This window comes from Paenibacillus sabuli, assembly GCF_014705605.1.
Taxonomy (GTDB): domain Bacteria; phylum Bacillota; class Bacilli; order Paenibacillales; family Paenibacillaceae; genus Paenibacillus_D; species Paenibacillus_D sabuli.
Genome location: NZ_JACXIZ010000011.1, coordinates 1 through 57508, shown reverse-complemented (window position 1 = coordinate 57508; position 57508 = coordinate 1). Strand labels below are relative to the sequence as shown.

Sequence of the window (57508 nt, the reverse complement as noted above, 5' to 3'; positions counted from 1 at the left end):
GTCCTTGCTCAACAAAAGCAAGGGAAAGGGCAGGCCGAACAACCGGATGCCGGACTTCAGCGGCGACGGACGACAGCCGCAGCCGCGTCAGGCACAACGCGTCGAACGGCCGCACAGCGGCCGTGAGCAGGAGGAGCCGTATCCGGCCCCTCCGGCGTATGAAGCGCAGCCGACTTACGATCCGCAGCCGGCGTACGATGCACGGCCCGAGTATACGCCGCCGCCCGCGCCGGAGCCGCGCGAGGCGCAACAGGTCCGCGAAGTCCGGCGGCGCCGCGAGGAAGCAGCAGAGCGCCTGAGACGCGTGACGGAGAAGAGCCGGGAGCGGCTGCGCGATGCCGACACGGATAATCCGATCTTCACGGAAGCGCTTGGCGCCGAACCTCCTCGCTCGCGTGATACGAATCGAGATGGCGGTCTGGCCTGGCCCGGCCAGGACGAGCCGGGCGCGGAGGAACTGCGCAGCGCGGTGCTATGGGCGGAGATTCTGGGGCCGCCTCGCGCCCGACGTATGCGCAAATAGCGGTTTTTTGCCTTTGCTCTGCCGCCGAAGGGCGGCGCAAGCCGGTTCGCCCTACAAGCCGGATGTCTTACCGATTCAGGCCCGCATGACGGTGCTGCAGCTGCAGCAGCCGCTCGTGCGGGCCTTATCATATTTCCAGGTCCCTTCGCATAGCTTTTTACATACAGGGGAGGGGGCTTCTTCTGACATGCGCCTAATCAGCCGCAAGCTACGCAAATTGACTGCCGAACTGCTCGAGTTGCCGCAGGATGTCGTTTTTGACCTTCCTCGTCTGACGATGATCGGCGACCGTCAGCTCTACATCGAGAACCATCGCGGCGTGCTCCATTTCGAGACCGACAGGCTGCGGCTCGCGCTCAGCAAAGGCGAGCTCGAGGTCATCGGCAGCGATCTGGCCATTCGCGCGATCTGGACGGAGGAAGTGTTCATTGAAGGGGTCATCTCCAAGATTCATATGGTAGAATAGGAGGCGTGCGGGATGAATACATCGTGGCTGCAGACGGTCAAGGGAATGGTGACCGTCACGATTCGCGGCGGGCGGCAGGAGATGCTGATCAACGAGGCGGCTTCGGCGGGCATTCGACTCTGGGCCATTCGCCGGACAAGCCCGGAGCAGATGGTCTGCGAGATAAGCGTGAGCGATTTTTTTCGGCTTCGGCCGCTTTTGAAGCGGACAGGCTGCCGGGTCCATGTTGCGGCGCGTCGGGGCCTTCCGTTCTGGCTCGTTCGATTGGAGCGGCGCAAATTTTTTGCGGCCGGTCTTTTTCTCTTTATGTGCGGGTTGTACGTGCTCTCCTCGCTCGTGTGGCGCGTGGAGGTCGCCGGCAACGACAAGCTGACCGAGGACGACATCTTGGCTGCCGCGCGCGCAGAGGGAATCTATGAGCACCAGTGGACGTGGCGTATGGAAGAGGCGGATGTGCTGTCCAAAAACCTGGCGCGGCGCCTGCCCGGCGCCGCATGGGTAGGGGTGCAGCGGCAAGGCACGACGATCCGAATCGAGGTGGTCGAGAATACGATGCCGGAGGAGCAGCCACTCTATACGCCGAGGCATCTGGTGGCGGCCGCCGACGCAGTCGTCACGGCCATCGAGGCGGAGAACGGGCGGCCCGTCGTGAAGCGCAACACCAAGGTCAAACGCGGGGATATTCTCATCTCCGGCACGATCGGCGAAGGCGAGCATACGCGCACGGTCGTCGCCAAAGGAGAGGTCAGAGGACTCGTGTGGAAGGAATATGACATCGAGGTGCCGCTGACGCAGGAGGTCAAGGTCTACACGGGCGCTTCGCGTCTCAAGCGGCATTTGCTGATCGGGGAACGCACGCTGCAGATCAGCGGCTACGGCGCGGCGCCGTATGCCCAATACGAGACCGTCGAGTCGCGAAGCCAGATGGCCTGGAGAGGCTTCCGGCTGCGGCTGGGCACGGTGGAGGAGCGGCAGCTGGAAATTCGGACGGACCGGCGGCAGCTGACCGCCGAGGAAGCACGCGCTGTCGGCTTGCTGCAGGCGAAGGCGGATATATTGGCCCAGAACGGGAACGAAACCAAGGTCGTCGGGCAAAACATTTTGCATGAAAAGACGGAGAATGGTAAAGTTTATATGAAAGTATTTTTTGAGGTGGAACAATCGATTGTAACAGAGATGCCAATAGTCCAAATGCAAGGAGAATGAGGCTGGTTGCAGGAAAATACGAAAACCGTCAAAATCCCGCTGCAAAGCGCGGAAGAAGGCTTGGCCGTGCTCGGTCCGCAGGACCGGTATCTGAAGCTGGTCGAGCAGCAGTGCGAAGCGTCCATACGCTCGCGCGACGCGGAGATTGTCGTCACCGGAGCCGAGGCGGAGGTCGATTCGCTGGAGCAGCTGTTCACCGTGCTGCTGGAGCTGGTGAGAGGCGGCTACCTGCCCTCCGAACGCGACATCCTGTATGCGTGGGAGCTGGCCCGCACGATGCAGGCCGAGCAATTGCTCGATCTGTTCAAGGCGGAAATTACAACGACGTATCGGGGCAAGCCGGTGCGCGTCAAGACGATCGGGCAGCGCCACTATGTACAAACGATTCGCAAAAAGGATGTCGTCTTCGGCATCGGCCCGGCCGGCACGGGCAAAACGTATCTGGCCGTCGTGCTGGCCATCGCCGCGCTCAAGGAAGGCAAGGTCAAGCGTATTATTTTGACGCGTCCCGCTGTCGAGGCCGGCGAAAATCTTGGATTTTTGCCGGGCGATCTGCAAGAAAAGGTCGATCCGTATCTGCGGCCGCTCTATGACGCGCTTCATGAAATCATGGGCCCGGATCAGTCCGCAAAAGCGTTCGAGCGCGGCGTGATTGAGGTGGCGCCGCTCGCCTATATGCGGGGCCGCACGCTCGACGATTCGTTCATTATCCTTGACGAAGCGCAGAACACGACGCCCGAGCAGATGAAAATGTTCTTGACGCGCCTTGGCTTCGGCTCGAAAATGGTGATTACCGGGGACGTGACGCAGATCGATTTGCCGCGCGGCAAAAGCTCCGGTCTGAATGAAGCATCGCGAATTTTGCGCGACATTGAAGAAATCGGTTTCATTCTATTCAACGAATCCGATGTCGTGCGCCATTCGCTGGTGCAGCGCATCATAACGGCATACGAGCAAGACCTCAACAACCTACGATAGAGGAGGAGCTTGGCATGACGCAACGCCAGGAAAAAAAGCAGACGGGCCCCCGGCCTTTCAAGCTGACGAACTGGAAGCAAAGCAAGGGCGTGCGACTGGCGCTGCTGCTGCTGTTCGTGCTGCTTTTTTACTTCTCCATGGCCCCTCACCTCGTACCCAAGACATATAATGTCGAGCTCGGCGGCACGGCCGACCGCGATATTCGCGCGCCCAAGGAGTGGGCGGACGAGAAGGCGACGATCCAGGCGCAGGAGGAAGCGTCCGAACGCGTCGAGACGGTATACAACATTGTGGCGCTGCGCAACGAGAATCTGATCGATCAGATCTTCGCCAGAATGGACCAGATCAATCAGGACGCACAGGTCACGCAGCAGAATAAGGTCGATATCTATCGGACCGAAATTCCGCGCCGCTACACCCAATTCGTAGACGACTTCGTGCGCGCCAACCGCGTACAGGACACCTATAACAAAGGGCTGCTCGAGGAAATGGCGGAGACGGTCAAGGAGCAGCAGTATACCATCCCTGAGGAGACCTTCTATAAGCTGCCGCGCATGGACTCGGATCAGCTCGAGGATATGCGGGTCGTGGCCCGCGAAATCGTGCGCGAGCTGATGAACGATCAATTGCGCGAAGCCGAGACGGCGCGCACCAAGGTCGCGGAGCTGGTCAATGCCAGCTCGCTGCCTGACCGCACGCAACGGGAAATTGTGCAGGAGCTGGCGCGCTACGCGATCATGCCCAACAAATTCGCCGACACCCAGGCGACCGAGGAAGCGCGCAGGCTGGCGAAGGAAAACACGCCCAAGGTCGTCATCGGCGAGGGCGACATCGTCGTCCGCGAGGGCGAGCGGATCACGCAAGACGCCTACGACAAGCTGCAGGCGCTGGGGCTGCTCGACAGCAAAAAATCGTACTGGCCGCAGCTGGGCGTGCTGCTGCTCTCGGGCCTGTTCATGCTCGTGGTATACCAGTTCATGCTGTATTCCGCCGGCGTCTCCAATCATCCGAAGCGGACACAGTACACCAATGCGCAGCTGCTGATGCTGCTGCTGATTTTTGTGCTGAACGTCGGTCTGATGCAAATTATCGGCCTGATCCAGACGCAAACGGATGCCTATATCGGTCTGTTGGCGCCGGCTGCGATGGGGACGATTTTGATCACGCTGCTGCTGGACGTTCATTTGGCAATGATCAGTTCGATTTTATTCGCTATGCTCGGCAGCATTCTGTTCAATACGCATCAAGGCGAAATTTTCGATTTCCACTTCGGATTCGTCATCATTGTCGTGTCCTTCGCCGCGATCTTCTCCATCCATCGGGCCAGTCAGCGCTCGACGATTCTGAAGGCGGGGATCATGATCAGCCTGTTCGGCTCGGCGGCTGCGCTGGCGGTGCTGATGATCGGCCAGCCGTTCGATCGCACGGAGCTGCTGTATTCGATCGGCTTTGCCTTCGCCAGCGGCCTGCTGACGGCGGTGCTGGTCATCGGGTTGATGCCGTTCTTCGAGGTCACATTCGGTATCCTGTCGGCGCTCAAGCTGGTCGAGCTGTCCAATCCGAATCACCCGCTGCTGCGCAAGCTGCTCACCGAGACGCCGGGCACCTATCACCATAGCGTGATGGTCGGCAATCTGTCGGAGGCGGCGGCGGAAGCGATCGGCGCAGACGGGCTGCTATGCCGCGTCGGCTCCTACTATCATGACATCGGCAAGACGAAGCGGCCCAGCTATTTTATCGAGAATCAGAGCAACATCGAGAATCCGCACGATTCCATCGAGCCAGAGCTCAGCAAGTCGATCATCATCGCGCATGCGCGCGACGGTGTGGAGATGCTCAAGTCCCACAATATTCCGAAGCCGCTGCGCGATATCGCGGAGCAGCATCACGGCACGACATTTCTCAAATATTTTTATCACAAGGCGCTTAAGCTGGCCGAGGCGGACGGCGTAGAGCCCGACTTCACGGAGGACGACTTCCGCTACCCGGGACCGAAGGCGCAGTCCAAGGAAGCGGCGATCGTCGGCATCGCAGACTGTATCGAAGCGGCCGTGCGCAGCCTGCGCAATCCGACGGTGGAGCAGGTCGAGTCGATGATTCACAAAATTATCAAAGGCCGGCTGGAAGACAATCAATTCAACGAATGCGATCTGACGATGAAGGAACTGGACAAAATTGCGGAGACGCTAAAGGAAAGCGTCATCGGCATCTTCCATTCCCGCATCGAATACCCGGAAGACGTCAAGCCCAGCGCGACAAAGGAGCGTCCTGCATGAGTATAAAACTGGAATGGAGCAATGAACAAACGATCGAGCCGATCGACGAAGCAATCATCGGGCGCCTTCGGGAGCTGCTGCAGCTGGCGGCTGCTGCGGAGCAGGTGAACGAGGGCGAGGTCGCGCTCACCCTGGTGGACGATGAGTCGATCCATCAGTTGAACCGCGACTACCGCGGCATCGACCGTCCCACGGACGTACTGTCGTTCGCGATGCAGGAGCATGGGGCGGACGAGCTGGAGATCGTCTACGAAGCGGACGAGCTCGCAGAAGGGCTGCCGTTGCCGGACATGCTGGGCGACATCATCATCTCCGTGGAGCGTACCCGCGCCCAAAGCGAGGAATACGGCCACTCCTTCGAGCGCGAGCTTGGGTTTTTGTTCGTGCACGGTTTTTTGCATCTGCTCGGATACGACCATCAGGACACGCAGAGCGAAGCGATAATGACCGCCAAGCAGGAGCAGGTGCTGCAGCAAGCGGGTCTGCATCGGTAATGCGCCGCTTCCTGAGCAGCGCCAAATATGCCGTGTCGGGCCTCGCTTATGCGGTGCGCACGCAGCGTCATATGCGCTTTCATCTGGGGGCCGCCGCCGCGGTACTAACAACCGCGGCTGTGCTGGGCGTATCCCGGCAGAGCTGGGCGCTGCTGATCGGGGCCTGCTGCATCGTCATCGCTGCGGAGCTGACCAATACTGCGATCGAGCGGCTCGTTGACCTCGCATCGCCGGAGCTGCATCCGCTGGCCAAGGCGGCCAAGGATACGGCCGCAGCGGCGGTGTTGATCATGGCGCTGGGCGCGGCGGTCATCGGGCTGCTGGTGCTCGGGCCGCCGCTGGCAGAGCGGCTCGGCTGGCTGGAGTTCAACAATTGACCGCAACGGCAAAGGAGCGATGTCGACATGCAAGATCCGTATGAATTGCAGCCCGAAGCGCTTGAGCGTCTCCAGCAGGCGGCGCGCGAGGCTCGGGCGCGGGCTTACGCCCCGTATTCCGGCTTTGCCGTAGGCGCAGCCCTGCTGGATGAGGATGGGATCATTCATGCGGGCTGCAACGTAGAGAACGCGGCTTACGGTCCGACCAACTGCTCGGAGCGCACCGCGCTGTTTCGGGCGATTGCCGACGGCAGGCGGCCTGGCAGCTTCCGCGCGCTGGCCGTCGTGGCCAATACGGAGGGTCCGATTTCCCCTTGCGGGGTGTGCCGTCAAGTCATCATGGAGCTGTGCGGACCGGATATGCCGGTCTGGATGGGCAACCTGCAGGGACAGTGGCGCGCACAGACGGGCGCTCAGCTGCTGCCGGGCGCGTTTGCCTTGAAAGAACCGCCGGACAAGGCACAATAAAGAAAGGAGCTGGACCATCATCACGAACCATCCAAGCGGCAAGCAAGCGAGCTACCATTCCGGCTTCGTCGCGATCGTCGGTCGGCCGAACGTAGGCAAATCCACGCTCGTGAATCGCATCATCGGACAAAAAATCGCGATCATGTCCGACAAGCCGCAGACGACGCGCAACAAAATCCACGGCGTCTATACGACGGAGCGCGCGCAAATTGTGTTCCTGGACACGCCGGGCATCCACAAGCCGAGCTCCAAGCTCGGGGAACATATGATACGCTCGGCGGAAAGCGCGCTCAGCGAGGTCGACGCGATCCTCCTGCTCGTCGACGTCTCGGAGGGACTGGGCGGCGGAGACCGCTACATTATCAATATGCTTAAGCAGTCGGAGGCGCCGGTCGTGCTCGTCCTGAACAAAATCGACAAGGTGCATCCGGAGGAGCTGCTGCCGATCATTGCGCAATACAAGGGGCTCCACGATTTTGATCAAATCATTCCGGTCTCGGCGCTCGAGGGCAACAACGTGCAAACGCTGCTTGACGAACTGACCGCGTATTTACCGGAGGGCCCGCAATATTATCCGGATGATCAGATCACCGATCATCCCGAGCAATTTGTCTGCGCCGAGCTGATCCGGGAGAAAATTCTCCATCTGACGCGCGAGGAAATCCCGCATTCGATTGCGGTCGAAATCGAAAGCATGAGCAAGGGGGCCAACGACGTCGTGCAGATCGGCGCCGTCATCTATGTCGAGCGCGACTCGCAGAAGGGCATCGTCATCGGCAAACGCGGCGCGCTGCTCAAAGAAGTGGGGCGAATGGCGCGCACCGATATCGAGCATCTGCTCGGCTCGCGCATTTTCCTCGAGCTTTGGGTAAAAGTGAAGAAGGATTGGCGCAATCATGACCGCGTCCTGAAGGATCTGGGCTTCCGCGACGAGTAGCGCGGCGGGCTGGATAACCCGCATCCGATTATCGCATCCTAACGACTGGGGCATATGAATCCACAGGGGAAGGACGAGTGTTCGAATGCGGAATTTTTCATGGACCTATTTTACGCTCAGTGGCGATGTGGAATCGTTTTTGCTGTACAAAGAGGTCGGCGAGACCGAGCCGGGCGACGCGCAGCCGGGCGAAGCGGACGAGGAGGACGCTGCCGCCGAGCGGGAGTAAGGAGTCCGCGGCGGGCGCTGCAGAAAGGGCGGAGAATGAACATGCAGTACCGCGTAGAAGGCATCGTGATCCGCAGCGTCGACTATGGCGAAGCCAACAAGATCGTGACGCTGCTCACCAACACGCACGGCAAAATCGGCGTCGTGATTCGCGGCGCCAAAAAGCCGCGCAGCCGGCACGGCTCGCTGGGCCAGCTCTTCACGCATGGCGATTATTCGTTCTACCGCAAAGGCGAGGGCCTCGGGACGCTGAATCATGGCGAGGTGCTGGAGGCGAATCAAAGGCTGCGCGAACAGCTCGATATGACAGCGTACGCCTCGTATGCCGTGGAGCTGGCCGATCGCGCAACGCAGGACAATGAGGCGAGCGGGGCGATGTTCAACCAACTGAACGCCTGCCTGCAAGCCATCCAGGCGGGCAAGGACCCTCAGGTGACGGCGCATCTGTTCGAGATGAAGGTGCTGGAGCTGGCGGGTTACGCGCCCGAACTGGAGCAGTGCCTCTCATGCGGCGGCGGAGAAGGACCGTTCGTGCTGAGCTGGCGCTCGGGCGGTGTGCTATGCCGCCGCTGCCGCCAAGGCGACCCGGAGCATCTGGCCGTACCCGAGAGCGTGCTCAAGCTGCTGCGCCTGTTTCGCGGCATGGACATGCGCAGGCTCGGCAATGTCCAGGTCTCGCCAGATACGAAGCGGGCGCTGCGCGAGGCGATGCGGCGGCTGACCGACGCGCATTTGGGCCTGCAGCTCAAATCGCGCGCCTTTCTGGAGCAGCTGGACCGCTATGGGCTGGCGAATTTGGCGGACGGATCAGGGGTTGACAATTCGCGCCATTAGGACTAAGATAATGTATTATTGCATTCGTTGCGATGAAGAAAAGAGTAGGTATAGGGAACCTTGCGTAATTAGCGAGCCGGGAATGGTGCGAGCCCGGGCGGGCCTATAGCGAACGGCCTTTTCGGAGCAGGCATGCGAACAAGGCGAGACGCCTTTCATGAAAAGCGGGCCGTGAGGCCGCTGCCTGCATTGCGAAACGGGCGGCGAACGATGGCCAAGTAGGGTGGAACCGCGGGAATCTCTCCCGTCCCTATGTCTTGTGCGCACAAGACATAGGGACGGGAGTTTTTGGCTTGTGGATTCGTGAGAAGGGGTGCTAACGAGCAATGAATGTGCAAAGTATGATTTTGACGCTGCAGCAGTATTGGGCGCAGCAAAAATGCATCGTCGTCCAGCCGTATGACACGGAAAAGGGAGCGGGCACGCTCAATCCGATGACGTTTTTGCGGTCGATCGGGCCCGAGCCGTGGAACGTGGCGTACGTCGAGCCGTCGAGAAGGCCGGCAGACGGCCGGTACGGGGAAAACCCGAACCGGCTCTATCAGCATCATCAATTCCAAGTCATCATGAAGCCTTCCCCGGACAATATTCAGGAATTGTATCTGGACAGTCTGCGCGAGCTCGGCATCGATCCGCTCCTGCACGACATTCGGTTCGTCGAGGATAACTGGGAGCATCCCGGTCTCGGCGCCTGGGGCCTGGGCTGGGAGGTCTGGCTTGACGGCATGGAGATTACCCAATTCACCTATTTCCAGCAGGTTGGCGGCATCGATGCGTCCCCGGTCTCCGTCGAGATTACGTACGGGCTGGAGCGGCTCGCCTCGTATATTCAGGACAAGGAGAATGTCTTTGAGCTGGAGTGGGTGGACGGCGTGACCTACGGCGATATCTTTTTGCAGCCGGAATACGAGCACTCGAAATATACATTCGAGACGTCCAATACGGAAATGCTGTTCGAGCTGTTCGCGATGTACGAGAAGGAAGCGCAAAAGACGATGGATCAGCATCTCGTCTTTCCGGCGTACGACTATGTGCTGAAATGCTCGCATGCGTTTAACCTGCTGGATGCGCGCGGTGCGATCAGCGTCACGGAACGCACCGGCTACATCATGCGCGTCCGCAATCTGGCGCGCGCATGCGCTGCTGCATACCTGGAAGAACGCAAGCGGCTAGGTTTCCCGCTGCTGAAGGAAGGAGTGTCCGGCAATGGCTAACGATTTGCTGCTTGAGATCGGAATGGAGGAAATTCCGGCCCGGTTCGTGCGCGGCGCGATGAACCAACTGAAGGAGAAGGTAGGAGCTTGGCTGTCCGATTCGCGAATCGGACACGGTGAGCTCGAGGCCTTCGGCACGCCGCGCCGGATTGCCGTCATTGCCCGGCAGGTCGCGGACAAGCAATCCGATATCGACGAGGAGGTGAAAGGACCGTCCCGCAAAATCGCCGTGGACGCCGAGGGCGCTTGGAGCAAGGCGGCGCTGGGCTTTGCCCGCAGTCAAGGCGTGGAGCCCGGCGAGCTGATCTTCAAGGAGCTGCAAGGCGTCGAGTATGTGTACGCGCGGCGCCGTAGTGCGGGGCTGGCCAGCGAGGCGCTGCTGCCGGAGGGCTTGACTTCGCTCATTCGCGGCATGTCCTTTCCCAAAAATATGCGCTGGGGCAGCAACGAGCTCCGCTTCGTACGGCCGATTCGCTGGCTGACCGCGCTGTACGGCGAAACGATCGTGCCGCTGGAAATCGCAGGCGTCACGAGCGGCAATGTGACGCGTGGCCACCGCTTCCTCGGCCAAGAGACGAAAATTGATCGCCCCTCGCACTATGTGGAGCGTCTGCGTCAGCAGCACGTGATCGCCGATGTGGCCGAGCGGGAGGCGCTGATCCAGGAACAGATCCGGGCGCTCGCGCAGGAGAAGGGCTGGCATATCGAGATCAAGGAGGATCTGCTGGAGGAAGTGCTCTTCCTCGTCGAGACGCCCAGCGTGCTGTTCGGCCAGTTCGATCCGTCGTTCCTGCACATTCCGCAGGAGGTGCTGATCACCTCGATGCGCGAGCACCAGCGCTACTTCCCGGTCAAGGACGACAACGGCGCGCTGCTGCCGTATTTCGTAACGGTGCGCAACGGCAATCGCACGGCGCTGGAGACGGTCGCGCGCGGCAACGAAAAGGTGCTCCGGGCGCGTCTGTCGGACGCCAAGTTCTTCTATGCGGAGGATCAAAAGCTGCCGATCGCGGATGCGCTGGTCAAGCTGGAGTCGATCGTGTACCACGAGGAGCTCGGGTCGACGGCAGACAAAGTGCGGCGCGTCGTGGCGATCGCGGACCGTCTGGCGGAACTGAGCGGAGCGGATCAGACACAGGCGAGCGACATCCACCGGGCTGCGGCCATCTGCAAATTCGACCTGGTCACCCAAATGGTCTACGAATTTCCCGAGCTGCAGGGTATCATGGGCGAGGATTACGCGCGCAAGGCCGGCGAACGGGAAGCGGTCGCGCGCGCGGTGTTCGAGCATTACCAGCCGCGCTTCTCCGGCGATTCGGCGCCGGCTTCGGTCGTCGGCGCCATCGTGGGCATCGCGGACAAGCTGGATACGATTGCCGGATGCTTTGCCATCGGCATTGTACCGACCGGCTCGCAGGACCCTTACGGCTTGCGGCGCCAGGCGGCGGGGATCGTGCAGACGATCATCACGCACGGCTTTGCTTTCCGGCTGGATGCGTTGTTCGAGCTGGCGCTGGATGTTCATGCCGGGCGCGGCTTGAAGCGCGAGCGGACGGACATTGCCAAGGAACTGCACGACTTCTTCGGGCTTCGCGTCAAGACGATGCTGGCCGATCACGGCATTCGATACGACGTCGTGGACGCGGTGATGAGCGTAGGCTTCGACAATCTGCGCATGACGGTAGAGCGCGCGTCGGCCGTGTTTGCCCAAGCGAGCGGCGAGGAACGGGAGCAGTTCAAGCTGGTCGTCGATGCGTTCAACCGCGTGGCTAATCTGGCCGCCAAGGACGAGGGCGCGGCTGTCGACCCGGCGCTGTTCGTGGAGCAGGAGGAGCGGCATCTTTATACGCGCTGGCAGAGCACAAGCGAGCAGGTGAACGCCGCGCTGGACGAAGGCGACGCGGCCGAGGCGCTGCTCCGTTTGGCTTCGCTGCGCTCGGCGGTGACGGCGTATTTTGATCGGGTCATGGTCATGGCGGAGGATGCGGCCGTGCGAGCCAATCGGCTGGCGCTGCTGGCTGCCGTGGCTTCGGATATCGCCAAGCTTGCGGACTTTTCCAAGCTGGTATGGCAAGCCTAGACCGCAGAGGGGGCATGTTCCGTGCATGACAAAAACGGCAGCTTGAAAAGCGTCATCATTTATGTCGCGTCCGATTCCGCCGGCGATACCGCGGAGCTGGTCGTACGAGCCGCGATCGCCCAATTCCATCCGGTCAATCACGAAATCAGGCGCGTGCCGTTCATCCAGGACGAAGGCACGATCGACGAGCTGATGACTAGAGCGGGGCGACAGGATGCGATCGTCTTGTATACGCTCGTGCGTCCGCATCTGCGACGGCATATATCCGAGCTCGGCGAGCGTCGTGAGGTCGTGGCTATCGATCTGCTCGGCTCGCTGATCGGCAGCCTCGAACAGAAGACCGGCAAGGCCTCGCGCCAGGAGCCGGGGTTGAACCATGTGCTCGACGAAGATTATTTTCGCAAGGTGGAGGCCGTGGAGTTCGCCGTCCGTTACGACGACGCCAAGGATCCGAGCGGGGTGTCCAAGGCGGACATCGTGCTCGTCGGCGTCTCGCGGACGTCGAAAACGCCGTTGTCGATGTACCTGGCCCACCGCAAGTTCAAGGTGGCCAACGTCCCCCTTGTCCCGGAGCTCAAGCCGCCGGAGGAACTGTTCGCCATTCCCAAAAAGAAAATCGTCGGCCTTACCATCGGCACGAGCTATCTCAATCAGATCCGCAAGGAACGTCTGAAGGCGCTCGGACTGCCGGACAGCGCCTCTTATGCGACGACAGAACGCATTGAGATGGAGCTTGAATATGCGGCCGGAATTATGAATCGGCTCGGCTGCGTCGTCATTGACGTGTCGCGGCGCGCGGTTGAGGAGACGGCGAGCTTGATTATGGAACAAGTGCGGAGCTGAATGTCAAGAAAAATCGCACCTCACATTTCGACATTTCATCGGCGCGAATTGAAAAGCCGTCAGCGGCAGGAAATTGGCGCCTTGCATCGTATTCGTAATAAGAGATGACAGGCAGCATTTGTCATCCTGCATCCGGCGCTCATAGACGACGAGATTACAGGGGGGAGTGCCATGGAGCAGGAGCCAGGGCCGACGATAATCGTGGATGCCGACGCTTGCCCCGTCAAACGCGAAATTATCGATACGGCCAGACAATATGATTGTTCCGTGCTGCTTGTCGCGTCCTACGACCACCGCATGGAGGCGGAGCCGGCTGTAGCGGTCGTGCAGGTCGACCGCCGCAGCCAGTCGGTGGACCTTTACATTTTCAACCGCGTTCGGACAGGCGATATCGTCGTGACGCAGGATTTTGGCCTTGCTTCGGTCGTGCTCGCCAAGGGCGCGATTGTCCTGTCGAATCGGGGCCAGCGCTACGAGCAGTCGTCGATTGATTTTTTGATGGAACGGCGTCACGAGCAGGCGCGTCTGCGGCGTCAGGGCAAGCGCTCGAAGGGGCCTCGCGCGATGACGGCCGAGGACCGGCGCCGTTTCCAGCAAAAGCTGACAAAAGTTTTGCAAAATTTGCAGGAGTTCGGTGAACCGTAGCGAATAGTTATTACGTGTTACTAGGATGAAGGTGATAGACGGTGGCACCAGGACGTATTCCCGAGGACGTAATCAAGGAAGTGCTGCGTCGTTACGATATCGTGGATACCGTAGGCAAATACGTTCACCTGACCAAGCAGGGCAAGTATATGAAGGGCTTGTGCCCCTTCCATTCCGAAAAAACGCCCTCCTTCACCGTGACGCCGGAAAAACAGATTTTTCACTGCTACGGCTGCGGAGAAGGCGGAGACGTAATCAAGTTCATTGCGCGTATGGAGGAGTACAGCTTTCCCGAAGCCGTCACGGCCCTGGCTGAGGAAGCGGGAATGTCCGTCACGTGGGCGCGCTCGCAATCCACGATTCCGCCGGAGAAGCAGCGGGAGCGGGAGCTGATGCTCGAGGCGCATGAGCTGACGGCCAAGCTGTACAACTACCTGCTTTTGAATACCGAATTCGGACGCGCGGCCAAGCAGTATCTGGCGTCGCGCGGCATCACGGACAAGCTGATCGAGCAGTTTCGCATCGGCTTCGCACCGGACCGCTGGGATACGCTGGTCACGTTCCTGACAAGGCGGGAGTGCGATATGGCGCTGATGGAGAAGGGAGGGCTCGTATCGGCTAAAAACGACGGCAGCGGCTACGTCGACCGCTTTCGCGACCGGATCATGTTCCCGCTATGGGACAGAGACGGCAAGGTCGTAGCCTTCGCGGGGCGGGTGCTCGGCGAGGGCCAGCCGAAGTATCTCAATTCTCCGGAAACGCCGCTATTCAACAAGAGCGGGAGTCTCTATCACTTCCACGCAGCCAAATCGAACATGCGCAAAAGCGGACAAGCAGTGCTGTGCGAAGGATACATGGACGTGATTCAAGCGTGGAGCGCCGGCGTGGAAGAAGCGGTGGCGACAATGGGGACGGCTCTGACCGAGCAGCACGCGGCGATCCTCAGGCGGAATGCGTCGGAGGTGCTCATCTGCTACGATGGCGATCGCGCGGGGCAAGCAGCGGCTCTGAAGGCGATGCCGATTCTGGAAAAGGCGCGTCTTGGGACGCGGGTGGCGGTGCTCCCGAAGGGGCAGGACCCGGACGATTTCATTCGGCAGAACGGTCCCGAGCGATTCCGTCAAGAAATAATCGGGCACCCGGTATCGGCCGTCAAATTTAAGCTTATATATTCGCGAAACAGCCATACAATGGTAGAAGAAGAAGGACGCATGCGATACGTGAAGGATGCGGTCCGGCTCATTGCCGAGCTTGACTCGCCAATCGAGCGTGAATTTTATTTGAAAGAACTGTCCGCCGAATTCGGCATGTCGCTGGAGACGCTCAAGCAGGATTGTCACCGTATGCACATGCAGATGCAAAAATCAAGCGAGACAGGGGATAATAACAATAATTCGTGGAATAATGGTAGGAATGAAAAGCGCCGCAGCGGCGGGCCCCCGCCCGTAATCCCTGCTTATCGGAAGGCCGAGCGCCACTTGCTGCATGAAATGATGCAGAGCGAGGAGGCCGCGAGCATTGTGATGCAACAGCTCGGCGACGCTTTTGTGGCGGAGGATCATGCAGCGCTCGCTGCTTATTTATACGCTTATTATGCCGAAGGCAACGAGCCGGACGCCAGCCGCTTCATCGCATCGCTGCAAGACGATCGTCTGGAGCGCACCGCGGCGTCAATTCTCATGATGGACGATCTTTCTCCGCTCGACGAGCGCCTGGTCTCCAGCTATGTTCGCGTCATTCGCCGCGAACGGGAGCTGCGCACACTCGGTGAGCGCAAGGAGGAATTCATACGTGCGGAACGTGCCGGCGATCATATGCTGGCCGCACAAATTTTTATCGAGATCAACGCCCTAGAGAGACAGCTGAAGGCTGAACCGGATGAACGTTTCTAGGGAGGAGGGAGTCGGACGATGGCCAATGATCAACATACTGAACTAGAAACCGAGCAAAAGCTGGAGCTGGTCAAAGAGCAGCTGATCGAGCAGGGCAAAAAGAGAGCTTCCTTGTCATATAAAGAGATCGTCGAGAAGCTGGCTCCTTTTGAACAGGATCCGGAGCAAATGGATGAATTTTTCGAGCTCCTTGACGACAACGGCATCGAGGTCGTCAACGAACGCGAAGAGGATATGCCGCTGGGCGGACCGAGCGAGGAGCATGAAGCGGGAGACGACGACTTCAACTTCGACGACGATCTGGCTCTGCCGCCGGGCATCAAGATCAACGATCCGGTGCGGATGTACCTGAAGGAGATCGGACGCGTGCCGTTATTGTCCGCCGACGACGAGGTGGAGCTGGCGAAGCGTATCGAAAAGGGCGACGAAGAGGCGAAGCGCCGCCTGGCCGAGGCCAATCTGCGGCTCGTCGTCAGCATCGCCAAGCGCTATGTCGGCCGCGGCATGCTGTTCCTTGACCTGATTCAGGAAGGCAACATGGGGCTCATCAAAGCGGTCGAGAAATTCGATCACGACAAAGGCTTCAAATTCAGCACCTATGCGACCTGGTGGATCCGTCAGGCGATCACGCGGGCTATCGCGGATCAGGCGCGCACGATTCGTATTCCTGTGCATATGGTCGAAACGATCAATAAGCTGATCCGGGTTTCGCGCCAATTGCTGCAGGAGCTCGGACGCGAGCCTACGCCGGAGGAGATCGCGGCGGAAATGGACCTGAGCACCGACAAGGTGCGCGAAATTATGAAAATCGCGCAGGAGCCGGTGTCGCTGGAAACGCCGATCGGCGAGGAAGACGATTCGCATCTGGGCGATTTCATTGAAGACCAGGAAGCGCTGGCCCCAGCCGACGCGGCTGCGTATGAGCTGCTGAAGGAGCAATTGGAGGATGTCCTGGACACCTTGACCGAGCGCGAGGAAAACGTATTGCGCCTGCGTTTCGGTCTGGACGATGGACGGACGCGCACGTTGGAAGAAGTCGGAAAAGTATTTGGCGTCACCCGCGAACGGATTCGTCAAATTGAAGCCAAAGCGCTGCGCAAGCTTCGCCATCCGAGTCGCAGCAAACGGCTCAAGGACTTTTTGGAATAGCGGCGCGAGCCGCTCGGCGCCAAAGCCCCGCAAATCGGACCTTACTGCACACGGCAGCAGGGTCCTTTTGTTCAATATATCGAACTTATAAGTTCTTGATATAAAAGACGGATGGGGGGAACTCATAGAAATATGGATGCGGAACGCCGCAAGGTCATTGTAAATGAAATCGAGCATTGGCAGCGTAGCAAGCTGCTGCCCGACCAATACTGCGATTTTTTGTTGAACTTGTATGTGGACGATCCGTCCAAGGCCGGCGGCTGGCTAGGCAAAACGACGGACGCGTTGCAGCGATCGAGCGGAAAAGCTTGGCTTTTAGGGTTTGGCGTAACTTCCTTGATTTTGTTAATCTTGCTTTATTTTAATGATCTTCATCCAATATTGCAAATTTTCATCGTCCTGACATCGACGTTATTATTGTTTGTCTACGGGGTGCGGATTCGGTCGCGAAGCGAAGCGACGGGGCTGTCGCTGATCGGGGCATCCATGCTGATTCTGCTGATCGGCGGTCTGCATCTGCTGCGCGCGGCCGGGTACGAGAGCTGGAGTGCGGCGGCCGGGTGGCTGGCCTTTTGCGCGCTTTTGTGGATCGGTCTGGGCTGCATGCTGCGCATTCCGTTGCTTCACTTGTGCGGCTGGCTCGGCGCAATTCTGGTATATGCCGCGATGCTGGCAGCGGGGACGGAGAGTCCGGCCTGGTACGACGTTCAGCTTTTTTGGCTGCCGGCTGCGTTTGTATTTGCCTGGGGCAGCTGGTTTTTTCAGCGCTGGTCCAAGCCGGCGGGGGCAGTGCTGCTGCTGACCAGCATTATGCTGTGGTTCATGCCGGAGGTCTATCATGCCTTGCTGCTGCCGATGCCTGACGAGCTGGCCTTGCAGCTGGTGATCAAATTATCAATCGGGGGCGCGGTCATGTTTTTCCTCCGAAAAAAATGGATTGCGTGGGTTGTGTAAATGGGAATGGAATTATCAAAACGATTGTCTGTCGTTGCGGAACTGCTGCGCGAGCAGCGCGTCGCCGATATCGGCTCGGACCATGCTTTGCTTCCGGTCTATCTCATCCGGGAGAAGCTGGCGACGGCGGTCGTCGCGGGCGAATACAATCCAGGCCCTCTGGCGGCGGCGCGAAGGCAGGTGAAGGCGGCCGGGCTAAGCGGACGCGTGGATGTGCGCGGCGGCGACGGCCTCGAAGTGTTGGTTCCGGGCGAGGTCGAAGCGATCTGCCTGGCCGGCATGGGCGGCGGACTGATCCGGGACATTCTGGAGAAGGGGCGCCGGGAAGGCAAGCTGGAAGGGGTGCGGGAGCTCGTGCTGCAGCCGAATATCGGCGCGGAGCTCGTCCGTGCCTGGCTGGTCCGGCACGACTGGTACCTCGATGCCGAACGGATTTTGGAAGAGGACGGAAAAATATACGAGGTGCTGCGGGCTAGCCGGCCTGCGGAGTCGCGGAGCCTCAACGCGCGCTTGTACGCCGACGGCGCTCTCGTGCTCGGCGGCGGCCGCGCGCTGCCCGGTCGGCAGCTCTATCGGCTCGGGCCGTGGCTGCTGCGTGAAGCCGGCGCGGTGTGGCGTCGCCACTGGGAGAGCGAGCAGGCAAAGCTGGAGCGAGTCGCGGCAGGCCTGGGGAAGGCTTCGGGTCCGGAGGCCAAGGACAAAGCGCGCGAGGTGCAAGTACAAATCGAGACCATCAAGGAGGTGCTGGCTTGTACGAGCAAGGACAAACCGTCATTCAACTAATGGAACAACTGGCGCCCAAGCACTACGCGGTTGAAGGCGATAAAATCGGGCTGCAGCTCGGCACGCTGCAAAAGCAAGTGCAAAAGGTGCTGGTCGCGCTTGATGTGACCGAGGCTGTCGTGGAAGAAGCGATCGATACAGGCGCGGAGCTGATTATTGCCCATCATGCGATCATTTACCGTCCGCTGGCGAGACTCGACACTTCCACGCCTGCCGGTCGCTTGTACGAGAAGCTGATCAAGCATGACATCGCCGTCTATATCGCGCATACGAATCTGGATGTGGCGCCGGGTGGCATCAACGACTGGATGGCGGAGATGCTCGGTTTGGAGCAGACCAAGGTGCTGGACGAATTGCAGCGCGACAAGCTGTACAAGCTCGTCTGCTATGTGCCTGCCGAGCACCAGAGATCGCTTCAGCAAGCGATCTGGCAGGCCGGCGCGGGCGCGCTCGGCGATTACAGCTGCTGCAGTTATGTGTCCGAGGGGATGGGCAGCTTTTTGCCCGGCGCCCAGGCGCGGCCGCATATCGGCGCGCCGGGTCAGCTCGAGCGCGTGGCGGAGGCGCGCATCGAGACGATCGTCCCGCACAGCATCCACCGTCGCGTCGTGCAAGCGATGCGCAAGGCGCATCCGTACGAAGAGCCGGCCTATGATCTGATTGCGCTGCAGCAGGAAGGGCAGGCTTATGGCTTGGGGCGGGTCGGCCGATTGGCCGAAGCGATCACGCTGGGCGAGCTGGCGGAGCGCGCCAAGCAGGCATTCGGCGTGCCGGCACTGCGGCTGACCGGAGATCCGCAGCGGCTCGTGCGCAGGATTGCGGTGCTCGGCGGCTCGGGCGGACGATATGTCCGGCATGCGCTGATGAGCGGAGCCGATGTGCTGGTCACCGGCGATCTCGATTACCATACGGCGCATGACGCGGCGGCGGCGGGACTGGCGCTGCTTGATCCCGGCCACAATATCGAAAAGCTGATGAAGCCGCGCGTGGCCGAATGGCTCAACGCACAGCTGCAAAAGCGGGGCAGCGCAACCGTGGCAGCCGCTTCGCAGATCGACACCGAACCGTTCGTGTTTTGTTGACCGACATGCCTACTTGACTTTACGTCAATTCCTAGTATACTGGACGATACAACCGGGAAGTTTGACAGACAATCGCCGGCAGCGATCGCGCTGCGGGAGGAAAGTCCGGGCTCCACAGGGCAGGATGCTGGATAACGTCCAGTCGGCGCGAGCCGAAGGATAGTGCCACAGAAACGGACCGCCGATGGGCCGCCAAGTGCGGCCACAGGCAAGGGTGGAACCGTGGTGTAAGAGACCACGAGCGGTGCTGGTGACAGTACGGCTGGTAAACCCCATCTGGAGCAAGACCGAGAGGACGCGGCGGCTACGGCCGCAGCTCTGGCACCGGAGCGCGTCCGGGTTGGTCGCTGGAACCGTTCAGCAATGGGCGGTCTAGACAGATGATTGTCGCTTCATCCGTGGGAGGGTCGTTCCCGCTTGGACCACGCGAAGTACAGAACCCGGCTTACGGCAAACTTCCCGCGAACGAACGAAACCGCAGCAAGGCTCGCGCCTTGCTGCGGTTTTTTGTGCTACCCGCCGATCAGTCGTCTCAGCTGCGCCAGCAAGCGCTCGAGGGGCCCGACCCGGTCGGCCCCGGAGGTCGCGAGCGCACCTTGGGCAGAAAAGCCGAGCGCGCCGGCGACGTCGATCTGACCAAAGCCGAAGTAGCTGTCCCGCCCCGGCGCGCCCAGGTCGATCGCGGAAGCGCGCATTAGCTCCATCACCGCTTCATTGTCGAGCTCCGGATTGTGGGAGCGGATCAGCGCCGCCAGCGCCGCGACGTGCGGACTGGCCATCGAGGTGCCCGACAGCGCGGCATATTGGTCGCCCGGATAGGTGCTGGCGATGCTCAGTCCCGGCGCCGCGACGTCGATGTAATCGCCGTAATTCGAGAAGCTGGCACGATTGTCGTGCGGATCGGTCGCGGCGACGGCGAACACTTCGGGATAAGCGGCGGGGTAACCCGGACGCTCGGTATTGTCGTTGCCGCTGGCCGCAATCAGGACGACGTCGTGGTCGTACGCATAGCGAATAGCGTCGTGCAGGAATTGTGCCGAGGCGTAGTTGCCGAGACTCATATTGATGATCTTGGCACCGTGGTCGGTCGCCCAGATGATGCCTTCCGCCACGGAATAGGTCGTCCCCGCGCCCGAGCCGTCCAGCACCTTGACGGGCATGACCCGATTATACCAGGACAAGCCCGCTACGCCCTCGTGATTGTTCACCGTCGCGGCGATAATGCCCGTTACATGAGTGCCGTGGCCGACATCGTCGTCAGGCGGCGCTGATTTGTCAACAATATTGATGCCTGCCACGAGCCGATCCTGCAGATCGGGATGATCGATCTGGACGCCGGTATCGAGCACAGCGACGACCACGTCGTCGCTGCCCTTGCCGACCGCCCACCCTTGCTCCGTCTCAATTTTTGGCAGATTCCATTGATAGTCCGAGTACAGCGTGTCGTTGGGTACGACCGAGGCGCCCGCGCCGGCATCCGCAGCGCTATCGCCTCCACCCGCGGAGTCGTTCGTCATGTACAGGTAGTGGGGCTCGACATAGTGGGGTTGCCACTTGCGGTCGAAATAATCGACGAGCGCTTTCGTATCCATCGCATGCGAACGGAAAACAAAAGTGTAGCCGAGCTTGCGGACACTGTGGGCTCCAATTTCGCGCTGAATCCGTTTCAATTCCGAAGGCTCCGGGTCCTCGCGAAAGCGCACGACTACTTCGTTGTCGTAATAATGGCTGGCGTTGCCGTTGGCCTCGCCGTTGTCGACGGTCATATCGTGCATCGTGCCGGGCGTGATCGACTCGGTCCGGTAACGGCCTTCCTCCGGATAGGGGACGAGCCGCAGGTTGCGGCGCTGATGGCGCTCGACCTCGGTGACGATGTCGGGACGGACCAGCGCGACAAGTCCATCGTCGTGTCCGTCCTTGGAGCCGGAGTCCGGCGCTTCGCGGGCGCCGACGATCATATAGTGACGGCCGTTCAGCTCCATCAGCTCGGAGCGGTACGGCTTGCCTTGCTGCATCGCTAGCTGAGCCTGCTTGTAGTGTGTGCGCCAGAGCGACTGCAACTCCGGCGCCAGTGTGCCGGTCTCGCCGCTATGGCTTGCGACAAAGCGCATATGCGGATGACGCTTCATCATGCGGCGGACCGCATCCTGGTCGCCTTGCCGCATATCCGCGAGCGCTTGCTGCAATGCTTTGTCGCACGAGGCGGCGCAGAGCTTGGCGGTCAGCGCCATATCGGTTTGGACCGCAGCGCTTTTCCAGCGGCTCTCCTCGCGGGCCGTATCACTGCCGGCTGGAGGCGGTTCCGCCTCCTGGGTAGGCGGCGCGGCAGCCGGCCGCATCAGCAGCAGCAGCGCTGCGAGAGCGAGCGGCGCGGCCCACAGCATCCATTTCATTCGTCGCATTTGTACGTGCACCTCCATGATCGTCAGGTTCGCTGGGAAATACGTTTAGCATCAGGCTGACGAATCGAAAATATACGTCTGGCCGGGTCAAACAGCAGTATCACTTCGATGCAATTTGTGGTACCATTGGGGTGATAAACGTAACATGTGTTTGGGGAAATGAAAGGGGACAGCATCTTATGCCATCTGCCAACGTGAAACAGCTGTGTGAAACGACTCGGGAAAAATTAAAGCTCGTGATCGGCCAGCTGGAAGCTTTTTTGAATGAATATTCCATTCCTGCACTTGCCGCAGGCCAAGAAGGCGACAACGCGGAACCTTTTTATAAAGGATTGCTTTCGGATCTTCGCCATTTGCTGGTGTTTTCCGAGGTGTCGTACGAAAAGCTCGGGGTGACGCTGCGCCGACCGAATTTTGACGGCCAATTCGGCGAACGCGCCTTGTACGATGTGTATCACAATTGCGTAAACGGATATTTTTATCCCAAAAATGAAGGCTATTCCGAGGACGGAAGATACGCATATACCGGTCAGGATGCGATCCGGTTTCTCTTCAAACCGGTTCGCCCGGCGCGCGATATCGTGCTTGGTCTGTCCAAGGTATTTGAGGAATTGCGCGACGATCTGTCGTATTACGAAAGCGACTATATGACGCAGCAACGGATGCAGCGCCAGAAATAGGGCGGCATAGCCGACCTCCGTAACGGGAAAATTGTTAACGGAGGTGATCGATATGCCGAAGGGCGTAAAATGCAGCGTGTCCAACTGTTCATTCTGGGAGCATGGCAATCAGTGCGCGGCGGATCAGATTATGATCGACGTGGACAAGCATGCCGACATGGATACGGAATTTGCCGACGAAGGACTCGGTGCGGAGCACCGGGATGCCGCGAATTCTTCCTCCGTAACCTGCTGCCACACGTTCAAGCAAAAGGACGAAAGCTGTGGCTGCTGACAAGCATGGAAGCAGGCCGCCGCGACGATCCGCGGATGAAGTAGAGGCATCGGCCGAGCTGGCCCCGTTTGCGCCCGGGCAATCCGGCAGCGAACGGGTGGCCAAAGGCGAGGCAGACTTGCGCGACGCCGGCCGAGCTCTCGGCTGGACGGCGCTGGGCTTTGCCATCGCCTCTTGGTTCGTCTGGCCTCTGCTGCTGGGGGCGGCGGCTGTCGTGCTCGGGGCGATGGCTTATCGTCAGGGCGGGAGGCGGCTCGGCGTCTGGTCAATTGCGCTTGGACTGATTGCATTCGTCGTCAATCTGGTAGTAGTCCCTCTTTATTACAGCCTGCTCTAGATGCGAGCCGGCGGCATCCCAGTGCCGCCGGCTTGTTTTATGGGACTGGCGGCGGACATGCAAAAGGTGTACAATGAAAGAAATGTAAACGAATCGGAAGGAGGCCCATAATGTCGATGTCGATTGATCCCCGCATGGTCTCGAGCATGCTGAAGCTGGACTGGCGTCCGGCAGAAACTGTCACACAGCGCACCGCCGTCGGGACGAGCGCCGGCGCATCGTTCGATTCGCTGCTGCAGCAGCTGCTGAGCAGCTCGACGGAGCTGCCGATCGCGCGGATTCGTCCGGTGACGGAGCTGTTCTCATCAGGAACCTCGGCGCCGAGCGTCTTTGCGGGGGTCCCTGCTGCTACTGCTTCGACAGCGGCGCCAAGCGACGCGAGCTCCGATTCGACGGCCCTTGCGCCAAGCTGGGGCCGAGACCGGTTCGACGGCTTGATCGACACAGCTGCTCGTACATACGGCGTGGATGCCGCGCTGATCAAAGCGGTCGTCGACGTCGAGTCGGAATTTCGTCTGGATGCGGTATCGTCCGCAGGCGCGCAAGGCTTGATGCAGTTGATGCCCGGGACGGCGCGCGGACTTGGCGTGACGAATCCGTACGATCCGGTGCAGAATATTAATGGGGGTACGCGTTATTTGAGTGAGCTGCTGCGCAAATACGACGGCAATACGTTGACAGCGCTCGCGGCCTACAATGCCGGTCCGGGCAGGGTCGATCGGCTCGGGTTGCACGACGACCAGGCCATACAGGCAGGTCTCTCGCGTCTTCCGGAAGAAACTCGGAATTATTTGGGCAAAGTCATGGACGCTTACCGGCAATACGACGCATCGTGACGAAAATCGGCTTTGCCGATTGGCCGCCCGGAGACGGGCAGGAGGACCCAACCTGCGAGGGAGGCGCACGCCTGCCCCACGCAGGTCCTTTTCTTTTTTCAGCACCGCAAGGAAGGAGGAAAGTGGAAAGAATGTTATATTTCGACCATTGCGCGTCCACGCCGCCTCGCGAGGATGTCGTGCGGACAATGGCTGAGGTCATGACGCGCCATTACGCGAATCCGGGCGCGCTGCACCGCGCCGGCGCCGAGGCGAGCAAGCTCATCGAGCGTGCTCGCGAGGCGGCTGCGTCACAGCTGGGCGGGGAGAGCAGACAGTGGGTCTTCACGTCCGGGGGGACCGAAAGCAATAATCTGGCGCTGCTGGGGGCGGCGCGCGCCGCGCGGCACCGCGGCCGGCATATTGTCACGACGGCGATTGAACATCCGTCTGTGCTGGAGCCGTGCCGACAGTTGGAACGAGAGGGCTACAGGGTGACGTATTTGCCGGTGGATCGGCAAGGGCGGATCAAGGCCGGACAAGTGGCCGAAGCGCTGACCGCCGACACGATCCTGGTCAGCATCATGCATGTCAACAACGAGGTCGGCGCGGTGCAGCCGATCGCCGAAATCGGGGCGCTGCTCAAGGACCGCCCCAAGACGCTGTATCACGTCGACGCGGTGCAAAGCGTCGGCAAGCTGCCGGTCCGGCCGGCGGAATGGGGGGTCGACCTGCTCAGCGTGTCGGCGCACAAGCTGCGCGGCCCGCGCGGAGCGGGATGGCTCTACGTCCGCAATCCGAAGCTGCTGGACGCCCAACTGCGCGGCGGCAAGCAGGAGGCCGGATTGCGTGCCGGCACGCCCAACACCGCTGCGATTGTCGCGGCGGCCAAGGCGCTGCGTCTGGCAGTGGAGCAGCAAGAAGCGCGGCACGTTCAGATGAGTCGCCTTCGCGCCCGGCTGGTGAGCGGCGTCAGCGCTATTCCCGAGCTGCACCTCATCGGCGGCGATACGAGCGAGGTGAGCGAAGGGCGGGCAGCGCCGCATATTCTCGCCTTGTGTTATCCGGGTCTCAAGGCAGAGGTCATCGTCCATATGCTGGAGAAGCACGGCGTCATCGTCTCCACCAAATCGGCTTGCTCCTCGCGCGACGAACGTCCGAGCGCGGTGCTGCTGGCGATGGGGCACTCCCAGGTGGAGGCGCTGGCGGGCATTCGCATCAGCTTTGGAGACGAGCACACGGAAGCGGCTATAGACAGCCTTGTGGAACGATTACGTATGACAGTTGCGAAATTAAAGCCGCTGCGGCGGCTGGTTTAAAGGTAAGGTTAAAGGAGGGGCCTCGATTGACAGAGACGGGCAGCTATGACTTGCTCATGGTAAGACTCGGCGAATTTACGCTGAAGGGACGCAATCGGAGACGATTCGAGCAGCGGATGGCCAAGCAGGTCAAGCAGGCGATTGCCGCTTTTCCCGAATCGGAAGTCCTGCAGGAATACGGCAGAATTTATATTGCGCTGCACGGCCTCGATTATCGTCCGGTGGCAGACAAGCTGCGGAGGGTATTCGGAATTGGCTCGGTAAGTCCCGTACGCAGCACAGAGCCGCAGCTGGAGGGGATACGAAGCGCGGCCCTGGCCGTGCTTCGGCATCGGGGAGAAGCGGAGCAGACATTCAAGGTGACGGTGCGCCGGGTGTGGAAGGCCTTTCCGCATACTTCTCAGGAGATGAATCATCTCGTCGGCCGCCATGTGCTGCAGCAGTATCCGAAGCTGCGAGTGGACGTCCACCGCCCGCAGCTGGAGCTGCGCGTGGAAATCAAAGAAAACGCGGCCTATGTCTTTTGCGAGGTGCTGCCGGGAGTCGGCGGCTTCCCTTACGGCACCAACGGCAAGGCGCTGCTGCTGTTGTCCGGAGGCATTGACAGTCCGGTAGCGGGCTGGCATGCGATGCGCAAAGGGCTGGAGCTCGAAGCGATACACTTCGCGAGCCCGCCATACACGAGCGACGAGGCGAAGGACAAGGCATTGACGCTGGCGCGAAAGCTGGCCGGCTGCGGGGACGGACGAATGCGCATGCATATTGTGCCCTTCACCGACATTCAGACGGCCCTGGCGTCGACCGGTCAGCCGTCTTTGACGATCACGCTCATGCGACGCGCGATGCTGCGCATCGCCGAACGGCTGGCCGAGCGCCAAGGCGCGCATGCGCTCGTGACGGGCGACAGTCTCGGCCAGGTCGCCTCGCAGACGCTGGGAAGCATGAATGTCATCGGCCGCGCCGCCGTGCTGCCGCTGCTGCGCCCGTTGGTGATGCAGGACAAGCAGGAGATTATCGACCTCGCGGTGCGAATCGGTACGTACGAGACGTCGATTCTGCCCTATGAGGATTGCTGCACGCTGTTTGTGCCGCGGTCGCCGAGCACCAATCCGAACCTGCGCATCGTCGAGCGCATCGAGCACGGCATGACCGATCTGCAAGGGCTGCTGGAGGCAGCGCTGGCGCAGACGGAGACACTGGAGCTGCGCGCCGGCGAATCGGAATCCTCCCGCCATGCTGCGGAGCGCGACGCCGCCATGGACGAGGACGAGCCGGACTGGTTCTAAAAGAAAAAGCAGGGCGTCAATGCGACTCCCTGCTGGGCGAATGCGGCAATGCGTTGCGCTTGCGCAGGGCATTGGTCGCATAGCCGGCGGCGATTACAGCGCCGATCACAAGCACGATGAAAGACCAGTAAATCAGCGAATTGTCAAAGAAGGCGTGAAAGCTGGCTTCATGCGTGATCATTTTGGATGCGGTGTAGGCGAGCACCCCGGACCCGATGTACACGATCCAGGGCAGCTTGTCCATGACTTTGATGAACAACGTGCTGCCCCACACGATGACCGGTACGCTAATCAGCAGGCCGAGCACGACCAGAATCGTCTCGCCGTGCGCGGCGCCGGCTACGGCGATGACATTGTCGAGGCCCATGGCGGCGTCGGCGATGACGATCGTCCGCACCGATGCCCACAGCGTTGCTCCCGCCTTGATGTCGCCGTGCGCGTCCTCCTGTACCAGCAGCTTGTAGGCGATCCAGACGAGCAGCAGTCCGCCGATCAGCTGCAGCCATGGCACGTGGAGCAGATTGACGACGAGAATCGTCGCCACGATGCGGATGCCGATCGCGCCGCCGGTGCCCAGGAAGATCGCCGATTTTTGCTTGTCTTTGGGCAGATTGCGCGCCGCCATCCCGATCACGATGGCATTGTCGCCGGCGAGAATCAGATCGATAAATACGATGTTCAGCAAATCAAACAAAAAATCCAGCGATAAAAAATCCATTTATCAGTACCTTTCTTTCTACTGGTGTAGGAAAATTGAGAGCTTGGTAGCCATTATATCAGATTCCGATTTTTTTGGACATATCCCTTCGCGCTCCGTCATACATCTCTGATGAAGGGGGGAGTCCATGATGGAGAGCTTGCTCATCTTCCTGCAAATTGTGTTCATTAACGTGCTGCTCAGCGGGGACAATGCCCTCGTGATCGCCATGGCCAGCCAGCATCTGCCGCCGCGTCAGCGGCAAAAAGCGATTGTATGGGGTTCGGCGGCCGCCGTGATCTTGCGCTGCGCGCTCACGCTGGCCGCCATCACGCTGCTGCAGGTGCCATATCTTCAAGCGGTCGGCGCATTGCTGCTGCTATGGATTGCGGTGCAGCTGCTGCGCGACGCGCAGCAGGGAGCGGGCCCGCATATCCGGCGCGCCGGCTCGCTGCAAGCCGCGATCCGGACGATCGTGGCCGCAGATCTGGTGATGAGCCTGGACAATGTGCTGGCTATAGCGGCAGTGGCGAAGGGCGCGCCCGTGCTGATGCTGCTCGGCATCGGGCTGAGCATTCCGATGATTGTGTGGGGCAGTCAGTTATTAGGCGCGCTGCTGCGCCGTTATCCGATATTGGTTTTTGCCGGAGCGGGCATGCTCGGACATGCGGCGGGCAGCATGCTCGTGAACGACTCGGCAGCCGTCCGGGCGCTGCACCTCACGCCTGTCGCGGCGGAGGCGCTCCCGGTGCTCGCCGTGCCGCTCGTGATCGTGCTGGCCCTGCTGCCGCGATTCCGGCGCAGACAGTTATCTTAAAAAGTTTTAAGTTTGACGATTTTGCTGATGGACTGGTTTTTTGGACGCGGTTCCTATACACTATAAGAAATGACGCAAACGTCATACCTGTGTATGTTGTGAAACAGGGCGCTGTCTCGCAGGCAATACGGCGGCAGCCCCTTTTCGCTTGCTCACGTAGAAGCTTATCGGCGCCAGTTGCAAGGAACGGGGGAAACCGCATGTCCAGGAATCAATACTCCGTCGGCATTTTGATGCTTATTGCCGGCATCGTCATTTTGCTCGGAAAGCTCGGCCTGTTCAGTTTTATCGGCTCAGTATTCTGGCCGCTGATTGTGCTGATTCCGGGCGTTTTGCTGCATGTGCTGTATTTCGGACGCATTTTGCCGGCGATCGCGCTCATTCCCGGCGGCATGCTTTCCACCTACGCGCTTGTCTTTTTGTACTGCAACCTGTTTGGCTGGCAGAGCCTGCAGTACTTATGGCCGTTTTTTATACTGGGCGTTGCGGTCGGTCTTTACGAGTACTACATGTTTGAGCTGACCCGTCCACACGGCGCCCAGGTAGCCGCCATCGTGCTGGCTGCAGCCGCGGCGGTTTGCATCGGCTTTATGCTGCTGTGGAGCTGGGGCATCTACTTGATTGCCGCCGCCTTGATCGCCGCGGGAGCCTGGATGGTGTTCGGCAGACGCCTGGGCTTGCAGCGCAGATCATTTCGGCGTTAACATTTCCCAATTGGACTGGAGAGAACTGAATATTATGCATGCTAGAGAACATTTGCGCAACATCGCGATTATCGCGCACGTCGACCACGGCAAGACTACGCTTGTAGACAAGCTGCTGCAGCAATCCGGAACATTCCGCGAGCACGAGGTCGTGCAGGAGCGGGCGATGGATTCCAATGATCTGGAGCGCGAACGCGGCATTACGATCCTAGCCAAAAACACCGCCATCACGTACAAGGAATTTCTGATTAACATCGTCGATACGCCGGGTCATGCCGACTTTGGCGGCGAGGTCGAGCGCATCATGAAAATGGTCGACGGCGTCCTGCTCGTCGTGGACGCATTCGAGGGCTGCATGCCGCAGACCAAATTCGTGCTGCGCAAAGCGCTGGAGCACCAGCTCACGCCGGTCGTCGTACTTAACAAAATCGACCGTCCGAACGCCCGCCCGGCGGAGGTCGTGGACGAGGTGCTGGACCTATTCATCGAGCTGGGGGCGAACGACGAGCAGCTGGATTTCCCTGTCGTCTACGCATCGGCGCTGATGGGGACCTCGAGCCTGGACGAAGACCGTCAGGACGAGAATATGCAGGCGCTCTACGAGACAATCGTCTCGCACATCCCGTCGCCGACCGAAGCCGTCGAGGAGCCGCTGCAATTCCTCGTGACGCTGATGGACTACAACGAATATCTGGGCCGAATCGCAGTCGGCCGGGTCAACCGGGGCATCATCCGGCAAGGCCAGCCGGTGGCGGTCATGACCCGCGAGGGCGGACTCAAGCAGGCACGCATCGAGAAGCTGTTCGGCTTCCAAGGCTTGAAGCGGGTGGAGATCCCCGAGGCCGGGGCGGGCGACATCATCGCCATCGCGGGCATCCGCGAGATCAATATCGGCGAGACGATCGCCGACCCGGCGAACCCGGAGGCGCTGCCGGTGCTCAAGATCGACGAGCCGACGCTGCAGATGACGTTCCTCGTCAACAACAGCCCGTTCGCGGGTCGCGAGGGCAAATGGATCACCTCCCGGCGCCTGCGCGATCGTCTGATGAAGGAGCTCGAGACAGACGTGGCGCTGCGCGTGGGCGAGACGGATAGCCCCGACGCCTTCGTCGTCTCCGGACGCGGCGAGCTCCATCTGGGCATCCTGATCGAGAACATGCGGCGCGAAGGATACGAGCTGCAGGTCTCCAAGCCCGAGGTCATCGTCAAGGAAATCGACGGGGCCCGCATGGAGCCGTACGAGCGGCTGCTGATCGACGTGCCCGAGGAGAGCATGGGCGCGGTCATGGAGAGCCTCGGCACGCGCAAGGCCGAGATGGTCAACATGGTGAACAACGGCAACGGGCAGGTGCGGCTTGAATTCACCATCCCGGCGCGCGGCCTGATCGGCTACCGGACGCAATTCCTGACCCTCACGCGCGGCTACGGCATCATGAACCACGCCTTTGACAGCTATGGACCGCTCGCCGGCACGGCAGTCGGCGGACGTCATCAAGGGGTGCTCGTCTCGAGCGAGAACGGCTCGTCCACGTTTTACGGCATGCTGTCCGTCGAGGACCGCGGTACGCTGTTCCTTGAGCCGGGCACCGAGGTGTACGAGGGGATGATCGTCGGCGAGCACAACCGCGACAACGACATCATCGTCAATATCTGCAAGGAAAAGCAGCTCACCAACGTACGCTCGGCGACGAAGGACGACACGGTGAAGATGAAGACACCATTGCTCTTCTCGCTGGAGCAGGCGCTCGAGTATCTGAACGATGACGAATATTGCGAGATTACGCCGAAGACGATCCGGCTGCGCAAAAAAATCTTGAACAAGAACGAACGCGAGCGGGCGGAGAAGCACCGCAAAATTGCGCAATCGGGCATTTGACAAGGGAGGCCTCGGCACTGTGCAGGAATGGCTTAGCAACCATTGGCTCGTTTCTTACGTCTTAATTTTGGGATGCACGATCTATATCTTCAACAAGGTGTTCCGGCCGCAGCAAAAGCTGCCGATCCTGAAAGAAATTCTGGTCTATGTGACGATGGCGCTCGGCTCGCTCGTGCTGCTGGTGCTGCAGATCGACAAGCTGCCGATTATTCAGTGCATGGGCGTGGCCGTCGTCCTCATGCTGATCTACCGCATTCGTCTGCTGTTCGACAAGCGGCGCGACCGCAAGGAGAACAAGCCGGCGCAATAGACCGATCATAGCGTGCGATGCCCGTCAAGGCGGGCATCGCACGACAAGGAGGCGTCAGGGGCGTGCAATTTCACGATGCGCTGTTCAATTGGCTGCAGATCGAGCTTGTCGCGCGGGCGCGTCCACAGGATGCGCCTGCTGCGGATACGCGGGACTTCTTCCGCGACATGCTGCGCGAGGATCACGGCGTCGTTGATTTGCACCTTGCGCATGCGGCCGGCGAAGATTGGATTGACGTGCAAGGCGAGCAGCAGGCCGGTCCGTTCGCGCGGCGTTATCCGCGCGAGCAGGCCGAGCAACTGCTGCATGACATCAACGCCAATCCCAAATATAACGAAATGCCGGGTGAGAGCCATGAGTGAAAAAGCATCCTATGGACCGAGAAGCGCTTCGCACGCCAAGGGAAGGCAAAAAAAACCGCCGCAAAAGCCGCGTAAGCCGGCGCGCTGGGGAAGACGCATTTTTTTCAGCCTGTTGATCGTATTGGTCGGCGTCGCCTTGTATCTGGGGTATCTGGTCACCCAAACGCGGGATGCGCTCGAGGTCATCGGCGATCCGACGATTGTCGAGGTGCCGCCGGAGCAGTCGGTCAAAGTCAAGGGCGTGACCTTTTTGCTTTTGGGACTGGATTCGCGCGAGAAGGGCGGCGGACTGAATACCGATGTCATCAAAATCGTGTCGATGAACCCCAACACCAAGTCGGCTACGGTCGTATCGGTGCCGCGCGACGCGCTGATCGAAATGGACGGCTACATAAGTCACAAAGCCAACGCGTACTACGCCAAATTTTATATGCAGGCCATTGGCGATAAGCAGTCGCCGGACGATGCGCGCGCCTATGCGCGTTCGGAGATGCGGGAGATGTTCGGCCAGTATTTCGATATTCCGATCGACTATACCGCCGTCATCAATTTCGACGGCTTCCGCGATGTCGTCGACGCGCTGGACGGCGTCACCGTCGACGTCGATATGGACATGTGCTATATCGACAACGCCGACGGCACCAATATCCAGCTGACTGCCGGCACACAGCAGCTGGACGGCAAGCAAGCGCTGGACTACGTCCGGTATCGCCAGTCGTCGAGCAAATGCTCGCCGCGCACGAAGGAGTCGAGCGACTTCGAGCGCAACAAGCGTCAGACGCAGGTCATACAAGCGGTAATGGATGAGGTCACCTCTCTGGGGGTCGTCACCCGCGTGGACGGCCTGCTGGGCGCGGTCGGCAGCAACCTGAAGGTGGATATGCCGCCCAAGGAGATCGAACGGCTGATGACGACGTATTTCGGCATCGGCGGCAGCGACATTGAATCGGTCCCGCTCGAAGGGACGTGGCGCTCGCCGTATGTGCGACTCGATGCGGAAACCGTGGAGCAAGCCCGCGCCGCCTTACAGCGCAAATTGGCCGAATGACGCTTGGATTGGCCGAATAGGCTATGCTATAATGGCAAATAAGGAGGCGATGCGGATGCTCATAGCACATCTGTCGCGTAGCGTGCGACCATTCGCTGCCTCGCGCTCCGTTCGTGCCGACATGACATGCGTGTCGCCGTGTGCCCGTGCTGCCGTTCGGGGGCTGGATAGGGCTGGCCGCAGCCTGCAAAAAAGCCTAGCGATTCCGCTAGGCTTTTTTTGCAGGTTCAGAGCTGCTGGTCGACCTGCGGGGAGGCAGGTGCGTCTGTCGTATCGCGCGGCAGAGTGTCTCTTGGCAGTTGCGGCACGATGCGGCCTACGATGTCCGCCAATTCTTCGGCGAAGCCCGCGACCGGCTTGCCGGCCTGGATGTCCTGACGCATCTCCCGCAGCCGTTCTCCCAGGTCCATGTCGGCGGTGACAATTGCTTTGGCGCCGTTCGGATCGTCGCGGAGCGCCTCGGCGACGGAATATTTCAAGGTGCCGACCCGGGAACGGTCCAGCGAGGCGTCCACGTCGATGCCCACCACTGCGGTGTCGCCAAGGAGCACACAATGCGCATTTTCGACGCCCGGCACATGCTTGGCGAGTTGTTCGAGTCTGCCGGCGGCATCCAATTCCTCACCGGCCGATTCCGGCAGCTGCTGCGCCTGCTGACGAAGTCCGTCATTATTTTGCGGAGAGGGTGATGCGCCGTTGCCGTTGTTCGTCCCGCAGCCTGAGAGCAGCGTCGCGAGCACGGCGATTGACACCAGCCATTTATTCGTCATATGCTATCCCAACCTTTCCTAATTCGCGTAACAACTTCCGTGTGTAGTTTAACCGTTCAGGATTGAAGCTATGTACATCGATTGCTTGCAAGTCTGACTTGCGCCCAGGGAGGGCTTACCATGACCAAAATTTTCGTGCTCGATACGAATGTGCTGCTGCATGACCCGCTGGCGATCTACGCGTTTGAAGACAACGAAGTGATCATTCCGGCGGTCGTGCTGGAGGAGATCGATTCGAAAAAACGAATGGCCGACGAGCTCGGGCGCAATGCCCGCCACGTCTCGCGGCTGCTGGACGGACTGCGCGGGCAAGGCCATTTGCACGAAGGCATTCGACTGGAGCAAGGCGGCCTGCTCAAGGTCGAGCTCAATCATCGGAGCTTTGTCAAGGTTCAGGAAATGTTTGGCGATATGTCCAACGACAATCGGATTTTGGCGGTGGCCCTCAATTATCATATGGAAGAGCAGTCGCGCGAGCAGCCGCGTCAGGTGGCGCTGGTCAGCAAGGACGTGCTGGTGCGGATCAAGGCCGACGTGCTCGGCCTGCTGGCGCAGGACTATCTGTCCGATCAGACCGTGGAGGCCTCCGATATTTATACCGGCTGCACGACGGTCAAGGTTCATCCCGCGGTAATCGACGAGTTTTACACGTATCGTTTTTTGGACGTGTCGGCGCTCAAGCTCAAGCTGCGTCTGCATCCTAACGAATTCGTCATTCTGCGCGATGAGATGGGCTCTTCCAAGTCGGCGCTGCTCCGGGTATCGCTCGACGGCAAGCGGCTCGAGCCGCTCTATCTGAGCAACGACGCGGTGTGGGGCATCACGGCGCGCAACGCCCAGCAGCGCATGGCGTTGGAGCTGCTGCTCAGCGATGATGTGCCGCTCGTGACGCTGACCGGCAAGGCGGGCACCGGCAAAACGCTGCTGGCGCTCGCTGCGGGCCTGCTCAAGGTAGAGGACGAGCACAAATACAAAAAGCTGCTGATCGCAAGACCGGTCGTGCCGATGGGAAAGGATATCGGATACTTGCCGGGCGAGAAGGACGAGAAGCTGCGGCCTTGGATGCAACCGGTGTACGACAACCTGGAATATTTGTTCGATACGAAAAAAAGCGGGGACATCGATAAAATCCTGATGGGGCTCGGCAGCATTCAGGTGGAGGCGCTCACCTACATTCGGGGGCGCTCGATCCCGGGGCAATTCATCATCATCGACGAGGCCCAGAACCTGTCCAGGCACGAGGTGAAGACGATCGTCTCGCGCGTCGGAGAGGGCAGCAAAATCGTGCTGATGGGCGATCCCGAGCAGATCGATCATCCGTACCTGGATGCAGTCAGCAACGGGCTGACCTATGTGGTCGAGCGCTTCAAGCAAGAAGCGCTAAGCGGGCACATCACCCTGGAGAAGGGCGAACGCTCCAGGCTCGCCCAGCTGGCCGCGGATCTGCTGTAGCGAGCCGCTCCCGAGCGGCCAATCTGCCGCATACGACAAGGCGCGTCCCGCTTGCGGGACGCGCCTTGTCGCTGGATCGTATAGAAGGAGCAGGATGCGGCCCTCGGAGAGCGAGGATTGCGCCGGCAGTCACAGCAGCCAGCGCATGCGGCAGCCGTATGCCGCGGCGATGCCGTCCGCCAGCTCCGTGAGCTGGCGGTCGATCAACAGTTGGCGAGCCCCTGGGGTCTGCAGCCGCGCGAGCTGGTGCTCCAGCAGCTGTAGCCAGGCCTGCTCGAGCTCGGCTCTGTCTGTCGCGGGCTCCAAGGCGCCGGCGGCCGCGAGCCGCAGATCGACGAATCGCCCGCCGGCGCGAGCGTCGAGGCCGTAGTCGCTCCAAAGCGCATCCGTCGTCCACGCCTCGCCGAGCTGCGCCCAGTCGCCGCAGATGTACGGCACGCGATAATGCGTCAGCACGCCGGCTACGGCATCGGCCTGCTCCTGCTCTGTGAATAGCAGTTCGCCGCTGCGATCCAGCAATCCGGCCGCGGCCTCGGCGATGCCTTTGACGATCTGGGCATAAAAGCCGGGGCGCTTGTCCGCGGGGAGTTGCATTTCAATTCCGGTTACAACTTTCATCTTATCCCTCCTGTCCTTCCCTTATCTCTCGACAGCACAACGGACGTCTGCTACAATGAAGCCGCGAACCGGGCGTCATGAGTAACGCCTACAGATCAAGCTCGAGAATCACACGCAGCTCGCCGTCGACGATCTCCACCGACTTGGCGCGCACGAGCGGCACAATCAGCTGTGGGTAGAAGCCGAGATCGAACTCCTCCTCCAGCGCCTGCATCGTCGTATCGGGCAAGGACAGGCCGTTGAATACAAGCGATTCGACCTGAAAGAGAATGCCCGGCTTGGGCGACTCTACCATGCCATAGGCGCCCGCGATCTCGACCGAGATGCCCTCGCGCTCTCCGCTCACGACGATTCGACCGTCCTGGAAGGTGAAGGCAAAGGCCTCAAACAGCTCGTTTTGCTCGCGCAAAAACGTGTTGAGCGCCTCCTCGGGGAGCGTAATTTCGTACGTAAGACCGGCAAAGGCCATATACTGGTCGTGGGCCTTGAGCCAATCGGGCAGTTCGCGCATGGCCGAGGCGAGCGCGGAAAAATACCGGCGCACCTCGTACAAGCCGACATTCTCCCAATAGGCGGTCATCTCCTCGAGCATCAGCCGCAGTCGCGCGGCGTCGTCGCTGCTCGCAATCGCCGTATCGATCTCCTGTTGGAGCGCGGCTACACGCGCCCGCTGGTCGAGCAGACGTCGCTCCATCGCCGCCAGCTTGGCCTGCTCGGCGGTCAACTGCTGGCGCGACTGGCTCAGCTCGGCGTATTCGCGGCGGTAGCCGTCCAGCGTCTGCTTGTCTCGCGAGAGCAGATAATCATAATAGTCCGCCACGGCCATTAGATCCGACAGACTGCGAAAGGCAAACAATGTCTGCAGCAGGCTGCCGCGGTCTCCGGTATAATACGCACGCAGCACTTCGCCGGCCTGCTCGCGTTTTTTGGCGGCTTCGGCCTCGCTGACTACCATCTGGCGCGACAGGCCGGCAAGGGTGTCGCCGAGCTCGGCCTGCTGGGCCTGGATGCGGCCGATTTCCTTGTCGATCTCGACAACGGACAGTCCCTTCTCCAGCAGCTGCCGGGTATGCTCGTCCGTCGGCGCCTGGGCGGTCGCCCAGGCGGGCCATGTGCCGGCGACGAGGGCGAGCAGCAGGGCCAGGCCGACGGCCGGCAGGCACAGACGCTGGCGCATAGCAGTCACCTCCTTGGCGCGTTAGCCTCTGACGGGAGTAATGTATATGCGGCATTGGTTCATATTATATCTCATATCGGACAGGAGGGGGAAGCATGACGCTGCTATCACGCATCCTCGCGGCCATCGGCCGAGCGCCTGCCGCGGGACGGTTCGCCGATGCGCCGCAAGGCGAGCCGATGCGCTGCATCGCATTCCGCGATTACATGGCGATGTGCCTGTACGATCCGGAGGCGGGGTATTACCGCAGCGGCCCGGCGCGGGTCGGGCGGCAAGGCGACTTCTATACGATGTCCGGCATCGGTACCGTCCTGGCGGAGCTCGTGGCAGGGGCGGTCCGCGAGCTGGCCGAGCAGTTGGAGGCGCCGGTGCGGATTACCGAGTGGGGCGGGGGGACCGGTCAACTGGCGGAGCAGATGCTGACCGTCTGGCAGGCCGGAGCGCCGCGCTGGCTGGAACGAGTGGCGTACCGCTTCATCGAGGATCACCCCGCCCATCGCGAAGCGGCTGCGGTCCGATTGGCTCCGTGGCGGCGCGCGCTCGGCGAGCTGGAGCTGCTCGGCTCTGCGGAGGCCGAAGCGGCGGATCGCGAGGGAAGGCTAGAGATCGTGCTGGCCAACGAACTGCTCGACGCGATGCCGGTGCACCGGGTCACGCTGGCTGCCGGTAGGCTGATGGAGCTCGGTGTGACGCTTGCTCCGGACTCGGGCCGACTGCGGGAATGCCTGATGCCGCTGAGCGACGAGCGTCTGGAGACCGCGCTCGAGCAGGATGGCATCGCGCTAGAGGAGGGGCAGCAGGCGGAGGTCGGCCTGGATGCGGCGCGCTGGCTGTCGCGCCTGCTTGCGTCTGCAGCGACGAGGGCGATCGTCCTGCTCGATTACGGCGACCTCGCATCGCCTCTGACGGCGCCGCATCGGCGGGCCGGGACGCTGCGCGCTTATGCGGGTCATCGGCTGGCGGATCCGCTGGCGCGTCCGGGCGAGCAGGACTTGACTGCGGACGTCAATTTCAGCGCCTGCATGCGTCTGGCCGCCGCCAGCGGCTGGCAGACGGCCTATCAGGATACGCAGCAGCGCTTCGCTGTGGATCGGGGCATCCTGAGTCTGCTGGCGCCGCATGCGGAGCTTGATCCCTTCGGACCGCTGACCCGGCGCAATCGCGCGATCCGGCAGCTGCTGCTGGACGAAGGGATGAGCACGAGGTTCAGAGTGCTGGTGCTGACTCGCGGAGCGCTCCGCCTGTCGCGACAGGCTCCCTAAACGCCAAGCGCCGCACCTTCGCAAAAGAAGGCGCGGCGCTTGGCTTCGTCCACAATAAGGCGCTGCGGATCATCAGAACGGAATACCCATTACAAATACGGACCAATACGTAAAGCCGGAAAAGGCTACGATCATGTATCCCCAAAACATCGTAATATACGTTCTTTCGGAGAAATTCAGGTAGCCGAGGAGAACGAACACGGCGGTCTGGGCAAAAAACAACAGAGCCATCTCGATCATGTGGCCGGCAAAGGCCATCAATCCGATGACAAGCGTCCAAAACCCGAGTACCCGGAACATACGCGCCATTGGTGCACCCCCCTCTCTTCTGTTTCAACCAAACAGGTCTCATGCTTCGCTAAACCTCATTATACCGTCAACCATTTGGGCTGTAAACTGCCATCCGTGACGAAATCGCAAACTTTGCGCGGCTTCTTTTTTTACCGGCCCTGCGATCAGTTTGCACCAATCTGGATTCATGCATGTATGACGGCGCGAAGATTTGGACATACAATTTAGTATCCGATAGATTCTATGAACTCTACCACGGGCATAGAGATAAAGGAGCGCCCTTTTCAAGTTAGGAGGTATAGGTTGAATGAGTGCAGTGAGACAAGATGCCTGGAGTACGGAGGACGATCTGATCCTGGCGGAGGTAACCTTGCGCCATATCCGGGAAGGCAGCACGCAACTGGCAGCGTTCGAAGAGGTGGGAGAGCGGATCGGCCGCACGTCGGCCGCTTGCGGATTCCGGTGGAACAGCTGTGTGCGCAAGCGTCACGAGGAAGCGATTCAACTGGCGAAGCAGCAGCGGCAAAAACGCAGTTATTTGCGCAAGGTGAGCATGCCGCACGTATCGGCGGTAGCCGAAGCAGACAGTGACGTGCGGGAAAAAGCCGCGGTGGAAGAAGGCATTACGATCGACGCCGTGATTCGTTTTCTGCGCAACTGGAAGAGTACCTATCAGGAAATGAACCGGCAGATCAAGCTGCTGGAGAAGGGCCTGAGAGAAAAAGAGGAGGAACTGGGACAGCTGCGCACGCACAATGAACAGCTCTCCTCCGAGGTTAGCGACGCCCAAACGGACTATCGTACGGTAAACGACGATTACAAGACCTTGATTCAAATTATGGATCGCGCACGCCGTCTGGCCAGCATCAGCGAGGAAGAAGAAGCGAAGCCGCGCTTCAAGATGGACGCCAACGGCAACCTGGAGAGAATCGAATAGCACAGCGATCTATCAAGAACCGCCCGAACGCACGGAAATCCGGCAGCGCATATGCCGGAATCCGGTATTCGGGCGGTTTTTGCGCAAATGCAATGCTTTGTATGAATTTTTTGTATAATGGAGGTATCGCAGGACTGGCAGGGACGGGGGAAGGGAGAGGGAGACGATGAGCCAACCAAGACAAGCGCCGCGCAGCAGTCGATTCGTGGTCGTCGGTGCGGGAGCGATAGGCATGCTGTATGCGGCAAGGCTGGCGGCGGCCGGACTAGAGACGGAGCTGTGGGCCCGCTCGCGCGCGCAGGCCGCGCAGCTCGACGCCCGCGGCATCGAACTGATCGATCGGGAAGGCAGTCGCGAGATTGCCATTCCGGCGCGCGCTGCGACGGACGCGCCCGGCGCCCCGGCGGACGTGGTCCTGCTGACCGTCAAGCAGCCTGACATCGACGACGCGCTCATCTCGACGGTGATGCGAGCGGGCCGTCCCGGCGCCCTGCTGCTCTGTCTGCAGAACGGAATCGGCCACATGCCCGGTCTGCGAGCCGCTATGCCAGGCTGGCGAGCGGCGGCGGTGGTGACGACGGACGGCGCCCTGCGGCTCGGCGGGCGCGCCGTGCGGCACACAGGGACAGGGAGGCTGTGGATCGAGGATACGGACGGGCTGGAATGCCCTATCAGGATCCGCGAGGGTGACATGACGCAAAAAATGTTGGTCCGGCAGTTGAAAAATGCAGGAATCGACGCCGTTTTGTCGAAAAAGATGAAGGACCGAATCTACCAGAAATTACTGTTAAACGCGGTGATTAATCCGCTCACTGCCCTCTACGGCGTGAAAAACGGCCGGCTGCCGGATGACCCCGCGCGGGCGCTCCTGATGCGGCGACTGCACGAAGAAGCGTTTCTCGTGCTGCATACAGACGGGATGAGCGGCGGGGAAGAAGCCTGGGCGCGTCTGCACGAGGTGTGCCGCGCCACCGCGGATAATGAATCGTCGATGCTGCAGGACATTCGCCGCGGCCGACGAACCGAGGTCGATTGGATCAATGGTGGAATCGTCGCACTGGCTCGGCAGTACGGGCTGGCGGCGCCGCTCCACGAAGCGATGGTGACGCTCGTGCGGACGCTCGAGGGCGCGGCGGACGGGCCAAGTACATAGAGGGGGCTGGCTGGTGTGCAATGGTTGTGGGACGGACTGGTGCAAACGTACGCGATTCTGGCAATTGTGCCCGTTGTTCCCTTTGCCTTGATTTATGCGGGATACGCCGCTTATGTCGGAGATCGCAAAAAAGCGATTCGGCTGGCCATGGATGTGACGACGCCGCTTTTGATCGGCTGCGTGTCGGTGCTGTTCAATCAGATTTTCAATAGCGGCTTCGGATTTTACGGCATTCTGCTGCTCATGCTGCTCGGCGGGGGATTGCTCGGCAATCTCCAGTATCGGACCAAGGGGAAGCTGGATGCGCGGCGCATCGTCCGGGCGGTGTGGAGAATCGGTTTTTTTGCGATGAGCGCGATGTATGTGCTGCTCATGGCGATCGGCGTCATCGGAAGCCTGTGGCGAATCTGAGACGGCCGGTGCGGGAGGGTGTGACGAGGCGTCATCATACAAACAAGAAGAGCGCTAGCGGATGCAGGTCCGCGGGCGCTTTTTTCCTGTCTCGACTGACCAGTCGGCTCGCCCGGCCAGGATCAGCCTCCTGCGCTTGGCCTGGTCGCCGCCCTTCATTGACGCTGCTGACGGCGTTGTGTACAATCTACTCGAGAGCTGTGCTCAGCAACTGGAGGATGAGGCTGTTACGATGAACATACAACGTTATGCGCTGCCGCATGCGTCGCCGCTCACCGCCGCATACGTGGAACGAAGCGACGCTCGGGTGGCTCGGCTGTATGGCGGGCACCCGGAGGAGCCGGAGGACTGGCGGCGCAGAGCCGCCGCGCTCGAATGCGGCGAAGCTCCGCGGATCGCGCCGGGCGAGCTGGCGCCCGTGCTGGAACGCTACAATGTCCGCCTCGGAGCCTCTGCCGCTACGCGGCAGAGCATCGCGGCGCTGGGCGAGGGCGCGCAGGTCGTGGTCGGCGGGCAGCAGGCCGGACTATGGAGCGGGCCGATGATGACGCTGCACAAGGCGGTGTCCGTCATCGCCGCGGCGCGCCACGCCTCGGAGCTGCTCGGCCGTACGGTGGTGCCGGTGTTCTGGATTGCCGGCGAGGATCACGACTGGGAGGAAGCCGCACATACCTATGTCGTGGACAGCAAGCCATCCCTGACCAAGCTGCATCTGGACCGGCCGCGCGGCGCGCGCACGTCGGTGAGCCGCACGCTTATAGACGAGGGAGCTTGGCGGCGCGCGCTGCGGGAGCTGGCCGAGGCGCTCCCGGATACGGAGCACAAGCCGACGCTGCTGGCGCAGATGGAGACGGCGGCGGCCAGCGGGGAGACGCTGAGCGAGGTGTTCGGCGCGCTGCTGCTGCAGCTGTTTGCCGAGGACGGGCTGGTCGTGCTGGACGCCGACGACCCCGAGCTGCGCCGGCTCGAAGCGCCGATGTTTGCGCGCCTGATCGCGCGCAATGCGGAGCTTCGTCAGGCCTACGCGGACGCGGCGCGCCGCCTGCGGGAGCTGGGGTACGCGCCGCAGGTGGAGACGGAGGAGAACTGCGCGCATCTATTCGTCTATGCCGATGGGCCCGGCCGCGGTGCGGGCGAGCGCTTGCTGCTGTATCGGGAGGCGGACGGCTATGCCGACCGCAAGGGGCAGCTGCGCTTCGAGGAGCGGCAGCTGGCGAAGCTGGCCGAGACCGAGCCGCAGCGCTTCAGCAATAATGTACTGACGAGGCCGCTCATGCAGGACTATGCGCTGCCGGTGCTCGCGACGGTGCTTGGTCCGGCCGAGATTGCGTACTGGGCGATGGTCGGCGATGCCTTCGGTCTGCTCGGCATGCGCATGCCGCTCGTCGTGCCGCGGGCCTCGTTTACGCTGATCGACGAGCAAGAACGCAAGCTGCTGGCTCGCTATGGACTGACATACGAAGACGTAGCGCAGCGTATGGATGAGATCAAGGCACAGTGGCTGGCTCAGGCGGAGGGCGAGCTCCCGGAAGAGGCATTCGCCCGCGCCCGCGGCCGAATGCTGGACGCCTACGAGCCGTTGCTGGCCGAATTGACCGCTCGCTGGCCCGGCCTGTCGCCGATCGCCGAGACGAACCGGGCCAAGCTGCTGGAGCAGGTCGCGTATATGGAGCAGGCCGTAGGCAAGGAAAGGGAAAGAAGGCAAGAGACCGCGCTGCGGCAGCTGGAGCTGCTGCGTCTGACGCTGCATCCCGCCGCCGGCCCGCAGGAGCGCGTGCTGAGCGCCGTGTATTATTGGAACCGCGTCGGCGTCGACTGGCTGCGGCAGCTGGCCGCGCAGCCGTTCCGACCGCGCGGCGGCCACAGCATTGTCTATATCTAGCATAATGGAGGTTGAAAGAAGCATGAGTGTGACCGAACAAAGCATTGTGCGCGATATGGCGCTCGCCCCGGAGGGACATCTCAAGATCGATTGGGTCCAGGCGCATATGCCGGTATTGAACCGGATCCGCGCGCAATTCGAGCGCGAGCAGCCTTTCAAAGGATTGAAGGTGGCGATTTCGCTGCATCTGGAAGCCAAGACGGCCTACTTGGCCAAGGTGGTGCAGGCCGGAGGCGCGGAGGTGGCAATTACCGGCAGCAATCCGCTGTCTACGCAGGATGACGTGTGCGCGGCGCTCGTGGAGGACGGCATCCGCGTCTTCGCCAAGTACAATCCCGATCCGCAGGAATACAAGCAGTTGATGCTGCATGCCCTGGAAACCGAGCCCGACCTGATTATCGACGACGGCGGCGATCTGGTCACGATCCTGCACGCCGAGCGCCGCGATTTGCTGGCCAAGGTGCGCGGCGGCGCCGAGGAGACGACGACCGGCATTTTGCGGCTGCGGGCGCTGGAGAAGGAAGGCAAGCTTGAATTCCCGATGATCGCGGTCAATGACGCGTACTGCAAGTACCTGTTCGACAACCGTTACGGCACCGGACAATCGGTGTGGGACGGCATCAATCGTACGACCAACCTGGTCGTGGCCGGCAAGACGGTGATCGTGGCCGGCTATGGCTGGTGCGGCAAAGGCGTGGCGATGCGGGCCAAAGGGCTCGGCGCCAATGTCATCGTGACCGAGACGGACGCCATCCGGGCGGTGGAGGCCTATATGGACGGCTTCGCGGTCATGCCGATGCTGGAGGCTGCCAAGCACGGCGATTTCTTTGTCACCGTTACGGGCAACCGCGACGTCATTCGCGGCGAGCATTACGAGGTTATGAAGGACGGAGCCATCCTCTCCAACGCCGGTCACTTCGACATCGAGGTCAACAAGCCGGAGCTGGAGGCGCGCTCGACCGGCAAGCGGACGGTGCGCCGCAATATCGAGGAATATCAGCTCAAGAACGGGCGCAAGGTATACGTGCTGGCCGAAGGACGGCTCGTCAATCTGGCCGCCGGCGACGGCCATCCCGCCGAGATCATGGACATGACGTTCGCTCTGCAGGCGATGTCGCTGAAATACGTCAACGACCAGTACGAAGCGATTGGCCGCAAGGTGGTCAACGTGCCGTACGAGCTCGACGAGCAGGTCGCCCGCTTCAAGCTCGAATCGCTCGGCGCGGGCATTGACAAGCTGTCCGCCGAGCAGGCGGCGTACTTGGAGAGCTGGCAGGAGCATTAATCGTGAGGAATGCGGCAACCTATACTTTCTATAATTTTGAACAAAAAACCGACAGGGGCCGTCCCTGTCGGTTTTTTGCTTTTCGTTTCAAATCAGGGTCCGCGGCGGTAAATAGCCATAACACAGCCACACAGCGCCGTTGCGTGCCGGAAAGAGAATCTGGTGCTTACGACGACGAATCGGCGCCGGCCGAACAAGCAGGGGGGCGTTGCATGAATTGCCAGGTATTTGTATCCGGAGGCGGAATCGCGGGTCTGACGCTGGGTATGCTGCTCGCCGAGCAAGGTGTCGAGGTCGTGGTGGCCGAGCGTACCGGCGGGTTGCAAAAGCAATATAAAGGCGAGCTGCTGCAGCCGAAAAGCTTGGAAATTCTCGACCGGGCAGGGCTGCTGAAGCGAATCGAAGCCGGCGGATACACTGTACCGACGATTCGCATGCAAGAGCGGCAGGCCGGGGCTCATCAAACAGCCAAAACGCCGGAGGACATCGTGTTCGATTACGGCGTGCTCGGGCAGCCCTACAATTACGCGCTCATGCATCCGCATGAGGAACTGAAGGAGACGCTGCTGGCAAGGGCGCAAAGCTACCCGTCCTTCCGGTTGGTGCAGCCGGGATCGTTTGCCGGATTGCAGCGCAGCGCAGCCGGGCATATCGAGGGCGCCCGGGTCAAAGCGGGGGAAGAGGACCTGCTCGTCAAGGCTGACGTCTACGTCGGAGCGGAAGGGCGCGCTTCGGCGATGCGGGCCGAGATGGGTGTCGATGCGCCGAAGCAGGAGTACAACCACCATTTTCTCACCGTTTCCTTCCGCAGACCGCTGGGCCTGCGGGAGGCCACCATCATCTCGCAAGGGCCGCGCTTCCTCGGGATGTTCCCGCTCCCGGACGATCGCGTGCGCACGGTCTACCTGATCAAGCCGCACGAGTTCAAGAGCATGCGCAAGGCCGGTCTGCCGGCCTTCTACGACGCCTATCGGGCGCTCATGCCGGAGATGGACGGCGCCGTGCAGACGATCCGCCAATGGAAGGATATTCAGCTGATGATTCCGTTCCGTCATCACGCCTCGAGCTATGTGCAAGGCAATGTGGTGCTGATCGGCGACGCCGCGCATAATGTGCATCCCATGGCGGGCGAGGGCATGAATCTGGCGATCCAGGATGCGGCGATCCTGGCCGGCCTGATCGGCTGGAACGTCTCGACCGGGCAGAGCGCCGCAGCCGATCTGAATACGTACGAGGCGATCCGGCGACCGCGGGTCGACCTGATCTCCGATCTCAGTCACCTGTCCGCGCTCGCCTACGCTCACGGAGGACGCAGCTGGAGCGCCATGCGGCGTCATGTGCTGCGCGGGATCAGCGAATCCGAATATTTACATTTCAAATATATGCTGAACGTGTCCGGACTCGGGGCATGGCCGGACAACTGGATCGACCGCCTCAGGCAGCTCGGCGTCCTGCCTGCCGGGCGAGCGCCGACGCCGGAGGAGAAGCAAGCCAGACGATTCATGAAGGAGCAGGACGCGCCGTGGCTCCGTATCAAAGGACGGTGGAGCGGGCTGGTCGACTCTTAGTCATACGAAGCCAAATTGCGAATGCGATGGGAGGATCACAGCATGATGGAAGCCGTTAATGAATGGAAGAGGCTGCTGCACGCCCGCAAATGGATGAAACAGAACGCCTCGTTTCTACCGGCGTGGCATGCGTATGTCGGCTATTCGATGGACTTGTTCGACGCATTCGCGGACGGCGCGACGGTGGAGCAGATCGCCGAGGCGCAGGAACTGGACGAGGAGCTGCTGAGCAATTGGGTCGACACCGGGATCGTGCTCGGCCACCTGCATGAGCGGGAGGGGCGCATCCATGCCGACAAAGAAATGCTCACCTACGTGTCCGATTCCAGTACGCACAGCGTCGGTCCGCTGCTGCGCGAGATGATGGAAATGCATATTCCGACGCTGCTCGAGTTCCCGCGTCTGATGAAGGGCGAGCACCGGCCGATGTTCGAGAACGAACGCTACGGCTCGACGGTGGCGGCGACCTCGTCGCTGCTGGAGCGCATCGCCTTCCCCCGGGTGTCGAACTGGGTGCGTCTGAACCGGGCGCGGTCGGTGCTGGACATCGGCTGCGGCCACGGCGGCTACCTGCGCCGGCTGTCGCAGAAGATCCGCGGTCTGCGTCTGATCGGGATCGAGCAAAACGAGGATGTGGTCAAGCAGGCGCGGACCGGCCTGCAGAGCGCAACTGGATGCAAAATCGAATTTGTGCATGGCGACTTCAGCCGCTGGGAGGGACCGAAAGAGCCTGTCGACCTGATCATGATGAACAACATTTTGCATTACTTCCACCCGGATACGAGGGGCCTGCTGTTCGAACGGGCGCGCGAGCTGCTCAGCGACAAGGGCTCGGTCTCGCTGATTACGCCGCTCTACATGAGCGGCAGCGGTCAAGCCTTCTCGGCGGCCTTCAACAGCTACATGTCGGCGCACGACAACTTGCACGGCTTTCCCACTGATCGGGAGCTCGAGGAGACGGCGTCGGCGCACGGCTTGGTCGTTAAGCGGCGCCAGCCGGTCATTCGGGAAGGCAGCTGGTACTTCGTCGGCCTCCAAAAAAGGTAGGGCGCAGATGAGAATTCATTAATCCCATAAAATAATTGATGAAAATCCTGCTCATGAAGCAGGATTTTTATTTTGCGTGGCGAATAACTTTTCATCGGTGGTGCAAAGTGGGGGATTGTGGTGAATATAGGTGGGGGGGTGGAGCGTCCGGATGTTTATGGGGGAATATCAGCATAGCGTCGACGAAAAAGGCCGATTGATCATTCCTGCCAAATTCCGCGACGGTCTCGGCTCCCAGTTTATCGTCACGCGCGGTCTCGACCACTGTCTGTTCGTCTATCCGGCGGCAGAGTGGGCGATTTTGGAGCAAAAATTAAAATCCCTGCCCCTGATGAAATCCGATGCGCGGGCCTTTACGCGCTTTTTCTTCTCGGGCGCGACCGAATGCGACCTGGACAAGCAGGGAAGGGTAAATTTACCGGTCAATTTGCGGGAGCATGCCCGATTGGAGAAGGACTGCATCGTGCTCGGCGTCACGAATCGCGTTGAAATTTGGAGCAAGGCGACGTGGGAAGGCTACTTTCAGCAATCCGAGGAAACCTTCAACGAGATTGCCGAAAAGCTCGTTGACATGGACTTCAACTTCTGAGCCGGCTGCATAAACATGACGGATACTTGGAGGATGAAGCGTTGTTCGAACACATAACGGTACTTAAAGAAGAAGCGGTGGACGGCCTGAAATTGCGTCCGGACGGCACCTATGTGGACTGTACCCTGGGCGGGGCGGGACACAGCGCGCACATTGCCGCGCGCCTGGGAGAGGGCGGACGCCTGATCGCTTTCGATCAGGACGAGCAGGCGCTGGCTCACGCCCGGCGGGTGCTTGCGCCCTACGCGAGCAGAGTCACGCTGGTGCGCAGCAATTTCCGCGAGCTGCAGGAACGGCTGCGCGAGCTCGAGCTGCCGCTGAACGAGCGGGGCGAGCCGCAGGTGGACGGCATCCTGTTCGACCTGGGGGTGTCGAGTCCGCAGCTCGACGAAGCGGAGCGCGGCTTCAGCTACAACCATGACGCGCCGCTGGATATGCGCATGGACCGGCAGGAGACGCTGACGGCGCACATCATCGTCAACACATGGGAAGAACGTGAGCTGGCTCGGATTCTGACCGAATACGGAGAGGAACGGTTCGCGCGCGCCATCGCCCGCAATCTCGTCGCGGCGCGCGCGAAAGCGCCGATCGAGAAGACCGGCGAGCTGGCCGAGCTGATCAAGTCGTCCATTCCTGCGGCGACGCGCCGCACCGGGCCGCACCCGGCGAAGCGATCCTTCCAGGCGCTGCGCATCGCGGTCAACGACGAGCTGGGCGCGGAACGCGAGGCGCTGCATCAGGCGGTGCGTTGTCTCGCGCCGGGCGGCCGGGTCGCCGTGATTACCTTTCATTCGCTCGAGGATCGAATTTGCAAGCAGCTGTTTGCTTCATATGTCGCCAAGTGCACCTGCCCACCGGACTTTCCGCAATGTGTGTGCGGATCGGAGGGCACGCTCAGACTGATCAACCGCAAGCCGATCGTACCGGGCGAGCGCGAGCTCGAGCTTAATCCGAGAGCGCGCTCGGCCAAGCTGCGGATCGCCGAGAAGCTGTAACCAACACGGGAGGGGAAAATTCGATGGCCTATATGCACGGCAATCTGGCGCTCCAGCCAAAAAAAGAACCGCAGCACGCTCCGAAGCCCAAAAAGCGTGTCATCGTCAAACGCAAAACTATGCCTGTCCAGGAGAAGCTGCTGTATCTGTTTACGATCGCCGTTTGCGTCATCGTTGCAGGAACCATCATTTTCCGATATGCGAGTATCTATCAGATGAATGTCAATATACAGGACCTGAATCGACAGCAGAACGCGCTCAGCATCGAGGTCCAGGAGCTGAAGAAGAAAGTGGAACAGCTGAGCGACCCTCAAGTGCTGCGCGGCAAGGCGATCGAGCAGGGGATGGTGCAATCCGATCCCGACGCTTCCATTCAGATTATGATGGACGGCGCAGCAGTGCTGAACGAGTAGAGGGGATGACTTCATGACGAAGCGAATCAAGCTGCGCACATTGCTGATCGGGGGGCTCATCACCCTCCTTTTTGTTGTTCTGGTGGGGCGGATGTATCTGGTCCAGGTCGTAAAAGCGGATTTTTACCTCGGCAAGGCGCGCGAAGTGTGGGCGGCGTCGGAAGCGATCCCGGCCAAGCGCGGCACGATTACCGACCGCGACGGCAATGTGCTGGCGATGGACGCGCCGGCCTACACGATCGCGCTGAATCCGATGAAGATCAACGAGCTCGGCGTGCAGCAGCAGGTGATCGACAAACTGCATCAGGTGCTCGGGCGGTCGCTGGAGCGGTTGCAGGCGGACGTCTCGGCCAAGCGCGACAATGGCGAGTTCGTCATTCATCGCCAGATCGGCAACGAGGGCACCAAGATCGACAAGGAGCTGGCCGATCAGATCATTGCCTTCCGCGATGCGCTCAAAAAACAGGTCGGCCAAAACGACGTCGGCATCCTCATCACGGAGGAACAGACGCGTTCGTATCCGAAGAACACCAGAGCCTCGCACCTGCTCGGCTATGTTCGCAAGGACGACGAGGCGATTGGCGGAATGGAGGCCTATCTGGACAAGACGCTGCGCGGGACTCCCGGCTATATCCGTTACGAGAAGGACGGCAAGCGCGTCCAGCTATCCGACGGCGAGGTGGAGTTCGTGCCTGCGGTGGATGGGAAAAACGTCCAGTTGACAATCAATACGGAAATCCAGTTTTATATTGAAGAAGCGATCAAATCGGCCTACGAGCAGTATCAGCCGAAGAGCATTACCGCGATTGCCGCCGATCCGCGCACGATGGAGATTCTTGGTACGGCCAGTTATCCCGACTTCAATCCGAATCAGTATTGGGAGACATCGGACCAAGGCGTATTTTACAATCACGCAGTGAAGCAACTGATCGAGCCGGGGTCGACGTTCAAGATCGTAACGCTGGCGGCGGCGGTCGAGGAGGGCATCTTCCATCCCAACGATACCTATCAGTCCGGCTCGATCAATGTGACCGGCGAGACGATCCGCGATCACAACGGCGGGCGCGGCTGGGGCCAGATTACGTATCTCGAGGGCCTGAAGCATTCCAGTAACGTCGCTTTTGTCAAGCTCGGTTACGAAGGTCTGCAGCGAGAGAAGCTGATGCAATACATCACCAATTTCGGCTTCGGACAGAAGACGGGCATTGAGCAGCCGGGCGAATACGCCGGCCTGATCGACTTTTACTGGCCCTCGGAGGTGGCTACTGCGACCTTCGGCCAGGGGCGGGTGCAGGTCACGCCGATTCAGCAGGTCGCCGCGGTGGCGGCGGTCGCCAACGGCGGCAAGCTGATGAAGCCGCACCTGGTGAAGGCGATCGAGGACCCGATCACGAAGGAGAAGACGTCCGTGCAGCCCGAGGTCGTTCGCCAGGTCGTCTCCGAACAGGCGGCCCGTCAGACGGCGGAGTACCTGGAGCAGGTCGTCTCCGACCAGGAGATCGGCACGGGTAAAAACGCCTACATCGACGGCTACCGCGTGGCCGGAAAAACGGGGACGGCGCAGAAGGTTATCGACGGCAATTATTCGGCCAATAAATTCGTTGTCTCGTTCATCGGCTTCGCACCTGTGGAGGATCCGCGCATCGTCGTCTATGTCGTCGTGGACGAGCCGGCCGACCAATACGCGGGCGGCGGCACGGTAGCCGCTCCGATCTTCAAGCAGATCGTGCAGCAGAGCCTGCGTCATCTCGGCGTCCTCCCCACCGTGCCGCGCACGGAGGAGACCGATGCGGGCGAGCGGCGGCCGCGCACCGTTGAAATTCCGGAGCTGACCGGCCTCAAAATTACGAAGGCCCAAAATGAGCTCAAGCAGCAAGCCTTGACCTACGAGGTGGTGGGCAAGGGCGAGACGGTGCTGCAGCAAATCCCGTCGGGCAAAACGATCGTGCCGACGACGCAGCGGGTCTACCTGATTACCGAGGAGCGCAAGCAGCTGGCGATTCCGGATATGACGCATCTGGCGCTGCGCGACGTGCTCGAGGTCTGCTCCATCCTCGACGTGCGCTGCGTCACGGAAGGCGAGGGCTACGTCGCCAAGCAGACGCAGAGTCAGCAGGATGGCGAGACGGTGCTCACCCTGACGCTGCTGCCGCAAGGCGAGGCTCTGGAGGAAACTGGAGAAGCGTCAGACACCGCCGCGGACAGTGTGCAGCAAGGCGAAGGCGAGGGGCAGGACGACGAGGCGGCCGCCGGAGGGGAAGAAGACAGCGAAGCGCCGGGCGAGGGTTCCTCGGACGGCGAAGCGGCGCCTTAAGGCGGCGAGGCGGTGCTTGTTCTATCCCACGGTTGTCCCGAATAGGCTGAAAATGAGGCGGTTGCGTGCAATCGGCGCCGCCCGGCCGCTTTCGGGAGGGGATTTGCGTGAAGGTATCCAAAAGCACCGTTCGCCGCAGGCTTTTTATCGTGCTGCTGGGCGGTATCGCCGTATTCGGCGCGCTGCTGCTGCGCCTGGCCTATGTTCAGATCGTGGAGGGGCCGGAGCTGTCCGAAAAAGCGGAGGACTCGTGGCGTCGCAATATCCCGTTCTCCGCCAAGCGCGGCGAAATTCAAGACCGCAATGGCACGCGCCTAGCCTACAACGTCAGCTCGCCGACGATTCTTGCCATACCGGTGCAGATCAAGGATGCGCGCGCGACGGCCAAGACGCTGGCGCCCGTGCTGGACATGTCCGAGGATGCGCTGCAGGCGTTGTTGACCAAAAAGCAATCGACGGTCAAGCTGCAGCCCGGGGGACGCAAGATCGAATTGGAAAAGGCGCAGCAAGTGCGAGATTTGAATTTGCCGGGCATCGTGGTGGCCGAGGACAACAAGCGTTATTATCCGTACGGGGACTTGGCCGCGCACGTGCTCGGGTTTACCGGCATCGACAACCAGGGGCTTACCGGGGTCGAGCTGATGTATGACGAGCGACTCAGCGGCATTCAAGGCAGCATTTCGTTTTTGTCGGATGCAGCCGGCCGGCAGATGCCGGGCTCTGCCGATACGTACCAGCAGCCGCGGGACGGCTTGAACCTCGAGCTGACGATCGACAAGCAGATTCAGACGATCATGGAGCGCGAGCTCGACCAGGCGATGCTGAAGTTTCAGGCGAAGAGCATGCTCGCGATTGCGATGGATCCGCAGAGCGGCGAGGTGCTGGGCATGGCCAGCAGGCCGGCGTACGAGCCGGACAAGTATCGGGAGGTCGCGCCCGAAATCTACAATCGCAATTTGCCGATCTGGATGACGTACGAGCCGGGCTCCACCTTCAAGATTATTACCCTGTCCGCGGCGCTCGAGGAAGGCAAGGTCGATCTCAAGAACGAGCGCTTTTACGACCCCGGCTTCATTGAGGTGGGCGGGGCCAAGCTGCGCTGCTGGAAGCGGGGCGGGCACGGCTCGCAGACGTTTTTGCAGGTCGTCGAGAATTCCTGCAATCCGGGATTTGTTACACTCGGGCAGCGACTGGGTAAAGAGAAGCTGTTCGAATACATAAAGGGCTTTGGGTTCGGAACAAAAACGGGCATCGATCTGCGCGGCGAGGAAAACGGCATCCTCTTCAAGCTGAATCAGGTCGGCCCGGTGGAGCTGGCGACGACGGCCTTCGGCCAGGGCGTATCGGTGACGCCGATCCAGCAGGTCGCAGCTGTCTCCGCGGCAATTAACGGCGGCAAGCTCTATACGCCGCATGTCGCCAAGGCCTGGATCGACCCGGTCACCGGCATGACCGTGGAGGAGGCGGAGCCGGAGCTGGTGCGCACCGTGATCTCGGAGCAGACCTCGGCCCAGGTGCGCGAGGCGCTCGAGAGCGTAGTGGCGCAGGGCACCGGGGGCAACGCCTTCATCGACGGCTATCGCGTCGGCGGGAAGACGGGAACGGCGCAAAAGGTCGTCAACGGCCGGTATTCGGCAAGCGAGCATATCGTATCGTTCATCGGCTTCGCGCCTGCGGACGATCCGCAGCTCGTCGTCTACGTCGCCGTGGACGATCCGGTCGGCCTGCAATTCGGCGGCCTGATCGCGGCGCCGATCGTCAAGTCGATCATGACCGATGCGCTGCCGGCGCTCGGCGTGGAGCCGCGCGAGCAGCAGATCGACAAAAAGTACAGATACGGCGAGGTGCCGATCGTCACCGTGCCGAATCTGGTCGGCAAGACGGTATCCGACATCTATGAGGATATGAACATGAATTTCAATCTCTCAAGTGCCGGGACGGGCAACACCGTGATTCGGCAGGCGCCGGAGGCCGGCGCCCGGGTAGAGAAGGGCTCGACGATTCGCGTCTATCTGTCCGAAGGTTCGGCGGATGCGCACAGGCATTGACAATTCCAATAATGGAAATAAAGGTAGAAAAGGGGGATGAACGCATGCGCTTGGAAGATCTGGCAGGACTATTGCTGACCGCGCGGCTGGAAGGAGCCGGCACGACGCCCATCAAGGGCATGCAGACCGATTCGCGCAAGGTGGAGGAAGGCGATCTGTTCCTGTGTCTGCCGGGTCATACGCAGGACGGTCACGCGTACGCGCCGGAGGCGGCACGCCGCGGCGCCGCGGCGCTCGTCGTCGAGCGCCCGCTCGAGCTGGCGCTGCCGCAGCTGGTGGTCAAGGACAGCCGCTATGCGATGGCGGTGCTCGCCAGTCACTTCTTCGGCCATCCGTCGCAGCGGATGCGGCTGATCGGCGTGACCGGCACCAACGGCAAAACGACCACGACGTACCTGATCGAACGGATGCTGCTGGACGCCGGCCGGGCGGCCGGCGTCATCGGCACGATCGAGACGCGCTATGCCGGCCGGCGGCTGCCGATGTCGGGGACGACGCCGGAGGCGCTGGAGCTGCAGCGCTCGCTGTCCGACATGGCGGCGGAGGGCACGTCTTACTGCGTCATGGAGGTGTCCTCGCACGCACTGGAGCAAGGCCGCGTCAAGGGCTGCCGGTACCGGACGGCGGTGTTCACCAATCTGACGCAGGATCATCTCGATTATCACCACACGATGGAGCAATATGCCGCAGCCAAAGGGCTGCTGTTCGCACGTCTGGGCAATGGCGAGGAGGCGCGTCCGGAGGCGGGCAGCTACGCCGTGCTCAATGCGGACGATCCCGCCTCGGCGACGATGGCCCGGCTGACGGGCGCCGAGGTCGTCACCTACGGCGTCGATCGGGAAGCGGATGTGCGCGCGAGCGAGATCCGGATCACGGCGAAGGGCACTTCGTTCCGGGTCCGTACCTTCCGCGGCGAAGCGGACATCGCGCTGCGCATGGTCGGCAAATTCAATGTCTACAATGCCCTGGCGGCGCTCGCGGCCGGACTGATCGAGGGCATCCCGCTGGAGGCGCTGGCCCGATCGCTGGCGGCCGTGCCCGGCGTGCCGGGTCGAGTAGAGACGGTGGACGGCGGTCAGCCGTTCGGCGTCGTCGTCGACTATGCCCATACGCCGGACGGTCTGGACAATGTGCTGCGCGCCGTACGCAAGCTGGCCCAGGCCAGAGTGATCTGCGTATTCGGCTGCGGCGGCGACCGCGACCGCACCAAGCGGCCGCTGATGGGACAGATCGCCGCGCGCCACGCGGATCATGTCATGGTCACCTCGGACAATCCGCGCACGGAGGACCCGCAGCGGATCCTGGACGATATCGAGGCCGGGCTGAGGGCCGACGGCGTCGAGCCCGAGCGCTACAGCCTGATTATCGATCGGCGCGCCGCGATCCAAAAAGCGATTGAACTGGCAAGCCCCGGCGATGTAGTATTGATTGCGGGGAAAGGCCATGAAACCTATCAGATCGTCGGCAAGGAAACGCATGAATTCGACGATCGCAAAGTGGCCAAAGAAGCGATAAGGAGCATACAGACGTGAGGGAGACTACAATCGGCGCGCTCGCCGAGCGATGCGAAGGCGCGCTCCGAGCCGGCCAATCGGCGCGGGAGACGCTGGTGACGGGGGTGTCGACGGACACCCGGACCATCCGGGCAGGGGAGCTGTTCGTACCGCTGACGGGCGAGAATCACGACGGGCACGATCATGCGGAGCGCGCGCGCGCGGCAGGCGCGGCAGGCACGCTGTGGCGTCTGGACCGTCCGGTGCCGGAAGCGCTCGCGGATTGGCCGCTCATCCTGGTGGAGAATCCGCTGACCGCGCTGCAGCGGCTGGCGGCGGCGTACCGCGCCTCGCTGACGGCGCGCGTCGTCGCCATCACCGGCAGCAACGGCAAGACGACGACGAAGGACATGACGGCCGCCGCGCTGCAGGGAGCGGGCAACGTGCGCAAGACGGCCGGCAATCTCAACAATCATATCGGTCTGCCGCTGACGATCCTGCAGACGCCTCCGGACACCGACACGCTCGTGCTGGAGCTCGGCATGAGCGACTATGGCGAGATCGCGCTGCTCACTGCGATCGCGCGGCCGGATGTCGCGATCGTGACCAATATCGGCGAGGCCCACCTGCTCCAGCTGGGTTCGCGTGCAGGCATCGCCCAGGCCAAGCTGGAGATCGCCCAGGGGCTGCAGCCCGGCGGCCTGCTGCTCTACAACGGCGACGAACCGCTGCTGCGCGAGGCGGTGCCGCGTCTGATGCTGCCGGAGGGCGCCCGCGCCCAGTCATTCGGCTGCGCCGAAGACAACGACTGGGTGGCGCTCGATATGGAGATGACGGCGTATAGCAGCACGTTCCGGGTGCGCCGGGCCGTGGACGGCCAGCTCGCCTCCTATGCGATGCCGGTGCCGGGCCGCCACAATGTGCTGAATGCGACGGCAGCCATCGCAGCCGCCCAGTCGCTCGGCGAAGCGCCTTCCCGCATTCAGGAAGGGTTCGCCGGGCTGCGTCTGAGCGCGATGCGCATCGAGCAGCAGCGGGCCTTCAATGGCGCGCTGGTGCTCAATGACGCCTATAATGCGTCGCCGACCGCGATGCGCGCCTGCATCGATCTGGTGGAGTCGCTGGACGGCTTTGACTGCCGCTGGCTCGTGCTCGGCGATATGCTGGAGCTGGGATCGCAGGAGCGGGAGCTGCACGAGCAGGTCGGCGCCTACCTGAGTCCGGCCAAGGCGGAGCGCGTGCTGGCGTACGGTCCGCTGTCGCGGCATCTGATCGCCGCGGCGGCTCCGGCTTATCCGGACGGGGAGAAGGCGCTTCGGCATTTTGCTGACAAGGCGGCGCTGTCGGACTGGTTGAAGACGCAGCTGCAGCCGGAGGATCTGGTGCTGGTCAAGGGCTCGCGCGGCATGCGCATGGAACACATCGTGCAGGCCATCTGCGCGCAGTAAGGGGGTGGAATCGATGGACATGAAGGCCATTTTTATTTCGATCGGGGTTTCGTTTATGCTTGCCGTACTGCTTGGGCCTTTGTTCATTCCGCTGCTGCGCAGGCTCAAGTTCGGCCAAGAGATCCGCACCGACGGTCCGCAGAGTCATCTGAAAAAGAAGGGAACGCCGACGATGGGCGGCATCATCATCATGCTGGCGATGACGATTGCGTTTCTGAACTTTTCGGAGAAGTCGATCGACTTCTGGGTGCTGCTGACGGCATCGCTCGGCTTCGGCCTGATCGGATTTTTGGATGATTATATCAAAATTGTGCTGAAGCGCTCGCTCGGTCTGACGGCCCGGCAAAAGCTGCTCGGTCAGCTGCTGTTCTCCGCCCTGGTCTGCTGGCTGCTGGCAACGATGAATCACAGCACCGTTGTCTACGTGCCCGGCACCGACTGGGGTCTGGACTTCGGCTGGTTCTATTATGCGTTTGTGGTCATCATTCTGTTCGGCACGAGCAACGCCGTCAATTTCACCGACGGCGTAGACGGGCTGCTCTCCGGCACGGGGGCGCTGGCGTTCGGCGCCTATACGCTGGTGGCGATGCATCTGACGGAGCACGAATCGGCCGTTTTTGCGGCGGCGATGATCGGCGCGCTGCTCGGCTTCCTCGTCTTCAACGCCCATCCGGCCAAGGTATTCATGGGCGATACGGGCTCGCTCGGCATCGGCGGCGGTCTGGCGGCGGTGGCGATCCTGACCAAGACGGAGCTGCTGCTCGTCATCATCGGCGGCGTGTTCGTCGTGGAGATGCTGTCGGTCATCCTCCAGGTGGGGTCGTTCAAGCTGCGCGGCAAGCGCATCTTCCGCATGAGTCCGATTCATCATCACTTCGAGTTGTCGGGGTGGTCGGAGTGGCGCGTCGTGACGACCTTCTGGTTCGTCGGGCTGCTGCTGGCCGGCGCCGGGCTGCTGCTGTACCGCGGATTCTGACGAATGATTAGACGCAGCAATGCACACTCAAAAAGAAGGAGCTGGCAGCGATGAACGATCCGTCATCCTACCGCGGCCGTCGCGTCGTCGTGCTCGGTCTGGCCAAAAGCGGCGTGAGCGCCGCGACGGCCCTGCACCGGCTCGGCGCCGACGTCGTAGTCAACGACCGCAAGCCGCGCGAGCAAAGTCCGGAAGCGGAGCAACTCGAAGCGCTGGGCATCCCGGTCATCTGCGGGCATCATCCGGACGATCTGATCGACGAGGATACCGCCCTGCTCGTCAAAAATCCCGGGATCCCGTACAGCGCGCCGCCGGTGGTCCGGGCTGAGGCGGCCGGCGTCGAAATTGTCACCGAGGTCGAGCTCGCCTATCGGCTGAGCCGCGCGCCGATCCTCGGCATCACCGGCAGCAACGGCAAGACGACGACCACGACGTGGACGGGCGCGCTGCTCAGCGCCGCCGGGATTCGGCCGCTGATAGCCGGCAATATCGGCAGGCCGATGATCGAGGCGGCGCTTGAGGCCGAGCCGGACGATTGGCTGGTGACGGAGCTGAGCAGCTTTCAGCTCAAGGGAACGACCGACTTTCGTCCTGCCGTGGCGGTCGTGCTCAATCTGGCGGAGACGCATCTGGACTATCACGGTACAATGGACGATTATGTGGCGTCGAAGGCGAAGCTGCTCGTCAACCAGCGTCCCGAGGATACGGCCGTGCTGAATTGGGACGATCCGCGCTGCCGCGAGCTGGCGGCGCTGACGCCGGCGCGGCTGCTGTCGTTCTCGCTCACGGAGGAGCTGGCGGCGGGCGTATTCGTCCGGCCGCCGTATCCGGCTCAGCCGGCGGCGCGACCGGACACCTCCCGGCGCGTCATTGTATGTCGCGATGCAGCGGGACGCGAGGACGAGCTGCTGGAGGTGGGCGAGCTCGGCGTGCCGGGACGCCACAATGCCGCCAATGCGCTGGCAGCGGTGGCCGCCGCGGTGGCCGCCGGCGCCGCGCCCGCGCGGCTGGCGCAGCCGCTGC

At 61.3% G+C, this 57508-nt stretch carries 56 protein-coding genes and 1 other RNA gene (1 of these 57 cut by a window edge); 51 read left to right on the top strand and 6 right to left on the bottom strand.

Going from position 1 to position 57508, the window contains the following annotated elements; all coding sequences use genetic code 11:
* The 21 genes from IDH44_RS04565 to rnpB all read left to right on the top strand — a co-directional run.
* Positions 1-523 carry the 3' portion of a hypothetical protein gene (locus IDH44_RS04565; RefSeq protein WP_190915150.1) on the top strand. It extends 68 nt beyond the left edge of the window, so the window shows 523 of its 591 coding nt (coding positions 69-591); the start codon falls outside the window, past its left edge; the stop codon is at positions 521-523.
* Positions 524-710: 187 nt separating this feature from the next.
* The gene (gene yqfC / locus IDH44_RS04560; protein ID WP_190915148.1) at positions 711-989 is read left to right on the top strand and encodes a sporulation protein YqfC; all 279 of its coding nucleotides are present in this window, start codon (positions 711-713) and stop codon (positions 987-989) included.
* Between the two features lie 12 nt (positions 990-1001).
* The gene (gene yqfD, locus IDH44_RS04555; RefSeq protein ID WP_190915145.1) at positions 1002-2195 is read left to right on the top strand and encodes a sporulation protein YqfD; all 1194 of its coding nucleotides are present in this window, start codon (positions 1002-1004) and stop codon (positions 2193-2195) included.
* A gap of 6 nt (positions 2196-2201) precedes the next feature.
* Positions 2202-3173: a PhoH family protein gene (locus IDH44_RS04550; protein ID WP_190915143.1), complete on the top strand. Its 972-nt coding sequence runs from the start codon at positions 2202-2204 to the stop codon at positions 3171-3173.
* Positions 3174-3187: 14 nt separating this feature from the next.
* Positions 3188-5449, top strand: a complete 2262-nt coding sequence (locus IDH44_RS04545; RefSeq protein WP_190915141.1) for an HD family phosphohydrolase — start codon at positions 3188-3190, stop codon at positions 5447-5449.
* Positions 5446-5943: an rRNA maturation RNase YbeY gene (gene ybeY / locus IDH44_RS04540; protein ID WP_190915139.1), complete on the top strand. Its 498-nt coding sequence runs from the start codon at positions 5446-5448 to the stop codon at positions 5941-5943. The genes IDH44_RS04545 and ybeY overlap by 4 nt, the downstream gene beginning before the upstream one ends.
* Positions 5943-6320: a diacylglycerol kinase family protein gene (locus IDH44_RS04535; protein ID WP_190915137.1), complete on the top strand. Its 378-nt coding sequence runs from the start codon at positions 5943-5945 to the stop codon at positions 6318-6320. Before ybeY ends, IDH44_RS04535 begins: the two co-directional genes overlap by 1 nt.
* A 27-nt stretch (positions 6321-6347) precedes the next feature.
* Positions 6348-6788 carry a cytidine deaminase gene (locus IDH44_RS04530; protein WP_190915135.1) on the top strand — a complete coding sequence of 147 codons (441 nt, stop codon included), beginning with the start codon at positions 6348-6350 and terminating at the stop codon, positions 6786-6788.
* A gap of 19 nt (positions 6789-6807) precedes the next feature.
* The gene (era, locus tag IDH44_RS04525; protein WP_397326746.1) at positions 6808-7725 is read left to right on the top strand and encodes a GTPase Era; all 918 of its coding nucleotides are present in this window, start codon (positions 6808-6810) and stop codon (positions 7723-7725) included.
* 85 nt (positions 7726-7810) lie between these two features.
* Entirely contained in the window at positions 7811-7954 is a 144-nt protein-coding gene (locus IDH44_RS04520) for a YqzL family protein (protein WP_190915133.1), read from the top strand.
* Positions 7955-7995: 41 nt separating this feature from the next.
* On the top strand, positions 7996-8787 hold the full coding sequence (recO, locus tag IDH44_RS04515) for a DNA repair protein RecO (RefSeq protein WP_190915131.1): 792 nt from the start codon (positions 7996-7998) through the stop codon (positions 8785-8787).
* Between the two features lie 326 nt (positions 8788-9113).
* Positions 9114-10001: a glycine--tRNA ligase subunit alpha gene (gene glyQ / locus IDH44_RS04510; protein ID WP_190915129.1), complete on the top strand. Its 888-nt coding sequence runs from the start codon at positions 9114-9116 to the stop codon at positions 9999-10001.
* Positions 9994-12081: a glycine--tRNA ligase subunit beta gene (gene glyS / locus IDH44_RS04505; protein WP_190915127.1), complete on the top strand. Its 2088-nt coding sequence runs from the start codon at positions 9994-9996 to the stop codon at positions 12079-12081. The genes glyQ and glyS overlap by 8 nt, the downstream gene beginning before the upstream one ends.
* Positions 12082-12102: 21 nt before the next feature.
* A complete protein-coding gene (locus tag IDH44_RS04500) occupies positions 12103-12924 on the top strand; it encodes a pyruvate, water dikinase regulatory protein (RefSeq protein ID WP_190915125.1) in 822 nt (273 codons plus the stop codon).
* Between the two features lie 171 nt (positions 12925-13095).
* Complete coding sequence (locus IDH44_RS04495; protein WP_190915123.1) at positions 13096-13569, top strand: YaiI/YqxD family protein; 474 nt, start codon at positions 13096-13098, stop codon at positions 13567-13569.
* A gap of 41 nt (positions 13570-13610) precedes the next feature.
* Positions 13611-15461: a DNA primase gene (gene dnaG, locus IDH44_RS04490; protein WP_190915121.1), complete on the top strand. Its 1851-nt coding sequence runs from the start codon at positions 13611-13613 to the stop codon at positions 15459-15461.
* Between the two features lie 18 nt (positions 15462-15479).
* Entirely contained in the window at positions 15480-16610 is a 1131-nt protein-coding gene (rpoD, locus tag IDH44_RS04485; RefSeq protein WP_190915119.1) for an RNA polymerase sigma factor RpoD, read from the top strand.
* A 132-nt stretch (positions 16611-16742) separates the two neighbouring features.
* The gene (locus IDH44_RS04480) at positions 16743-17564 is read left to right on the top strand and encodes a hypothetical protein (protein ID WP_190915117.1); all 822 of its coding nucleotides are present in this window, start codon (positions 16743-16745) and stop codon (positions 17562-17564) included.
* 6 nt (positions 17565-17570) lie between these two features.
* Positions 17571-18347, top strand: a complete 777-nt coding sequence (locus IDH44_RS04475; RefSeq protein WP_190915115.1) for a tRNA (adenine(22)-N(1))-methyltransferase — start codon at positions 17571-17573, stop codon at positions 18345-18347.
* A complete protein-coding gene (locus IDH44_RS04470) occupies positions 18314-19429 on the top strand; it encodes a Nif3-like dinuclear metal center hexameric protein (protein ID WP_190915113.1) in 1116 nt (371 codons plus the stop codon). The genes IDH44_RS04475 and IDH44_RS04470 overlap by 34 nt, the downstream gene beginning before the upstream one ends.
* A 56-nt stretch (positions 19430-19485) precedes the next feature.
* An RNA gene (rnpB, locus tag IDH44_RS04465) (RNase P RNA component class A) lies at positions 19486-19892 on the top strand.
* A gap of 49 nt (positions 19893-19941) precedes the next feature.
* Here rnpB and IDH44_RS04460 read toward each other — a convergent pair.
* Positions 19942-21831, bottom strand: coding sequence for a S8 family peptidase (locus IDH44_RS04460; protein WP_190915111.1), 1890 nt, complete (start codon positions 21829-21831; stop codon positions 19942-19944).
* A gap of 179 nt (positions 21832-22010) precedes the next feature.
* On the opposite strand from IDH44_RS04460, the gene IDH44_RS04455 reads away from it, so the two are divergent.
* The 6 genes from IDH44_RS04455 (at position 22011) to thiI (ending at position 26542) form a co-directional block, all read left to right on the top strand.
* Entirely contained in the window at positions 22011-22511 is a 501-nt protein-coding gene (locus IDH44_RS04455) for a YpuI family protein (RefSeq protein WP_190915555.1), read from the top strand.
* Between the two features lie 52 nt (positions 22512-22563).
* On the top strand, positions 22564-22785 hold the full coding sequence (locus IDH44_RS04450; protein WP_190915109.1) for a DUF1540 domain-containing protein: 222 nt from the start codon (positions 22564-22566) through the stop codon (positions 22783-22785).
* Positions 22775-23122 carry a DUF4190 domain-containing protein gene (locus tag IDH44_RS04445; RefSeq protein ID WP_190915107.1) on the top strand — a complete coding sequence of 116 codons (348 nt, stop codon included), beginning with the start codon at positions 22775-22777 and terminating at the stop codon, positions 23120-23122. Before IDH44_RS04450 ends, IDH44_RS04445 begins: the two co-directional genes overlap by 11 nt.
* A 110-nt stretch (positions 23123-23232) precedes the next feature.
* Positions 23233-23958 carry a lytic transglycosylase domain-containing protein gene (locus tag IDH44_RS04440; protein ID WP_190915105.1) on the top strand — a complete coding sequence of 242 codons (726 nt, stop codon included), beginning with the start codon at positions 23233-23235 and terminating at the stop codon, positions 23956-23958.
* Positions 23959-24089: 131 nt separating this feature from the next.
* A complete protein-coding gene (locus IDH44_RS04435; protein ID WP_190915553.1) occupies positions 24090-25256 on the top strand; it encodes a cysteine desulfurase family protein in 1167 nt (388 codons plus the stop codon).
* 56 nt (positions 25257-25312) lie between these two features.
* Positions 25313-26542, top strand: coding sequence for a tRNA uracil 4-sulfurtransferase ThiI (thiI, locus tag IDH44_RS04430; RefSeq protein WP_190915551.1), 1230 nt, complete (start codon positions 25313-25315; stop codon positions 26540-26542).
* Positions 26543-26558: 16 nt separating this feature from the next.
* Here the strand turns inward: thiI and IDH44_RS04425 are convergent, their stop codons facing one another.
* Complete coding sequence (locus IDH44_RS04425) at positions 26559-27260, bottom strand: TerC family protein (RefSeq protein ID WP_190915103.1); 702 nt, start codon at positions 27258-27260, stop codon at positions 26559-26561.
* Positions 27261-27387: 127 nt separating this feature from the next.
* Here IDH44_RS04425 and IDH44_RS04420 point away from each other — a divergent pair, with 127 nt between their 5' ends.
* The 6 genes from IDH44_RS04420 (at position 27388) to IDH44_RS04395 (ending at position 32356) form a co-directional block, all read left to right on the top strand.
* Positions 27388-28056 carry a TerC family protein gene (locus IDH44_RS04420; RefSeq protein WP_317890108.1) on the top strand — a complete coding sequence of 223 codons (669 nt, stop codon included), beginning with the start codon at positions 27388-27390 and terminating at the stop codon, positions 28054-28056.
* 200 nt (positions 28057-28256) lie between these two features.
* Positions 28257-28760, top strand: a complete 504-nt coding sequence (locus tag IDH44_RS04415; protein ID WP_190915101.1) for a hypothetical protein — start codon at positions 28257-28259, stop codon at positions 28758-28760.
* 34 nt (positions 28761-28794) lie between these two features.
* A complete protein-coding gene (typA, locus tag IDH44_RS04410; protein WP_190915099.1) occupies positions 28795-30636 on the top strand; it encodes a translational GTPase TypA in 1842 nt (613 codons plus the stop codon).
* Between the two features lie 19 nt (positions 30637-30655).
* Positions 30656-30946, top strand: coding sequence for a YlaH-like family protein (locus IDH44_RS04405; RefSeq protein WP_190915097.1), 291 nt, complete (start codon positions 30656-30658; stop codon positions 30944-30946).
* Between the two features lie 62 nt (positions 30947-31008).
* The gene (locus IDH44_RS04400; RefSeq protein ID WP_190915095.1) at positions 31009-31308 is read left to right on the top strand and encodes a hypothetical protein; all 300 of its coding nucleotides are present in this window, start codon (positions 31009-31011) and stop codon (positions 31306-31308) included.
* Entirely contained in the window at positions 31301-32356 is a 1056-nt protein-coding gene (locus IDH44_RS04395; RefSeq protein ID WP_190915093.1) for an LCP family protein, read from the top strand. The genes IDH44_RS04400 and IDH44_RS04395 overlap by 8 nt, the downstream gene beginning before the upstream one ends.
* Before the next feature lie 227 nt (positions 32357-32583).
* Here the strand turns inward: IDH44_RS04395 and IDH44_RS04390 are convergent, their stop codons facing one another.
* Positions 32584-33126, bottom strand: coding sequence for a YhcN/YlaJ family sporulation lipoprotein (locus IDH44_RS04390; RefSeq protein ID WP_190915091.1), 543 nt, complete (start codon positions 33124-33126; stop codon positions 32584-32586).
* Positions 33127-33246: 120 nt separating this feature from the next.
* Between IDH44_RS04390 and IDH44_RS04385 the strand changes: the two genes are divergently transcribed.
* A complete protein-coding gene (locus IDH44_RS04385; protein WP_190915090.1) occupies positions 33247-34578 on the top strand; it encodes a PhoH family protein in 1332 nt (443 codons plus the stop codon).
* Between the two features lie 129 nt (positions 34579-34707).
* Here IDH44_RS04385 and IDH44_RS04380 read toward each other — a convergent pair whose 3' ends face one another.
* The gene (locus IDH44_RS04380) at positions 34708-35196 is read right to left on the bottom strand and encodes a hypothetical protein (RefSeq protein WP_190915088.1); all 489 of its coding nucleotides are present in this window, start codon (positions 35194-35196) and stop codon (positions 34708-34710) included.
* 88 nt (positions 35197-35284) lie between these two features.
* Positions 35285-36373 carry a hypothetical protein gene (locus tag IDH44_RS04375; protein ID WP_190915086.1) on the bottom strand — a complete coding sequence of 363 codons (1089 nt, stop codon included), beginning with the start codon at positions 36371-36373 and terminating at the stop codon, positions 35285-35287.
* 95 nt (positions 36374-36468) lie between these two features.
* Between IDH44_RS04375 and IDH44_RS04370 the strand changes: the two genes are divergently transcribed.
* On the top strand, positions 36469-37635 hold the full coding sequence (locus IDH44_RS04370) for an SAM-dependent methyltransferase (RefSeq protein ID WP_190915085.1): 1167 nt from the start codon (positions 36469-36471) through the stop codon (positions 37633-37635).
* A gap of 72 nt (positions 37636-37707) precedes the next feature.
* Here the strand turns inward: IDH44_RS04370 and IDH44_RS04365 are convergent, their stop codons facing one another.
* Entirely contained in the window at positions 37708-37944 is a 237-nt protein-coding gene (locus tag IDH44_RS04365; protein WP_190915083.1) for a DUF2626 domain-containing protein, read from the bottom strand.
* Positions 37945-38233: 289 nt separating this feature from the next.
* Between IDH44_RS04365 and IDH44_RS04360 the strand changes: the two genes are divergently transcribed.
* From IDH44_RS04360 to murD, 16 genes are all read left to right on the top strand, one after another.
* The gene (locus tag IDH44_RS04360) at positions 38234-38863 is read left to right on the top strand and encodes an RsfA family transcriptional regulator (protein ID WP_190915081.1); all 630 of its coding nucleotides are present in this window, start codon (positions 38234-38236) and stop codon (positions 38861-38863) included.
* 166 nt (positions 38864-39029) lie between these two features.
* The gene (locus IDH44_RS04355) at positions 39030-40016 is read left to right on the top strand and encodes a ketopantoate reductase family protein (RefSeq protein ID WP_190915079.1); all 987 of its coding nucleotides are present in this window, start codon (positions 39030-39032) and stop codon (positions 40014-40016) included.
* Between the two features lie 15 nt (positions 40017-40031).
* Positions 40032-40427: a DUF3397 domain-containing protein gene (locus tag IDH44_RS04350; protein ID WP_190915077.1), complete on the top strand. Its 396-nt coding sequence runs from the start codon at positions 40032-40034 to the stop codon at positions 40425-40427.
* A gap of 232 nt (positions 40428-40659) precedes the next feature.
* A complete protein-coding gene (gene bshC / locus IDH44_RS04345) occupies positions 40660-42309 on the top strand; it encodes a bacillithiol biosynthesis cysteine-adding enzyme BshC (protein WP_190915075.1) in 1650 nt (549 codons plus the stop codon).
* A 22-nt stretch (positions 42310-42331) separates the two neighbouring features.
* Positions 42332-43594, top strand: a complete 1263-nt coding sequence (locus IDH44_RS04340) for an adenosylhomocysteinase (RefSeq protein WP_190915073.1) — start codon at positions 42332-42334, stop codon at positions 43592-43594.
* 212 nt (positions 43595-43806) lie between these two features.
* Positions 43807-45162 carry an FAD-dependent monooxygenase gene (locus tag IDH44_RS04335; RefSeq protein WP_190915071.1) on the top strand — a complete coding sequence of 452 codons (1356 nt, stop codon included), beginning with the start codon at positions 43807-43809 and terminating at the stop codon, positions 45160-45162.
* 42 nt (positions 45163-45204) lie between these two features.
* On the top strand, positions 45205-46209 hold the full coding sequence (locus IDH44_RS04330; RefSeq protein ID WP_190915069.1) for a class I SAM-dependent methyltransferase: 1005 nt from the start codon (positions 45205-45207) through the stop codon (positions 46207-46209).
* A 151-nt stretch (positions 46210-46360) separates the two neighbouring features.
* On the top strand, positions 46361-46798 hold the full coding sequence (mraZ, locus tag IDH44_RS04325; protein WP_190915067.1) for a division/cell wall cluster transcriptional repressor MraZ: 438 nt from the start codon (positions 46361-46363) through the stop codon (positions 46796-46798).
* 41 nt (positions 46799-46839) lie between these two features.
* The gene (gene rsmH / locus IDH44_RS04320; RefSeq protein WP_190915066.1) at positions 46840-47793 is read left to right on the top strand and encodes a 16S rRNA (cytosine(1402)-N(4))-methyltransferase RsmH; all 954 of its coding nucleotides are present in this window, start codon (positions 46840-46842) and stop codon (positions 47791-47793) included.
* A gap of 23 nt (positions 47794-47816) precedes the next feature.
* Positions 47817-48206, top strand: coding sequence for a cell division protein FtsL (gene ftsL2, locus IDH44_RS04315; protein ID WP_190915064.1), 390 nt, complete (start codon positions 47817-47819; stop codon positions 48204-48206).
* 13 nt (positions 48207-48219) lie between these two features.
* Positions 48220-50520, top strand: coding sequence for a penicillin-binding transpeptidase domain-containing protein (locus IDH44_RS04310; protein ID WP_190915062.1), 2301 nt, complete (start codon positions 48220-48222; stop codon positions 50518-50520).
* A 107-nt stretch (positions 50521-50627) separates the two neighbouring features.
* The gene (locus IDH44_RS04305; RefSeq protein WP_190915060.1) at positions 50628-52568 is read left to right on the top strand and encodes a stage V sporulation protein D; all 1941 of its coding nucleotides are present in this window, start codon (positions 50628-50630) and stop codon (positions 52566-52568) included.
* Between the two features lie 44 nt (positions 52569-52612).
* Positions 52613-54100 carry a UDP-N-acetylmuramoyl-L-alanyl-D-glutamate--2,6-diaminopimelate ligase gene (locus tag IDH44_RS04300; RefSeq protein ID WP_190915058.1) on the top strand — a complete coding sequence of 496 codons (1488 nt, stop codon included), beginning with the start codon at positions 52613-52615 and terminating at the stop codon, positions 54098-54100.
* Positions 54097-55509, top strand: coding sequence for a UDP-N-acetylmuramoyl-tripeptide--D-alanyl-D-alanine ligase (locus tag IDH44_RS04295; RefSeq protein ID WP_190915056.1), 1413 nt, complete (start codon positions 54097-54099; stop codon positions 55507-55509). Before IDH44_RS04300 ends, IDH44_RS04295 begins: the two co-directional genes overlap by 4 nt.
* A gap of 13 nt (positions 55510-55522) precedes the next feature.
* A complete protein-coding gene (gene mraY, locus IDH44_RS04290) occupies positions 55523-56485 on the top strand; it encodes a phospho-N-acetylmuramoyl-pentapeptide-transferase (RefSeq protein WP_190915054.1) in 963 nt (320 codons plus the stop codon).
* Between the two features lie 50 nt (positions 56486-56535).
* The coding region (murD, locus tag IDH44_RS04285) for a UDP-N-acetylmuramoyl-L-alanine--D-glutamate ligase (RefSeq protein WP_190915052.1) at positions 56536-57508 on the top strand (973 nt) is incomplete at its 3' end.

Coding starts and splice junctions, on each gene's coding strand:
- glyQ (WP_190915129.1), top strand. CDS start 9,114: ATGAATGTGCAAAGTATGATTTTGACGCTGCAGCAGTATTGGGCGCAG.
- ybeY (WP_190915139.1), top strand. CDS start 5,446: ATGAGTATAAAACTGGAATGGAGCAATGAACAAACGATCGAGCCGATC.
- mraZ (WP_190915067.1), top strand. CDS start 46,361: ATGTTTATGGGGGAATATCAGCATAGCGTCGACGAAAAAGGCCGATTG.
- IDH44_RS04300 (WP_190915058.1), top strand. CDS start 52,613: ATGCGCTTGGAAGATCTGGCAGGACTATTGCTGACCGCGCGGCTGGAA.
- IDH44_RS04380 (WP_190915088.1), bottom strand. CDS start 35,196: ATGAAAGTTGTAACCGGAATTGAAATGCAACTCCCCGCGGACAAGCGC.
- IDH44_RS04545 (WP_190915141.1), top strand. CDS start 3,188: ATGACGCAACGCCAGGAAAAAAAGCAGACGGGCCCCCGGCCTTTCAAG.
- IDH44_RS04495 (WP_190915123.1), top strand. CDS start 13,096: ATGGAGCAGGAGCCAGGGCCGACGATAATCGTGGATGCCGACGCTTGC.
- IDH44_RS04530 (WP_190915135.1), top strand. CDS start 6,348: ATGCAAGATCCGTATGAATTGCAGCCCGAAGCGCTTGAGCGTCTCCAG.
- thiI (WP_190915551.1), top strand. CDS start 25,313: ATGGTAAGACTCGGCGAATTTACGCTGAAGGGACGCAATCGGAGACGA.
- IDH44_RS04475 (WP_190915115.1), top strand. CDS start 17,571: ATGGAATTATCAAAACGATTGTCTGTCGTTGCGGAACTGCTGCGCGAG.
- rpoD (WP_190915119.1), top strand. CDS start 15,480: ATGGCCAATGATCAACATACTGAACTAGAAACCGAGCAAAAGCTGGAG.
- IDH44_RS04365 (WP_190915083.1), bottom strand. CDS start 37,944: ATGGCGCGTATGTTCCGGGTACTCGGGTTTTGGACGCTTGTCATCGGA.
- ftsL2 (WP_190915064.1), top strand. CDS start 47,817: ATGGCCTATATGCACGGCAATCTGGCGCTCCAGCCAAAAAAAGAACCG.
- IDH44_RS04390 (WP_190915091.1), bottom strand. CDS start 33,126: ATGACGAATAAATGGCTGGTGTCAATCGCCGTGCTCGCGACGCTGCTC.
- bshC (WP_190915075.1), top strand. CDS start 40,660: ATGAACATACAACGTTATGCGCTGCCGCATGCGTCGCCGCTCACCGCC.
- IDH44_RS04330 (WP_190915069.1), top strand. CDS start 45,205: ATGATGGAAGCCGTTAATGAATGGAAGAGGCTGCTGCACGCCCGCAAA.
- IDH44_RS04455 (WP_190915555.1), top strand. CDS start 22,011: ATGCCATCTGCCAACGTGAAACAGCTGTGTGAAACGACTCGGGAAAAA.
- mraY (WP_190915054.1), top strand. CDS start 55,523: ATGGACATGAAGGCCATTTTTATTTCGATCGGGGTTTCGTTTATGCTT.
- IDH44_RS04425 (WP_190915103.1), bottom strand. CDS start 27,260: ATGGATTTTTTATCGCTGGATTTTTTGTTTGATTTGCTGAACATCGTA.
- IDH44_RS04450 (WP_190915109.1), top strand. CDS start 22,564: ATGCCGAAGGGCGTAAAATGCAGCGTGTCCAACTGTTCATTCTGGGAG.
- IDH44_RS04435 (WP_190915553.1), top strand. CDS start 24,090: ATGTTATATTTCGACCATTGCGCGTCCACGCCGCCTCGCGAGGATGTC.
- IDH44_RS04460 (WP_190915111.1), bottom strand. CDS start 21,831: ATGCGACGAATGAAATGGATGCTGTGGGCCGCGCCGCTCGCTCTCGCA.
- IDH44_RS04375 (WP_190915086.1), bottom strand. CDS start 36,373: ATGCGCCAGCGTCTGTGCCTGCCGGCCGTCGGCCTGGCCCTGCTGCTC.
- yqfD (WP_190915145.1), top strand. CDS start 1,002: ATGAATACATCGTGGCTGCAGACGGTCAAGGGAATGGTGACCGTCACG.
- yqfC (WP_190915148.1), top strand. CDS start 711: ATGCGCCTAATCAGCCGCAAGCTACGCAAATTGACTGCCGAACTGCTC.
- IDH44_RS04535 (WP_190915137.1), top strand. CDS start 5,943: ATGCGCCGCTTCCTGAGCAGCGCCAAATATGCCGTGTCGGGCCTCGCT.
- IDH44_RS04420 (WP_317890108.1), top strand. CDS start 27,388: ATGATGGAGAGCTTGCTCATCTTCCTGCAAATTGTGTTCATTAACGTG.
- IDH44_RS04415 (WP_190915101.1), top strand. CDS start 28,257: ATGTCCAGGAATCAATACTCCGTCGGCATTTTGATGCTTATTGCCGGC.
- IDH44_RS04480 (WP_190915117.1), top strand. CDS start 16,743: ATGGATGCGGAACGCCGCAAGGTCATTGTAAATGAAATCGAGCATTGG.
- typA (WP_190915099.1), top strand. CDS start 28,795: ATGCATGCTAGAGAACATTTGCGCAACATCGCGATTATCGCGCACGTC.
- IDH44_RS04440 (WP_190915105.1), top strand. CDS start 23,233: ATGTCGATGTCGATTGATCCCCGCATGGTCTCGAGCATGCTGAAGCTG.
- IDH44_RS04310 (WP_190915062.1), top strand. CDS start 48,220: ATGACGAAGCGAATCAAGCTGCGCACATTGCTGATCGGGGGGCTCATC.
- IDH44_RS04340 (WP_190915073.1), top strand. CDS start 42,332: ATGAGTGTGACCGAACAAAGCATTGTGCGCGATATGGCGCTCGCCCCG.
- IDH44_RS04335 (WP_190915071.1), top strand. CDS start 43,807: ATGAATTGCCAGGTATTTGTATCCGGAGGCGGAATCGCGGGTCTGACG.
- IDH44_RS04520 (WP_190915133.1), top strand. CDS start 7,811: ATGCGGAATTTTTCATGGACCTATTTTACGCTCAGTGGCGATGTGGAA.
- IDH44_RS04395 (WP_190915093.1), top strand. CDS start 31,301: ATGAGTGAAAAAGCATCCTATGGACCGAGAAGCGCTTCGCACGCCAAG.
- IDH44_RS04360 (WP_190915081.1), top strand. CDS start 38,234: ATGAGTGCAGTGAGACAAGATGCCTGGAGTACGGAGGACGATCTGATC.
- recO (WP_190915131.1), top strand. CDS start 7,996: ATGCAGTACCGCGTAGAAGGCATCGTGATCCGCAGCGTCGACTATGGC.
- IDH44_RS04385 (WP_190915090.1), top strand. CDS start 33,247: ATGACCAAAATTTTCGTGCTCGATACGAATGTGCTGCTGCATGACCCG.
- IDH44_RS04355 (WP_190915079.1), top strand. CDS start 39,030: ATGAGCCAACCAAGACAAGCGCCGCGCAGCAGTCGATTCGTGGTCGTC.
- glyS (WP_190915127.1), top strand. CDS start 9,994: ATGGCTAACGATTTGCTGCTTGAGATCGGAATGGAGGAAATTCCGGCC.
- IDH44_RS04370 (WP_190915085.1), top strand. CDS start 36,469: ATGACGCTGCTATCACGCATCCTCGCGGCCATCGGCCGAGCGCCTGCC.